The sequence below is a fragment of the Paenibacillus sp. NPDC057886 genome (assembly GCF_042796655.1).
Lineage (GTDB): Bacteria > Bacillota > Bacilli > Paenibacillales > Paenibacillaceae > Paenibacillus.
The window spans coordinates 115,343-159,467 of sequence record NZ_JBHVMZ010000013.1 but is presented as its reverse complement, the minus strand read 5'-3'; the positions used below and the strand labels follow the sequence as shown (position 1 = coordinate 159,467).

Here is a 44,125-nt window from a genome sequence, read left to right as displayed (position 1 = left end):
AGACCCCTTGAAGACGACGAGGTAGATAGGCTGGGGGTGGAAGTGCAGCAATGCATGGAGCTGACCAGTACTAATCGGTCGAGGGCTTATCCAAGTATGCAGGTTGTAAGTCGCACATTTCGTTTCGGATCTAGTTTTCAGGGAGCAATCCTTGTAAGCATTGTTCATGATTGTTTATTTGGAGAGATACCCAAGTGGCTATAAGGGGACCCTCTGCTAAGGGGTTAGACTGCGTAAGCGGTGCGAGGGTTCGAATCCCTCTCTCTCCGCCATCTTTACCTTAAGATGGACAAGCAATCAAGATCAATATTATTAATATGGCGGTGTAGCTCAGCTGGCTAGAGCGTACGGTTCATACCCGTGAGGTCGGGGGTTCGATCCCCTCCGCCGCTACCATATTACCCAGGAGGCTTAGCTCAGCTGGGAGAGCATCTGCCTTACAAGCAGAGGGTCGGGGGTTCGATCCCCTCAGCCTCCACCATATACGCCGGTGTAGCTCAACTGGTAGAGCAACTGACTTGTAATCAGTAGGTTGGGGGTTCAAGTCCTCTCGCCGGCACCATTAATGCCTGGAACCGTGGTGTAGTTGGCCTAACATGCCTGCCTGTCACGCAGGAGATCGCGGGTTCGAATCCCGTCGGTTCCGCCATTAATCTAAAATTAAATAAGGCTCGGTAGCTCAGTCGGTAGAGCAGAGGACTGAAAATCCTCGTGTCGGCGGTTCGATTCCGTCCCGAGCCACCATGTAATCCTGGAGGATTAGCGAAGTGGCCAAACGCATCAGACTGTAAATCTGCTCCCGTACGGGTTCGGTGGTTCGAATCCATCATCCTCCACCAGTTTTTTGAGTCATTAGCTCAGTTGGTAGAGCACCTGACTTTTAATCAGGGTGTCGAAGGTTCGAGCCCTTCATGACTCATCTTTTATAAAGAGTGATTGATCATTAATTTGATTAGTCACTCTTTTTTGTTATGGATAAATAAAAAATAATGTGGAAACTCTGATAAAGACTGAAAAAGGCGACGCGGCGCAAGATATGATAAAATAATAGAAAAAAGCAGAGTGGTGGCGTTCATTATATGAAGCTCATACCTGATCTAAAACAACAAATCGAAGCAATTATAGGTACTACATTGGACGAATCCGTGATAACTATAGAAGAATGGAATCAATATGGGTTAAGCTCAACACGTCATAGAACTGTTCCAGTGACTCATAATACAGTTACAAAAGAAGCCGAGGGTCTCATACTGGATGATAAGATGATGGATGGTTCGGCTACGGATGTAAGCAGTTTGCGTACAGAAGACCTTATATATTTTAAAGTCGGGATGAGCGAGGAAGAAGGTACTGTTTTATATTGGGGATGCTCTGTTGACGCTGTTACGCTGGAAGTACAGCGTTTAATTGAACTTCTCATTAGTAGTCATAGGGAATCGCTAGATGAAGAACAGCCTGTGATATATGAAAACGATAGAGAACAACAGCTTGCTGAATTGGGACAGTGGCTTCGGAAGCAGGTTGAGCAAACAGTCCAGCAGGAGCCTATTCCGGATCATTTTTCATTGGATGGAGAATTGAATACAGAGAAAATCCCATTTTTGCTGCAATGTGAGACACCTGACGCTCATCGCATCCGTTCGAAGGAATTGAATAAGTTACTCGAAAGTTACTTCGGTGAAGAGATTATACTGATTCCTGTGGGAGCGCAGGAGTGGGTGTTTCTGGGTGATGAACAGATTGTCACAGGCGAAGCTGAAGAGGATACGACGGAAGCCAGAAAGGATTTGCTGAATGCCTTTTGTCAGGGGCTCTATGAATTGGTAGCCAGTGAATGGGCGGGTGTATTTCATTTGTCTGCATCCTTACCGTGTATCCCTGCAAAGCAGCTATCTCCTGTCACGGCACTTCTTCAAGAGAGTGTTCACTTGGGCAGAGCTTTCCATGTCGCGCAACACATCCATCTCCCTTGGGATCTGCACCTCGAACGTTTGGTAGATAGCATTCCTGTGCAACAACGTCTTCGTTTTATACAGGAAACGGGGAAAGGCACTGTGTTGTTTAGTGATAGTGAGACACTGGCTACGCTGGAGACCTTTTTTAATCTGGATTGTAATGTCAGCGAGACGGCAAAGCGACTGTTCATTCATCGAAATACCTTGGTATATCGTTTGGATAAGATCAAACAGGAGATCGGATATGATGTCAGGAACTTCGAAAGTGCTGTTCTGGTGCGACTTTTATTACTTATGTACAAAGTGACGAAAAAGCTTTGATATTTTTGTGCAGTTTGCGAATAGTCAAACATCATGTAAATGGGTTAATATAAAACTACAAAATGTATTCGATTACAAAATGATCTCTGAGGAGGCAACAATCATGGCTGGTGTACGTTTAGAGCATATTTTCAAAAAATACCCGGGTTCTGATAAAGCAACAGTAGTTGATATTAACCTGGACATTAAAGATAAAGAATTTCTGGTATTGGTAGGTCCGTCCGGTTGTGGTAAATCAACAACACTGCGTATGATCGCAGGCCTTGAGGAAATTTCTGAAGGTAAACTCTATATCGGTGACCGTGTCGTGAATGATGTTGCACCTAAAGACCGCGATATCGCGATGGTATTCCAATCCTATGCCTTGTATCCGCATATGAGCGTATATCAAAACATGGCGTTTGGTTTGAAATTGCGTAAAGTGAAAAAAGATGAGATCGACAAACGTGTACGTGAAGCAGCTAGAATCCTGGATATTGAACATTTGCTTGAGCGTAAACCTAAGGCATTGTCCGGTGGTCAACGTCAGCGTGTCGCTCTGGGACGTGCGATCGTCCGTGATCCACAAGTATTCTTGATGGATGAGCCTCTCTCCAACTTGGATGCCAAACTGCGTGGTCAAATGCGTGCTGAGATCACTAAACTTGCGAAACGTTTGGAAACAACCGTTATCTACGTAACGCATGACCAAATCGAAGCAATGACAATGGGTGATCGGATCGTTGTTATGAAGGATGGTATCATCCAACAAGCAGCTTCTCCGGAAGAGCTTTACAACCACCCTGCTAACCTGTTCGTAGCTGGTTTCATCGGTTCCCCGACAATGAACTTTATCTCGGGTAAATTGGCTGAGCAAGGTACTAGCCTGCATTTCGTAGCTCCTGGTGTGGACGTTGAAATCCCACAAGGTAAAGCACAAGTGCTGAAATCAAGAGGATACATTGGTAAAGAAGTGATTCTGGGTGTTCGTCCAGAAGACATTCACGAAGAGCCAGTATTCTTGGAAGCATCCCCGAACTCTGTATTCTCTACACACGTAGATGTAACAGAGAACCTGGGTCACGAAATGCTCCTCTACTTGAGCGGTGTAGGTAATGACACTACAATCGCACGTGTAGACGGACGTTCCAACACTCGTGATGGCTCCACAGTTAAAATGGCAATTGACATGAACAAAGTTCATATCTTTGACAAAGAGACTGAAGTAAACGTTCTTCTTCAAGACTAATAATACTGAGATTCATCGGTAACGATGGAATCTGTCAGTTAGCGCAATTATACATTTTAATCTGAGCCCCTTCCGTTATTGCTGGAAGGGGCTTTTTTGAAGATTATTGAATTTATAAGTTTTCAGCGGAGCTGAAGGATTCGATAATCGCAAGAAAAGCAACCTCTAAACCACGAATGTAGCATCCTCGATAGTGCTTCGATCAGAAGACTTTTCTTACTCATAGACGGGTGGAAGCCAAGATTGCATTCATCCCAGAATTCATTTAAGATTATTTGAAGGTTAGATGCAGTAACAAACAACATGAATGCGCTATTAATGCAATGGAATGACGCTAATGCTGATGTACATAGAGGGCAGCGAATGCTGAAAGGAAGAGACAAATGGCGAAAAAAGTGAAAGTATCTGAATTGGTACAACAGTTCCAGTTGGAGGTTGTTTCTGGATCTCATGGATTGAAGAGAGTCATTACTGTAGACGATTTGAACCGTCCTGGCCTGGAAATGGCCGGTTATTTTGAATATCATCCACAAGAACGGGTACAGCTGCTTGGTAGAACAGAGCTGGCCTTTTTTGCAATGTTGCCAGAAAATGAGCGCCGTGATCGGATGCAGCGTCTCTGTACGGAAGAAACGCCATGTATCGTAGTAACCCGTGGACTTGAAGTGCCACAGGAACTGATTGACATCAGTGAAGAACAGAACCTTGCTGTGCTTCGCAGCAACATGGCTACAACGATTCTGTCCAGCCGGATTACTGGATTTCTGGAGAAGAAACTGGCGCCTACAGCAACGATTCACGGTGTACTCTGTGATGTGTATGGAGTAGGGATGTTAATCACCGGAAGCAGTGGCATTGGTAAGAGTGAGACTGCACTGGAACTGGTGAAACGTGGTCACCGATTGATTGCCGATGATGCGGTAGAAATTCGTCAGACATCAGACTTCCAGCTGCACGGAACTGCGCCAGAATTGATCCGTCACCTGCTTGAGATCCGTGGCGTCGGCATCATCAACGTAATGACATTGTTCGGTGCGGGGGCGGTACGTAATAACAAACGAATTACACTGGTTGTTCGTCTGGAAGCTTGGCAGCAGGATAAACAATATGATCGTCTTGGTCTGGATGAAGAAACGACACGCATCATTGATACAGATGTACCGCTTGTAACGATTCCTGTGCGTCCGGGACGGAACTTGGCTGTTATCATTGAAGTAGCGGGAATGAACTATCGTTTGAAACAGATGGGTCTGAATGCTGCACTGCAATTTACGAACAAGCTGACAGCAACGATCTCTGAAGATATGGAAGACATGGACTAAGAAGAGAAGGATCTATTATATGATTAAAGGCCAATTGATGATGTGTTCTACTCCTGTATATAGAGTGTTGGAGACATGCAGCAATTGGTCATTCTTGTGAATGAGTCAATTTATAGGAGTGTGAATGAATGGATACATTATTACTGTTGAACCCGATTGCGTTCTCCATCGGAGCGTTAAAGGTTCACTGGTACGGGCTTATTCTCGGTACAGCGGCGCTTGTAGGTTTGCTGCTCGTCATCCGGGAAGGCAAACGGTATAACATTCCGCAGGAAGTGTTCATGGACATGGTTCTGCTTGGTGTACCTTCTGCCATTATTGGTGCCCGCATATACTACGTGGCATTTCGATGGGACGATTATAAGGATAATTTATGGGATGTCTTTAAAATATGGAATGGTGGTATCGCCATATACGGCGCACTGATTGGTGCGATCATATGTGCAGTCATTTTCTTCCGTCGTAAAGGGTATAATTTCTGGCGCATGGCCGACATCTGTGCACCTGGACTGATCGTTGGACAAATGATCGGACGCTGGGGTAACTTTGTAAACCAAGAGGCCTATGGCGGTCCTGTAGAAGAATCATTTTTGAGAGACAAGCTTCATTTACCAGACTTTATCGTTAATCAGATGAACGTGGAAGGTGTATTCCATCATCCTGCATTTTTGTATGAATCGATGTGGAGTCTTATTGGTTTGGGCATCTTGCTGGTGCTTCGTCGTCAGAAGTTTCTGCGTGCTGGTGAGCTGTTTATGTCCTATTTTATCTGGTACTCGATCGGTCGATTCTTCATCGAGGCGCTGCGTACCGACAGTCTGGGATTCCAGGCTCCGCAATGGGTTGCCTCCATGGTTAATGGATTATGGTCTCCAATGACAGCTATGGGCTTCGAGCAAGGATATCTTGATCCAGCCTACGGTAACGTAAGAATTTCGCAGCTGCTGGCTATTGGCATCATTATTGTTGCGGTAGTCTTCATCGTCGTGAGAAGAATGACAGGCAAGGCAGATGTACGTTATAGCGATCCGATTGTATCTTTCAAAGTTCCTTCAGAATCATCGGATGATATGGTGCACACAGGCCCGGTTGCAGGTAAAGAGGAGACGGTAACTCCAGTCTCGACCAAAGAGGATCTGAAGCAAGCTGAAGAGAAAAAGGAGTAATGCAACATGATTGACACGGTTTTGTTTGATCTGGACGGAACGATTATTGATACGAATGAGCTAATTATTAACTCCTTCCTTCATGTAATGGAGGATTTGCAGTTATCGACCCCTTGGACACGCGAACAGATCATTCCTCATATGGGGGGAACACTGGAAAATCAGATGCGTACGTTCTCTGGGAAAGAGGATGTTGCGGAGTATGTCAAAGGATATCGGGCGTACAACGACGTTCATCATGAGGCGATGGTTCATCCGTTTCCTCACGTGATTGAGGTTGTTGAAGCTCTTCATGAGGCAGGAATCGTGATGGGTGTTGTCACGACGAAGATTCGTCCATCCACTCTTAAGGTGCTGGAGCGTTTCGACCTGCTGAAGTATATGAAATCGATTGTGACGGTTACCGATGTAACACATCCCAAACCGCATGCTGAACCGGTCCTGAAGGCGATCGAAGAGTTGGGTGCAGATCCTTCCAAAACATTGATGGTAGGTGACAGCCCAGTCGATATTCAATCGGCACAGAACGCGGGTGCGCTGGCGGCAGGCGTAGCCTGGTCCCTTAAGGGAGAGGCCGTATTGAGCGGCTATAACCCGGATTACATTTTGCACGACATGAAGGATTTGCTTAAGCTGATTGAAACGGAACGTTCATGAGAAAAGTAACCCGCTATCCCGTAGAAGGTCATAACGCACTTTGGCATATCTACAAAACAGTGAGTCCGTGGAAAGGCGTGCGTAACTTTATCTGGATTCAGTTGTCACGCTACTGCCCGATTCTATCAGTCAAGAACTGGATCTATCGTCGCATGCTCGGCATGAAGGTGGGTAAACATACGGCCTTTGGATTGATGGTTATGGTTGATGTGTTCTTCCCGGAGAAAATTACGGTGGGCGAAAATTCCGTGATTGGTTACAACACCACGATCCTGGCTCACGAGTATCTTATTAAAGAGTATAGACTCGGAGAGGTGATTATCGGGGAAAATGTACTGATCGGTGCCAATTCAACCATCCTGCCGGGTGTAACCATTGGAGACGGTGCGGTTGTAGCTGCAGGAGCAGTTGTTCATAAGGATGTAGCTCCGGGGGCTTTTGTTGGAGGGAATCCACTTCGTGATCTGTCTCGCTCAAATGCTTCAGCGGAGGAAATTGTTATAAAGGCTGATGAAAACAAATGATTTTGAGAGACGGTCTACGGACATATCTGAAAAGATCACCAACAAAGGATACAGAAATTAACCTGAATTCGTTCAGTCAGGGGAAGAGCAATAAGTCGAACGGACTGGAATAAGGAAGCTGCTGATGGCAGCTTTTTTCGTATACAAATGATTAGACTAATGTTCAGCAATGTGATCAGAATGGAGGATGTAGTACAAGCACCCCAAAGGGGCTGTATTGTTGACGATGGATAGTCATTCATGTTATCATATCCCATATCCTTTAGTTTGTTAGCACTTTACCATGTTAAAGAAATGAGATGGAAGTTAAGTATAATTAAGAATAAATGAACACGTACTAAACATTTTCTGAAGGCTGCCTGGCAGCAACAATAAAAATTCAGGTTACAAGATAGAATGGGGATTTACACTACATAAATCCTGTTGAAATAGAACGTCTACCAATCTTAAATTACTGACTCGGGGTGAATAATACCAATGTCTAAACCAAAAGGCTTTGAAAAACCGACAGGTTTTCGTGACTATACACCACATGTGGTGACCAAGCTGCGAACCATTGAGCGGAATGTACTGGAATGCATGGAACGCTGGGGTTACCGTCAAATCATAACGCCAACGATTGAATACTACGATACCGTAGGTGTAGCGAGTTCCACATCGGATCGCAAGCTGTTTAAATTATTGAACAGTCGCGGGACTACGCTCGTACTAAGATCAGATCTGACAGCTCCGATTGCACGGGTGGTCTCTTCTCTATTAAAGGATGAGGAGCTTCCTCTGCGTCTGTCCTATCATGCGAATGTGTTTCGTTCCATTGAAGAGGAAGCAGGACGTGAGGCGGAATTTTTCCAAACGGGTGTAGAGCTTGTCGGTGATGATTCGCCGGAGGCAGATGCAGAAGTTGTAGCACTTGCGATCGCTTCGTTGCAGGCAGCGGGTGTGTCTTCCTTTAAAATTGCGATGGGTCATATGGGATTTCTGAACGGGTTACTGGAAGAAGTCATTCCAGGTCAAACGGTACAACAGGAGCAGTTGAAGGAAGGATTGCTGGGACGTGATTATGTCGGCTATCGCCAATCCATTGAAGCATTGAATCTGGAACCGAAACTGAAGGAGCAGCTTGAAGCCATTTTGCGTCTGCGTGGCGGTAAAGAAGTATGTACACACGCAGCAGAGCTGAGTTCAAGTACTGAAGCAGCACAGTCCATTGCACATCTGTGTGCCGTATTCGAAGTGTTGGAAGCGTACGGAGTATCTGAGCATGTGCTGATTGATCTGACGATGATAGGTGATTTCTCCTATTATACAGGCATGACGTTTGAAGGGTATGCGGCAGAGCTCGGATCTCCGGTATGTAGCGGTGGACGATATGATAATCTGTTACAGCAGTTTGGCCGTTCATTACCGGCTACAGGGTTTGCACTCAAAACGAACCGGATTATCGATGGTGTTCATGGAATTACGATGGAAGAGAAGAAACCTGTACTTATTCAATATACCTCGGAACACCGGGCAGAGGCTCTAACAGAGGCAGCGAGACTACGCAGCATTGGTCAAAATGTAGTAACGTACCTCCTTCCTAAAGATGGGGCAGAGGCTCTAACAGGCAACAAGTCAATCCAGGCTGAGCAGGTTATCACGTACGGATCTAAAAATGGAGGGGGACGCTGAGATGTCGGATATTTTGAAGGTAGCCATGCCGAAGGGCCGAATCTATAAGAAAGCCTCCAAACTGTTCCGTGAAGCAGGGCTTGATATTCCGGTAGACGTGGACGATACGCGCAAGCTGGTCATCGAAGTGCCGGAAGCAGGGATGGAGTTCATCATGGCGAAGCCCGTAGACGTGCCAACGTATGTGGAGTATGGAGTAGCGGATATAGGGATTGTGGGTAAAGACGTCCTGCTTGAGGAAAATCGGGACGTGTACGAATTGTTGAACCTGGGAATCGCACAGTGCCGCATGTCAGTTATTGGACTACCGGACTGGACGCCTGGCATTCAGCAGCGGGTGGCAACAAAGTACCCGAGGATTGCCTCCCAGTATTTCCGCGAGCAAGGACAGCAGGTAGAAGTTATCAAACTGAACGGTTCTATCGAACTGGCGCCGCTGATCGGTCTGGCTGATCGAATCGTCGATCTGGTGGAGACAGGTCAGACGCTGCGTGAGAACGGACTCGTTGAGATGACGGGAATTCTGGATATCACGAGCCGCCTTATTGCCAATCGGGTTAGTTATCGGATGAAGAATGCACGGATTCAAGCATTATGTGATGCACTCCAGCAGGTCATTCCAGCCTCGAATGAGGTGACGGCGGGGATCTTTCGGGGGTAAATGAAGCATGTAAGATGGAACGGAAGTCATTAATCGATGATTGATCATATAGCATGAACGGATATTAGTCGCATCACTGGCACTACAGGGATAGGGAGGATGTACGCATGAAAATTGTACCTGCACGGGAATTTGATCTGAAGCGGGAAGTGGAATACGGTACACCGGAACAAAATGAAACGGTACGGCGCATTGTCAGTGACATTCGCCGGGAAGGAGATGCGGCACTGCTGCGTTACACAGAGCAGCTGGATCGCACGAAGCTGACGGCCGCGGAGCTGCGTGTGCCGCAGGAAGAGCTGCAGGCGGCTTATGCAGTCGTTGAGCCTTCCTTCGTGACGGCGATCCGGCAAGCCGCCGCTAACATTCGTGCGTTTCATGAGAAGCAGAAACGCAACTCATGGATGGATTGGCAGCCAGACGGCAGTCTGCTGGGCCAGGTAATCCGGCCGCTGAAGCGGGTCGGCGTGTATGTGCCTGGCGGCAAAGCAGCGTACCCTTCGTCGGTGCTGATGAATGTGATTCCGGCACAGGTGGCTGGCGTGCCGGAGATTGTTCTGGTGACGCCGCCGTCAACAAACGGCGGCGAAGGCATTAACCCGTACATTCTCGTGGCTTCTGCGGAAGCAGGTGTGAGCGAGATGTATCGGGTTGGCGGCGCTCAGGCGATCGCCGCCCTCGCTTACGGCACGGAGAGTATTGCCCCGGTCGACAAGATATGTGGACCGGGCAATATTTACGTGGCGCTCGCGAAGCGCGAGGTGTACGGCGCAGTCGATATCGACAGTATCGCCGGGCCGAGTGAGATTGTGGTGCTCGCCGATGATACGGCGAATCCGGTGTATGTCGCCGCCGACCTGTTGTCGCAGGCGGAACATGACGAGATGGCATCGGCCATTCTCGTCACGAACTCGGCCGTGCTGGCGGAAGCCGTGCAGGCCGAAGTGCGGCAGCAGCTGGACGTGCTGCCTCGGCGTGATATCGCTGCTGCTTCCGTGGAGCAGTATGGCGCGATTATTGTGGTCGATTCCATTGATGAGGGAATCGATGTGGTGAACCGGCTCGCACCGGAGCATTTGGAGATCATGGTGCAGGAGCCCATGGCTTACGCTGGCCGGATCGAGAATGCCGGAGCGATCTTCCTCGGCCCGTATAGTTCGGAGCCGGTAGGGGATTATTTTGCGGGACCGAATCACATTATTCCGACAAATGGAACGGCCCGATTCAGTTCACCTGTGGACGTGGATGATTTTATCAAAAAATCGAGTTTGATCTATTACAGCAAGGAAGCGCTGTTCCAAAACGGAGCGGCTATTATAGAGCTGGCCCGGCATGAAGGGCTCGAAGGACACGCCCGTGCGATCGCTGTACGGTTAGAACAGGAAGGAAAGGCGGAATCGGATAATGGATAAGCAGAATAATGGTGTGGACCTTCAGAACAAGGGTGCTGTACGTCAGGCAGAGGTAGACCGCAAAACAAATGAAACGAACATTCAGCTTTCTTTTGCCGTAGATGGAACCGGGCAATCCGAGATTGAAACGGACGTACCTTTCCTGAATCATATGCTCGATCTGTTCACAAAGCATGGACAATTCGACCTGAACGTACAGGCGCGCGGCGATGTTGATATTGATGATCACCACACGGTGGAGGATATCGGGATCTGTCTGGGACAGACTCTTCGTGAAGCATTGGGTGACAAGCGAGGCATCAAACGTTATGCGAGTGTATTTGTACCGATGGATGAGGCCCTCGCTCAGGTAGTCATCGATGTCAGCAACCGCCCTCACTTTGAGTACCGCGCACAATACCCGTCTCAGCAAGTGGGCAGCTTCTCAACTGAACTGGTACATGAGTTCCTGTGGAAACTGGCGCTGGAAGCGCGTATTACATTGCACGTTATTGTACACTACGGACAAAATACACATCACATGATCGAAGCGATTTTCAAAGCACTGGGCCGTGCACTGGATGAGGCGACAACGATTGATCCACGTGTAACGGGTGTGCCTTCCACGAAAGGAGTGCTGTAGACGATGGCGATTGCAATTGTCGATTACGGTATGGGGAACCTGCACAGCGTCGGCAAAGCGGTCGAACGTCTTGGCTACGAAGCGCTGGTCACAGGTGACCGGGATGCGATTCTTGGTGCAGATGGTGTGATTTTGCCAGGTGTAGGTGCATTTGGCGATGCCATGGTGCACTTGCGAGAGAGTGGATTGGACGCTGTGGTGAAGGAAGCGGCAGCTGGACCAACACCGCTGCTCGGGATCTGTCTGGGCATGCAGTTGTTGTTCAGCTCAAGTGAGGAGCATGGCGAGCATGAAGGCTTGAATATTTTGCTGGGTAAAGTGGTGCGATTCGCACCGGGAGAATTAAAGGTTCCACATATGGGCTGGAATCGATTGGAGTTCCTGCACCCGGAAAATCCGCTATTCGCGGGGCTTGAGGCAAGTCATGTCTATTTTGTCCATTCATATCATGCACGTACGGAAGTAGAGAGCGATCTATTGGCTGTAACGGATTACGGACATCCGGTTACGGCGATTGTTGGCAGAGGCTCCAACTTCGGTATGCAGTTCCACCCGGAGAAGAGCGGAGAGCTGGGAATGAGGCTGCTTGGAAACTTCCTGGCATTGACTGGATCGAAGGCGTAATCCTAATTCTGGATCATACGATCTTATGAACTCATCCTTGTAAAATAATAAGTAGCTGAACTTATATAAAATCTAATCTATATAAATTGAACTAAATATTTACACGATAACGGAGAGGACAGAAGTAACCTGAAGAAGGGGAGCTAAAAGCTTTCTGTAAGAAAGCTGCATCGGAAGCATACGCTTCGCCTTTATCCCCGGATTTTCCCCTTTAAATAAGGGATTCAAAAAAATCTGGGGATAACAGCGATCGGAAGGTTGTTCTGTCATCGGAGTGGCAAGTGTAAATATTCTTTAGTTCAATTTATATAGAGCACAAATATGAATATATTCAGGAGGCCTTGTATGTCATCTTTTATCATATATCCGGCAATTGATATCCGGGACGGCAAATGTGTAAGACTGGTGCAGGGAGACTACAATCAGGAGACGGTATATAACGATGACCCGGTTCAAGTTGCTCTTGCCTGGGAGAAGCAAGGTGGTACATATGTTCATCTGGTGGATCTGGACGGTGCAAAAGCAGGTCACCCCGTGAATGATGAGCTGATTGGACGTATTGCTTCGGCCGTGAACGTGCCTGTTCAGGTAGGTGGAGGTCTTCGTACAGTGGCTGATGTAGAACGTTTGTTGGGTCTCGGTGTAAGTCGTCTTATTATCGGAACAGCTGCTATTGAAGATCGCGCTTTTACAGAAGAAGTACTGGGGCGGTATGGAGATAAAGTAGCTATTGGTATCGATGCACGCAATGGCTATGTGGCGACACGCGGATGGCTTGAGACATCGGAGGTTCAGGCTGAGGTACTGGCGAAGGAGCTGGCGGCATTCGGTGCCGAAACCTTCATCTTCACAGACATCTCCCGTGATGGCATGATGCAGGGTCCTAACGTGGAAGCGATCGTGTCTCTTGCGAAGGCAAGTGGCCGTACCGTGATTGCTTCCGGGGGAGTTAGTGTCATGGATGATCTGCTTCGTTTAAGCAAGCATGCTGAAGATGGTGTCGGAGGGGCAATCGTAGGAAAAGCGCTGTATACTGGCAGTATTGAACTGTCCGAAGCGGTACGTGCGGTAAATAAATAATAGCAGTACTATACATGTTCAATTAAACATTGGCACGATAACGATCATCAGGAGAGAGGAAGAGGAGCATGCTGGCAAAAAGAATCATTCCTTGCCTGGACGTAAAGGACGGCCGGGTTGTCAAAGGCGTTAACTTTGTCAATCTCCGCGATGCGGGTGATCCGGTGGAGCTGGCGGCGCTGTATGACCGCGAGGGTGCGGACGAACTAGTGTTTCTCGATATCTCCGCTTCGGTGGAAGGTCGCGAAACGATGGAAGAAGTGGTGCGGCAAACCGCAGGCGAGATCGCCATTCCTTTTACCGTAGGTGGAGGGATCTCCAAGGTGGAAGACATGAAACGCATTCTGCGTGCAGGAGCGGACAAAATTGCGGTGAATACGGCAGCTGTGCTTAATCCTCAGCTGATTGCAGACGGAGCACGCCGCTTTGGTTCCCAGTGTATCGTCGTTGCAATAGACGCCAAGTATAATGAGGCTTGGGGCGAATGGGAAGTGTATACGCATGGTGGACGTAAACCTTCAGGAATTAAGGCGCTGGACTGGGTTAAACAGGCGGAGACCTTAGGTGCTGGAGAAATTCTGCTGACAAGCATGGACGCGGATGGAACGAAGGATGGATTCGATCTGAAGCTGACTGCAGCGGTATCCGAATCGGTAAGTATTCCGGTGATTGCTTCGGGTGGTGCGGGCAAGGAATCCCATTTCTATGATGTGTTCACGACAGGCAAAGCGGACGCAGGTCTAGCGGCAACGATATTCCATTACAAAGAAATCGCCGTTCCGGCGTTAAAACAACATTTGAGAGAACAAGGGGTGGAGATCCGTGACTAACGTAAGCAATGAGATCAAGGAGCAGTTATCCTTGGAGCAGGTTGTAGAACACATTCGCTGGAGCGATGGTTTGGTACCTGCCATTGTGCAGGATGCAGAGACGCGTCAAGTTCTGATGATGGCTTATATGAATCGGGAATCCCTGAAATTGTCGCTGGAATCCGGTGAAACGTGGTTTTGGTCACGCTCGCGTCAAGAGCTGTGGCACAAGGGCGCAACTTCAGGCAACGTACAGACGATTACTTCATTGAAATACGATTGTGATGGTGATACCTTGCTGGTTGAGGTGAAGCCGAACGGACCTGCTTGCCACACCGGAGCAGTGACGTGTTTCCATAATGAAGTCGTGGGCTTGCCAGAGCAATCCGCAGACCAGGCTTCAGGTGATTCTAGTGCAACTACTGCAAGTGCCAGCTCCGAAAGCCGTTTTGAGGTACTGGCTGAACTGGAATCGGTCATTGCAGAGCGTGAACGCGAGCGTCCGGAAGGTGCATATACGACATACCTGTTTGATAAGGGTGTTGATAAAATACTGAAAAAAATCGGTGAAGAGGCGTCCGAGACGATCATCGCTGCCAAAAATAAAGATAATGACGAGCTTCGTCTTGAGGTCAGTGACCTGATGTACCACTTGCTCGTTCTGTTGCAAGAGCGCAAGCTGCCGCTGGATGACATCATGTCAGAGCTGAGCCGTCGCCACGAGCGGCCTCGCCGCGATTAGGAGGCGAACCTGTGCGTATAGACTATCATACACACCATGAGCGGTGTGGTCATGCTGTTGGCAAGCTGGAAGCTTATGTACAGCGTGGCGTGGAGATTGGCCTGTCGCAGATTGGGTTGTCGGATCACATGCCTTTGCTGCATGTAGACCCCGCTCAATATTATCCCGAGATGGCAATGCCCATGGACGAGCTACCGCGTTATGTGGAAGAGTGTTTTTCTCTGAAAGAGCGGTACCGTGGTCAGATCGATGTACGTGTCGGCCTTGAAGGTGACTATATTGAAGGCTGGGAGACAGAAATTCGGGCCATTATTGAGCGGTACCCATGGGACTATGTGATTGGATCGATTCACTTTCTCGGGGAATGGGACATTACGGATTTTCGCCAGACCCATCATTGGGAAGGCAAAGACGTACTGGAAGTCTATCGTCAGTACTATGATGCCGTGAGCAAAGCGGCAGCGACGGGAATGTACGATATTATGGGCCATACGGATGTGATCAAACGCTTCGGCTTCACTCCGGCACCAGAGCAGACTGAAGAGCGTATAGCTCTGGAGAATGCAGCGCTGCAAGCTATCGCGAAAAGCGGCTGTGCCATGGAGCTCAATGCATCAGGATTGTCGAAGCCATGCGCAGAGATGTTCCCTGGTCGCCGGATGTTAACAGAGGCCATCCAATTGGGGATTCCGCTGACGCTTGGCTCCGATGCACATGATCCGCTGAAGCTGGGGGATTATCTGCCTGAGGCCGAGACGCTCCTGCGTGAGCTGGGCTGTACGGAGGTAGCCGTTTTTGAAGGCCGCCGGCGCTCGTTCCTTTCTTTAAATGTATAAGGCAGTGGAGTATAATGAGGGTAGGAAATAACCTTTTTAGAGGTAGTTCAAAAAAGTCCGCTTTTGATTACGAAGGATGCCTAATGGCATCATCAGCATCGAAGCTGGAATTCAGCCGAAATGTTCGTTGCTCACGTAGTTTTGCCTACGTTCCGCTACTCCATTTCTAGCTTTATCCCATCTTCTCGGTACTGAAAACCGGTCTTTTTGAACATTCACTTTTAGACTGATAAAGGATTATATTGGGACTTCAACCCTCGGGAGGGCATTATGCAGCATTCGTTACGTATTTTTTCCGGTTCATCGAACCCTAAGCTGGCAGAACAGGTATGCGACAAGCTGGGTGTACAACTAGGCAAGATCAAACTGTCCCGGTTCAAGAGCGGAGAAATATACGTTCACTACGAAGAGACGATCCGCAACTGTGATGTGTTTCTGGTACAATCATTATCTCATCCAATCAATGAGTTGTTTGTTGAACTGCTCGTCATGATTGATGCAGCCAAAAGGGCTTCTGCCCGTACGGTAAATATTATTGTTCCCTACTACGGATATGCCCGTCAGGAACGCAAGTCTGCTCCGCGTGAGCCGATCTCGGCCAAGATGGTTGCGGATGTGTTAACTACAGCCGGAGCGAACCGGGTAGTAACCATTGATCTGCATGCAGCAGCAATTCAGGGATTCTTCAATATTCCAGTGGACCATATGACATCATTGGACCTTATTAGTGATTATTTGCTGAGTAAAGGGATTGAGAATCCGGTGGTTGTCTCCCCTGATGCGGGACGAGCATCGATGGCGGAGAAACTGGCGAATCGTCTGGATTCCCCTTTTGCCATTATGATCAAGAAGCGGCCAAGCCACAACGAATCGATCATTACGCACGTCATTGGGGATGTTGAGGGTCGAACTCCGATTATTATTGAGGATCTGATCGATACCGGAACGACAATACTTAATGTTGTTGAAGGGTTGAAGGAGCGAGGCTCCAAAAACGTATATGTATGCGCAACACATGGTCTGTTCTCGGATGGAGCGCTAAGTAAGCTCAATCACCCGTCTATAGCCGAGGTGGTGGTCACAGACTCCATCGCACTGCCTGACGATCATCCCGAATGCTTTAAAGTGTTGCCCGTAGCTCCAATGCTTGCTCGTGCTATTCGCATTATTGTGGATGGTGGGTCTATGGCGACGTTGTTTAAAGATTCCGGGATTTAACCAAGTAACACAAACTATGCACATCCAGATAGATCTACTGTTCCGTGTTTGAGTAGTTTGCTGCTCAACACGGTTTTTGTTTTTCTATGCATGGATGGATCGGTAGCGGGTAGTCGAGTGAGAAGGAAGAGGCAGACGATTCCTTGCTTTGCTGGTCGGTGGCTTGTGCTATAATAACATCAAATTGTATATGATAACGTGTTGTTGTGGGTATTATCCCAGAGATGTAACTGATGTGATGAACAGTATAACCACGGCTATTATACAACGGTGTCGTGGAGTGAGGAGTGGGGTCTATTGTCCCGGACTTGGTATTATCGTTTACTGTTTTCTTATTTTCCTATTTTCTTTCTTACCATGACCGTACTCATTTTTATCGCTTTTGTTTTCATTAATGACATCTCCAGGGAAGAAACAAGGAAAGCAGACCGCATTTCCTCCAGTTATTTGGTGGACAGTCTGGACCGGACGATTCGGGATATTGAGCTGTCGATGATGGAGGCAGTACAGAGTGAACAGGCCTACAAGTATTATTTCAATAGCCAGAATCATGTAGGCAAAGAGACCGTGTATAGCATTGCACAGAGTTTACGTGAGCTGACTAGTTCCAACCCCTGGATTCAATCGATTTATTTGTATGATAAGAAAAATGAAAGCGTTTTAACGTCAAGTGGCTCCAAGGATGTAGACAGCTTTTCAGACAAGGCGTGGATCGACCGGATCGAGTCCGGTTCTCTTTCTTCAGGCTGGCAACCCGTCAGGGAGTACGATGCAGGGGTTAATCAGCGTACGCCTATTCGGGTGTTGACGGTGAATAAGGACATGCCTTTGCCTTTTGGCTCGGACGGAGCGCTTGTAATAAATATCAAAATGAGCAGTGTCGAGCAAAGTATTGATAGTATGGTCAATGGACAGCTTTCCTTCATGACTATTCTTGACCGTGACGGTCAGGTTGTATACGATGCGCATTCAGATCGTGAAGGTGCCGCAGAAGGACAAGAGCTGAACACCCTTTCGCTGGAAAGATTGGGTTGGACAATCTCCAGTGGGATTAAGGAGGGGAACCTATATGGTTGGGTATCGGTGGTTTCGTATGTGTGGGTGGTTATTGCAATTGTTACCGTCATCTGTGCCATTGTCTATATTATCTATATCACTCGCCGCAACTATAAACCCATCCAGATTATCATGAATCGGATTGAGGCCCATCAGATTCGGGTGCTGGAACAATCGGGTTCTCGGACCGATGAGATGAAATTGATTGATGGCGTGTTGGAAAACCTGATCAACCATATGATGGATTCGGACAAAAGGAGCAGGGAAAACGTGCTGCTGCAACGCAGCAAACTTTTTAACGATCTGCTGAATGGAGAGAATCTGGATCATGCGGTAGAGCGGTTAAAGGATCTTTCCCCGTTAACTGGTGTAGATACTTCGTCATGCTTCGCCGTTGTGGTTGGTGAAATCAACCGATATGAGAAGGGATTCCAGGAACGATTTACGAGAGGTGAGCAGAATACACTCAAATTTGCATTAATGAATGTTCTGCAAGAGCTTTCGCGCAATGCGGGCATGCAATGCTGGACGGAATGGGTCAGCTCGGATCAGATTGCGATCCTTTTCCTGTCTACAGACGGCAGCCCGGATATGACTGAGCAGATTCGCATAGTTGCGGAGGAGTGCCGCTCTTGGGTTGAGCAGAATCTCCGTATATCATTGAGTTTCGGTATCGGACCGATCGCAGAGGGCATCAAGGCCATTCGTGAATCATACGTGGCGGCTGAGACTGTAATGCACCGCAGATTGCTGAGGGACGGTGATGTCGCTCTGGCCGGGTATGGAGAACCCCAGCAGCAGCTGCTTGATACCTATACTTATTTGCAGATGATTGCTGATTTTGTTAAACGGTTTCGGATGTCGAGCAGCCAGTGGCGTGATCAACTGGAGGAGATCTTCACGGCTTTTGAACGTGATAAGCTGCCGGATGATGAGATTCACTCCTTGATTCAGGCGATGCTACAGATGCTCAGCCGGGAAGTAGCGGTCATGTCCGAACAGCTACAGGAGGAATTATCGGAGGAAAACATAAACAAGTGGTTGATGCTGATGAAAGAAGCAGAGACACTTGAAGGTGTCAAAGACATTCTTTTTGATGGCCTAACGGATCTGTTCAGAACTTATGTGTCGGTAACTGAAACCAAGAGCTACAAAGCGATGGTCAATGAAATGAAAAACTATATCGAAGAACAGTTTGCCAATCCTGATCTTTCGCTGAAACATCTGAGCGATCGATTCCAGATTACCGGCAAACATGCGAGTTATTTGTTCAAGACAGAGTTCAATATGAAGTTTGTGGACTTCCTTACAGAATTGCGGATGAAGGAAACGGAGCGTCTTCTGCGGAAGACGGATCTTTCCCTGCAGGACATTGCCCTGAAGGTGGGGTATGCCAATGGAATTACCTTGGGACGTGTATTTAAACGGGTTGCGGGTATTACACCGGGAGACTATCGCCGTATGAAACGTGAACATCACGATCCCGAGTCGTAAATCGAAGGCTCATGCTGCGCATTAAATCGTGCTAAGCACAGGGTGGAATTCATGCAGGTTTCTCTCAGGAGAAGCCATGCAGGAGTCCGCCTTTTTTGCTGCTGGTATAAACCTCTATTCCGCTCTGGAATTCTGCGCTTATACAAGAAACCCCTGATTTACGCCTGTTTTTGGCCCCTTTACGAATATAGTCAGTCTGCGAAAATCGTCGCTCGGGATAAACCATTATCCTTATGTAAGCGTTTCCGAAACGGGTTTATTGCCAGAGCACGAAAAGATGTGGAATACTCTGGGCAAGCTTTAAACATTCACGCAATGCTAAGGAGATGACAAAATGACAGGAAAAGCAACCAAAGGGAGTCTAAAGAAATGGATGGGATTGGCGCTTACTATGGTAATGGGAGTTTCCTTGCTAGCCGGCTGTTCATCTGCATCGAATCAGGAATCAGAAGGCAGTGCATCAGGCAATGGCGAGCGTGTCACTTTGAAAGTGGAGGTGTTTGACCGTGGAAACAGCCCTTCTCCTTACACCATTACGAATAACTACTTATCCAAACTGATACAGGAACGGTTCGGCGACCCGAATAACATTGATATACAATTTGTACCGATTCAGCGCTCAGAGGAAGTAACAAAGCTGAATGTCCTGATGGCGAGTAATACGGATGTCCCGGATATTGTATTTGTATATGACTCAAGTGTGTTTTATCGTTACGCCGAGCAAGGCGGTCTGACTGATGTGGGAGAGTTGATTGATCAATATGGACCTAACCTGAAAAAATTCCTTGGCGAGGACACCCTTAAGTTTGGTCAATTAGAGGGCCAACAGTTCGCAGTTCCTGGCAAACGTGCAATTACAGGCAGATATAGCTCTTATATTCGTCAGGATTGGCTGGATAAACTGGGATTGCCAGCACCGAAGACGACGGATGAATTGTATACCACTTTGAAAGCATTTAAAGAGAAGGACCCTGGTGGACTTGGCAGCAAAAACATTCCCATGGGAATGGCACTGGCGCCAGCTCAGTTCGAGACTCTGATCTACTCATTCATTAAGCCGATCAGTGGGGATCTGACTTACGCCCAACGTTATGAATTGCCTCTTCATGAAGGCTTCAAGGATGCCATGAAGTTCATGAACAAGCTGTACAATGAAGGCTTGATCAGCAAGGACTTCAGTTTGGATGAAGATAAGGCCCAACTGGGGAAGGATGTACAGAACGGTAACATTGGCTATTGGTCTGAGGATGTCGACGCCATCTTCTATGCAGATGGCACACTGGATAATTTGCTTAAAAATACGCAGGGCAGTAAAGTGCTTCCGGTCGATGCATACACCAACGCAAACGTAGACAACAAACATATCAAATCCCGTTACGGCTCAAACGGCATGTACATCATGATTCCGAAGAGCAGCAAACGTTCGGTGGAAGCCATCAAATATTTGGATTGGATGGCATCAGACAATAACCTGATTGATATTTACAGCGGCGTGGAAGGAGAGAACTATGATCTGGTAGACGGCATTCCGGTCGTCAAAGAGGACGCATCACAGGAAGCGAAGGATCGTCTGTTCAACGCAGGGGATACGGCTATTATCTCAAATGGTAAAAATATCGGTGATCAGGCTACCAACGAAAAAGCGTGGATCATGGGCTTCCCGCAAAATAATCAGGAAATGCTCAAACAGTCCATTGATATTGCCAACACCGACACGGTAGGACCCATCATTTTTGATAAACCGATTCAGGCAGAGATGAAGTACAGTACGGCGCTCAAAGATAAGCTTAATGTCATTATCGTAAAAACAGCAATGGCGAAACCGGAAGAGTTCGACGCAGTGTATGAACGGGAAATGAGTGATTTCATGTCCCTGGGCGGCACAGAACTGAAGAAGGAATTGGATCAAGCGGTTCAGGAGCTTGCTGCGAAATAGTAGTTAGAGATATGTACAAACGTAATACGCTTCAAAGAGCACGAGCTTGATATTGCATCATTTATGAAGGGACTTGTGCCGCCAGCTGAGGCTAAGGCGGCACGGCGTTTCTTCATTGTTAGGAGGAGAACGACTTGACCGCATACTTGAAGAGGTATTGGCAATTATACGCGTTGATTTCACTGCCCCTCATCTATTTTGTAGTGTTTCGCTACGGGCCGATGTATGGCGTTCAGATCGCATTTAAGGATTTTAATCTGTTTCAAGGTATTAACGGCAGTGAGTGGATCGGTTTTGATGCCTTTCGCGAGGTATTCGGGATGCGAGATTTCTATACGACTTTGCGCAACACCTTTATGCTGAATTTTCTTGATCTGATCGTTTCGTTTCCTGCTCCCATTATATTAGCCATCATGCTCTATGAAATCCGGTTTAAATGGTTTAAAAAAATATCGCAGACGATTCTGTATATCCCTCACTTCATTTCGTGGGTCATTATAGGGGGAATTGTGTACCAGTTATTCGGTAACCAGTCCGGTATGGTAAACGGTGTACTTGAAAGTATGGGTTTAAACCCGATTCCATTTTTGACGGAGAAAAATCCATGGCTTGTGACCTACCTGTTCACAGGTGTCTGGCAAAGTGCAGGCTGGGGAACCATTCTGTATCTGGCTGCGCTGACGGGTGTTAACAAGGAATTGTTCGAAGCGGCAGAGATTGATGGAGCGACGAGGCTGAAGAAAATCTGGCATATTACTCTGCCAAGCATCAAGCCAACCATCGTAACCTTGCTCATTCTTAATTTGGGACACATGGTCAGCATCGGCTTTGATCGTCCTTATATTATCGGGAACACAGCAGTACGTGAATATTCCGATGTGCTCAGTACCTTTGTATACCGGGTCGGGCTTGAATCGGGACAATATACGCTGGCAACCGTCGTTGGACTGTTCCAGGCAGTCGTTGGACTTATATTTGTACTCGGCTCGAACTATATATCGAAAAAGACGACAGGCGAAGGAATTCTTTAAAAGAATAGAAGGTACGCTAAGCTGCTTTATATGTATACCATCAGTAAAGGAGTTGTGCGCATATGAGTGAACGCACCTCAAACCGGATTTTTGATACCGTTATCATTCTGTTTATTAGCTTGTTCGTCGTGTTCTGTCTCGCTCCGTTTCTGCACACGATTGCCATATCATTAAGCTCCAATCGTGCCATTACATCGGGTGAAGTGACCATTTTCCCCAAAGAGTTTAATTGGGATGCATATGTCAAAGTGTTTTCGGATCATTCGATGCTGTATTCCCTGGGATATACAACCCTCTTGACGGTCGTGACCACGGTGTTGTGCATGGTGTTCACAATCGCAGCTGCATACCCGTTGACCAAGAAAAAAATGAAGGGACGCAAGCTCTTCATGTACGTGATCATCATCACGATGTTCTTTAGTGGGGGGATCATTCCCGAGTACTTGCTCATTCGCGACCTGCACTTGCTTAATTCGCCGTGGGCGCTAATTCTGCCAGGTCTGGTCAGTCCATTTAACCTGATTATCCTGATCTCTTTTTTCAATGGTATACCGGAAAGTCTGGAGGAGTCCGCTGAAATTGACGGCAGTTCACATCTGCACACACTGTTGAAAATCATATTACCGCTGTCGATGCCAGTCATGGCAACTTTAGCGTTGTTCTATGCTGTTGGACGCTGGAATGGCTTCCAGGATTCCCTGATGTACATTAATGATCCTAAGCTGTATCCGCTTCAGCTCAAATTGTTCCAAATGGTGCAAAACAACATGGTGAGTGAGCTCACACAGATGGAAGGTGCCAACCGCGCTCCATTAACCCCGGAAAGTCTCAAGGCTGCCACCGTTATTTTTGCGACCGTACCGATTCTGCTCGTCTATCCATGGCTGCAAAAATATTTTGTTAGCGGTGCCATGCTTGGAGCGGTCAAGGGTTGATACAACATGTTAAATCAGGCACAGGATTTTTGTATAGCGTCTATGAAAATGGATTAGAGAATTCTGGCGCAACCTGTTATATACTGTCGGGAAGATAAACTCCCGTGTACGAAGGCATCTGCCCGCATCCGATTAGTTCCGGAAGGACAGCATCAGATATCTCGCACATTGGCAAATGCATTCGTTTGGAGGGGATAATACATGTACAGACAACTGGTGGAAAGCAATGACAGAGCAGTGCAAAAAGGGATACCTCGGCAAGTGCTTGATCCGGAGAGCCGCTATTTTGGAGGGACGATCGATCCCTCTACAGGGATCGCTTGGGTCAACCATACGACCGGAACACCTACGGATATGTGTTATTGGGGAGCGGCGCTCGTCAATCCGGATTCAATCTATTATCGGGATAATGAACTGCTAAATCGTCTGTTGTTGGCATCGGAATATGTACTCCGCAATCAGCATGAGGACGGCTCCATCTCCCCTGGCTGGACCAATTCCCATTCTCCGCCGGACACAGCATTTGTAATCGTGGGATATGCCCAACTGTATCAGCTGATTTCGCAGCAGGATTGGAAACCTCTGAAACCTGTATTGCATAACATCCGACTGTTTTTGGAGCGTACGATACCGGTCATGTTAACTGGAGGCTGTCATACGCCGAATCATCGCTGGGTGCTATGCGCGGCGCTCGGTTTCCTGCATCAATTGTTTGACCTGGAGGAAGCCGTGCAGCGTGCAGAGCAGTGGCTGGCTGAAGGTATGGATATTACGCCTGATGGGGAGTGGACGGAACGAAGCAACGGAATTTACAGTGCGGTTAGCGACATCATGTTGATTCATGCGGCACGTCTGTTGAACCGTCCCGAATTGCTGGACCCGGTGAGACTCAATCTTCGCATGATGGTGTATCTTGTACATCCAACAGGTGAGGTTGTTACGGATTACTCAGGTCGCCAGGATCTGGGAAGTGTGCATGATCTATCACCGTATTACTTGCCGTATGCCATGTTGGCTCGGTTGGACGGTGATCCGATCTTTGCCGGCATGGCCGATTGGGCGGGAGAAATGTTAACAGATCCCGGCGTCTGCTCGGTCAATGCGCTCGTCCGGCTGCTGCTGGAGCCTGAGCTTCAGCAGCAGGCAGGTAAAGCACGCGATCAGCTGCCTGAGATTTACGAGATTATACTGAACGAGCGATTTGTGCGGGAGGACTATTTACAGCGAGTCGAATCGGCAGGTCATCATGGACGCATCTCGCACAGCCGGATGCATACGGACTTCGGCGCACCTGTAGCACGTATTCGGTCTGGTAATACAAGCGCGACTGTAATGACGGAGGTGCCTTCATTTTTTGCCCTTCGTCATGGTAAGGTACGTCTGCTGGCCGTTCAGTTGGCCTCCTACTTTAATCCAGGGTATGTGCCGATGCAGCACATGTCTCGATTGCCGGCAGGTTACCGTCTAACGGGCGAACAGAAGAAGGGCTATTATGGTCCGATCCCTGATAGCCAACTGCCTGAGACGGCGAGAACAGCTATCAGCCCGTGGTATTTGTTGCCCCATCAGAGTCGAGCGCTCACCCATGAGCAGACGTTCTTTGTACAGACGGAAGTATTACAAACCGAAAATGGCTGGACACTGAAACTGGCGGGAGAGCAGCCGGAGCAGATCATGGTGCAGCTGTCTTTTGTGTTCGGAAGCGAGGGCGAGCTTGCCCATGGGGAATTGCTTGAGACGGATGAAGGCCATTATCTGTGGAAGAGTGGCACATTGCGTTATTCCTGTGGAGATGACTGGATTGAGCTGACCGGAGGCGAGGTGGGGCATTTGGCGGCAACCGTGCGTGAGGCGAAGCTGCCTGATAAGTGTAAGGTTGTGCTGGTTAACTTTATGACCCCTTTCCACAAGACGGTTCATATCTCTCTTTCGCCATCCATGGCGTTGAAGCTGTAATTCTGATGAATCTCTTTATAAGGAAGAGTCCATGAAGCAAAAAGATGACATTTCATTCGAAAGGGATGAAGGGTGTCATCTTTTTTGCGCATTTTTGGCATAAACGACATGAAACTACATATTGAGAAGTGGGCCTTAAGATGTGGTATACTGGAGAGTATGAATGAAAGCAAAGAGGAGGTGCCTTGGAAGATGAAGGGCAAGCTACTGCGGGCTGAGGGACACCTTGCCAATGTTATACCGATTCACTTGGATGCTTCTTTCTTTTTTGAGAGAGCTGTCCGCTCGCTGGACCGTAATCACGTCGACAAGGCATTAAAATATTTTCGTAAAGCTGTTGAATATGAACCGGAAAATCCGGTGAATCATTGTAATATGGCGGGTATATTATCAGAGAAGGGGGATTACGAGGCTTCCAATGCCGTTCTTGCGCATGTGCTCGACGTGGTAGATCCGTCCATGACGGAATGTTATTTCTACATGGCGAACAATTATGCGAATATGGATCGGTTTGAAGAAGCTGAGCAAGCGCTTGTTACGTATTTGGAGGAGGATACCCAGGGTCAGTTTATGACAGAAGCCGAAGAGATGATGGAGCTTCTGTACTACGAGCTGGATCGACCAGCCAAACTGAACCGGATCAAATCACGTAAAGGTGTTGTTGAGCACGATCAGGCGCGGGAATTGTTGGAACAAGGGAAGTTTGCACAGGCGGCTGAGCTGCTGGAAGGCATGTCACCCGATTTTCCTGATTATTTGGCTGCTCGCAACAACTTGGCGCTTGCCTATTATTATATGGGGCTGTTTCCCAAAGCAAAAGAGACGATTGCCGAGGTACTGGAGCAGGAGCCTGGTAATTTGCATGCACTGTGTAATCTGGCGATCTTTCACCAGAACGAGAATCGAGCTGAGCAAGTGCTGCTTCTGATCAAAAAATTGCGTGTCATTGTGCCTTTCCAGCACGAACAGGTCTACAAACTGGCTACCACGATGGGTATCCTGGGTCAACATGATACGGCTTATGTACATTTCCGTCGCCTGTTGAAGGATGAAGAGACCGCTGCGGACCCGGCTCTCGCACATTATGCAGCAGTCGCGGCTTATAATACAGAACGTTACGATTCCGCTGAACGTCTGTGGCGTCATGTGGGCAAGCTGGACCCGGGTTCGGAAGTATCCCGGTACTATTTGTCAGGACTTGAGGCTGTGAGACAGGGAGAAAAAGATCCGGAAAAACTAAGTTATCACTATCATCTGCCATTTGACGAGCAATTCAGACAATGGGAGAACTATGGCAACGGCATACCTGAAGAGATGAAAAATGATCCCTTGATCCGTTCCTCTTTCTTCTGGGCGCTGAGGCATGGGGATCGAGCAACCAAGCTTCAGGTCATTCATGCTCTTGGCATGATTGGTGATTATGAGGTGCAGCAGGCACTGCAATCCTTTATCCAGGAACCTGGTGAAGATCAGGAACTGGTGGAAGCCGCTCGTTCCGTATTAAACGGTCTTGATTCAGAAGGAGCTAAGCAGGATGATTCTCCTGTTCTGCGACCGTTAACTGCGTTGAGCAAACGTACCATTCCGAAAAAGGAGTCGATGACGGAACAAGCGGAAACGAAACCTTCATCGCATTGGCAGGCGGTCGTGGATCGTGCATTACAGATGTCTGAAGCCAAAGCCGAATTGCAGCAAGAAATGGAGCGGCTGTGGACCGATTATGTATCTCGCGTACACCCGGAGGTGCCTGGCACGAAGCAAATTGAAGGTCTGGCTGCGGGATTGGAATATTTGGCGGCCAAAATCCATAGTCGTCCGGTGACCTACCAAAGCATTGCCGACCGGTATGGCATATCAGCTGCCACAGTCAGCAAATATGCACGGCAAATCAACAAAGTGTGCAATTCCAACCCACCGGTCCAGTAAATGTTCCTTGAAAATTCTCGCTTTGGGATAGACTTCATTGCGTGAAGGATACATAGGCCTGGAAAACGGGTAAACTTAACGAATAGGTCTCGACATGCCTGTAGGATATCATCATAGCAAGTTAATCGCCACTCAACACTTTCAACCTTATTAAGGAGGCTGTATCTATATGTCTAAATACAGAACGATTGTGATCGGAACCGGACCTGCGGGTCTGACAGCAGCGATATATCTGGCTCGTGCTAATCTAAACCCACTGGTTATCGAAGGTCTTCAGCCGGGTGGTCAATTGACGACGACAACGGAAGTTGAGAATTTCCCTGGTTTTCCGCAAGGCATTATGGGTCCGGAACTGATGGACAATATGCGCAAGCAAGCGGAGCGTTTTGGAGCTGAGTTCAAAAATGGTTGGGTGGAAGAAGTGGATTTCAGCAAACCGCCCTTCAAGGTTAAAGTTGGAGGCATCGGTGAACTAGAAGCCGAATCGATCATTATCTCTACCGGCGCTTCGGCCCGTTATCTAGGTATTCCGGGAGAGCAGGAGAATGTGGGACGTGGGGTAAGTACATGTGCCACATGTGACGGATTCTTTTTCCGAGGTAAAAAGATTGTCGTTGTTGGCGGTGGAGACTCCGCTATGGAGGAAGCCAGCTTCCTGACCCGTTTCGCAACGGACGTTACCTTGGTTCACCGCCGGGACGAATTACGTGCATCGAAAATTATGCAGGATCGGGCTCGCAGCAACGAGAAGGTGAAATGGGCTTTGAACCGCACACCGCTCGAAGTTGTGCCTGAGGCTCTGGGCGTTAAGGGGCTTAAGGTTCGCAATAACGAGACCGGACAGGAAGAGTTGCTTGAAGCGGATGGCGTATTCATTGCAATTGGACACACACCGAATACGGGTTTCCTGGGCAACCAGATTACTTTGGATGAACACGGCTACGTTGTCGTTACACCGGGTACAACCGAAACCAACATTCCGGGTGTATTCGCCTGCGGTGATGTTCAGGATACGAAGTATCGTCAGGCCATTACAGCAGCAGGTTCAGGATGTATGGCAGCAATGGACTGCGAGAAATTCCTTGAAGGCAGCATTGTACATGACTGGAGCGAAACACTGGATAAGTAAGCATGAAAAGGGTATGGTTTGGCATAATTTAAGTAGAAGAGACAACGGGAAGTCTCATGATGTGAGAAGCCGGAAGGCTTCTCTTTTTTTGAAACCAAAGTGGGCATGAGATCGTATACATAATGGGCATATTAGCTGTGAGGTGAAGACTTTGGGGGAAATGATAAAAGATTGGTTACAGAATGCAACAGTGCGGCGATTTTTAATTCTGCTGTTGTTTTGTTTGGTGCTTTTCAGCATGGGGAGTATGCTGCACATGATTTTGCTGTTATTCCTGGTGACGTATGTCATGAACAGGTTGCAGCATTTTATCACGGGGAAGTTGAATCGGTTGTTTCCGGTTAACTATAAAGTCGTAGTCATACTGCTCTATCTTATCGTTATTGCGGCCATTGTTCTGGGTATCTCCAGGTATTCACCACGAATCGTGGATCAGGTCGTTCAGTTAACGAATGAGATAATGAAGTTTCTCGATACCGCGGACGGGGATAATTTTGCTTCCAAAATTGCAGGTTATCTTCAATCATTCGATATCAAAAACTATACGAATGACGCATTGAAGTATATTTTTGCGTTAAGCAAATGGTTGGAGTTCATACTGCTGGTCATCATCCTGAGTCTGTTCTTCTTGTTGCAGAAGCGGGAGATTTCCAAGTTTACCTCCAAGTTCAAAACAAGCAAAATCGGCTGGTTCTATAATGAAGTGGCTTATCTCGGAGATAAATTTGTATCTTCTTTTGGTAAAGTGATCGAGGCACAATTGTTGATTGCGGTCTTTAATACAGCTTTGACGATTCTGGGATTATGGATACTCGGTTTCCCGTACTTGTTCGCCTTGACCATTCTGGTGTTCATGCTGAGTCTGGTACCCGTTGCGGGGGTTATCATCTCACTAGTCCCGCTGTGTCTGATCGGCTATCAACTGGGTGGGTTGCAGCTCAGTGTGATCGTGGTCATTATGATCATCATCATTCATGCGCTGGAGACATACTTCCTGAATCCGAAGCTGATGGCGCACAAAACCAAATTGCCGATGTTCTACACGTTTATCGTACTGATTCTATCTCAACATTTCCTGGGGATCTGGGGACTTATCATCGGTATTCCGATCTTTGTCTTCCTGCTCGATATTCTGGATGTCAACAAGATGGAAAAAACGGAAGAGCCCGTACGTGTGGAAACGAAGCTGTGACCAGTAGCTGAATAGCTGCTGAAGGTATCAGGTTTAGGTAATGTCCATAACAGTAGAGAAACGCCTCCCGTTCCGGGAAGGCGTTTTTTCTCTGTCCATATTCCTGGAGTATATATGGATGCGTATGTAGTTAGTACAATGTTGATGCTTATAAACTGAGCGCACTAGTCTTTACAACCATCCTTTCTCCTCTGCAATGCTGACGGCTTCGATGCGGTTCTTGGCATCAAGCTTGTTGAAGGCTTCAGACAGGTAGTTGCGCACGGTTCCATAGGAGAGATGAAGCGAGGCGGCGATATGATTGGCATTCATGCCAGTGGCTGCGAGCTTAAGCACTTCTCTCTCCCGTTCAGTTAACGGATTGATTTCTTTGGCTGCACCAAAAACGAGCTCTGGGGAAACCTCTCGACCACCATTCATGACCCGTCGAATAGCTCCTGCCAAACGATCACTTGGTTCGTCCTTGAGTAAATATCCCTGTACCCCGGCCTGAATGGCACGCTCCAGAAATCCCGGACGGGCAAAAGTAGTGAGAATGATAATACGGCAGGGCAGATCGAGTTGTTGTATACGTTCTGCTACGTCCAGGCCGCTCATCACGGGCATTTCAATATCCATAAGACACAGATCCGGTTGGAGGGAATCAATCTGCTTCAGAGCTTCCTCTCCATTTCCGGCTTCACCAATAACCTCCAAATCATCTTCCAGGTCTAGCAGTGAGGCAAGTGCACCTCTCAGCATGCGTTGATCTTCAGCAATCAAAATGCGAATCATGCTCAAATTCCTCCTTGGTGTTCAGTGGCGATCAGGGGAAAGGAAAAGACAAGATCGGTTCCTCCAGAGTCCGAGGAAATCTGGAGTGAGCCGTCGATCAGGTTCAGTCGTTCAGATATGCCTTTTAGTCCATTGCCTTGATGTTCACCTGGATTAATGCCATTACCATTATCTTTAACCCTTATGCTTAAGCCATCATGCGTTCGTTCGAGCTTGATTACACTGCAGGTGGCTTTGCTGTGTTTTACAATATTTGTTACGGATTCAAGCAGGCAGAGGCTCGCCATGTTCTGGGTAAGATCGGGAATTTCATGAAATGGGCCCTGTTCCCCTGCCAATTCCAATTCGATATCAGCACTCTTCAACATTTCTTTGGCATCGGCGAGTGCTTCAACAATGCTGATTGCCCGCATGTCAGAGACGAGCTGGCGTACTTCCCGCAAAGCCGCACGGGAGGTACGCTCAATCTCCCGTGCTTCCTGAATGGCACGTTCCGGATTTTTGACAATGAGTTTGGTGACCAGCTCACTCTTCAGTGTAATCAGCGAGAGCGTATGTCCCATGGTATCATGCAGATCCCTGGCAATTCGCATCCGCTCTTCACGTTTGATTAATTCCTTGATATGCTGCTGGGCTTCATCCAGCTGGGCTTCCAGCTTTTGGCGATCCAGCATGGAGCGGATCCCGAAGGGTGAAGCAAGCATAATGAGGTAAAATGGCGCAAAAAACATGAGTTGATAAGCGGTAAGGTATTGAATTTTTAAGGCAATTGGAATGGTTTGCACAATGGCGAATATCACCAAAAACATTCGAAACTGATGTTTCTCCGTGTACCATCCGATAAAATTGGCTGTGAAAAATCCGAGGAAAAACATATTGGGATCGATCACCAGGCTTAGCACCAGAACGCAAAGCATCTGTAGGCTAAGCCAATAGGAAAAGAGTGAGGTTCCTGATGTCATATAGAGCTGCCTATAAGTCAGGATAAATAAGATGAAGGAGGTTACTCCGATGTACCACTCATGTCCCTGTGCGTTCCACAAATAATAGATTGGCATAGCCAGATAGATCATCCATATATACGGGTAAAAGCCATAACGCTTTGGGAAAAGCTCGAATTGCTGAAGCATTTTTGAAGATTACGCCTCCCTTTGTTTATTACGGATATATGTGGATAGTAACATAAACGCCACCAGATATGCTGCCAAAAGTAGGATATCGCGCAGGGCAGGCACACCTCCCGCTATAATAATCCATGCTCCATTTCCAAAGCTATGGGAGGGAAGCCAGTTTCCGATCTGTCCAAGCCAGCTCGGCATGATGTCAAGAGGCATCCACATCCCGCCCAGCAAGGCTAATGACAGATAGAGGGCGTTGCTCAGTCCACTGGCGGTGTCAACCCGCCGCAATGTTCCTATACAGGTACCGAGTGCAAGAAAGGGTAGAGATCCAGCCAGAATCCAAAGGGCGGAGCCGATCCATTGAGCAGGGGGAAGTGATACACCATTAATCAGAAATCCAGCTGTAAAGATGACGATGATGGAAAACACGTGCATTATCGTTTGCCCCACCATTTTGCCTCCAAAATAAATCGAGTTGGGCAACGGAGTCACCTGCAGGTAGGCGACCCAACCCTGAGCTCTTTCTTGGACAAGCCGGATACCGAGTGTCATGATAGAGGATCCCATGATGCTGAAGCAGGTCATAGACATCAAGTAGTGTGCATTCCATTGTTCTGAATCCGTTGTTCCTGTAGTAAATATGCGTGTATAAAGAAAGTAGAAGGCGACGGGCATCATCAAAGACCAGAAAATAAAGTAGACATTGCGGGACATGCGGAGCATTTCAACGCGGGACTGGGCGAGAAGCATCAACATATCAAATTTCCTCCTTCACGGTTTCCATCAGGTTTGCATAGGCATCGTCCAGTTGTCCGGTTTCAATTCGGATGTCACTAACGGGAATCCGACGTTCAATGAGGTGACGGAGCAGCGCATCCGTATTTTTGGTGTGTAGAATGCAACGATGTTTGTGATATTCGATCTCGTCCACGTCAGGCAACTCTTCAATTTGTGCACGGACATCGTCTTCGGTTGACATCTCCGTGTTGGACACATAATCATTGGCGAACATGCTATGCGTAGTTGAAAAGGAAACCTTTCGTATGGTGATTCCGGCCTTGATATTCCCGGGTGTTCCGTCTGCAACAATGCTCCCTCGGTTAAAGAGAATGATCCGATCCGCTACTTCATCTGCTTCATGGAGGTAGTGTGTTGTGAAGATTACGGTTTTACCCTCCTGTGCCAGCTGGCGGACTCGTTCCCAGAAACGTCTCCTTGTTTCGGAATCCAGTCCGACTGTAGGTTCATCAAAGAATAGAATTTCGGGATTACCTGCCATGGCGAGGGCAAAATTCAGGCTGCGCTTTTGTCCGCCGGACAGCTTCTCTGCTCTTTTGTTCAAGTCGGGTGGAGGGAGTCCCGTCAGTTCTTCGATATGGTCTGCATGAAGCGGTGCGGGATAATAGCTGCGTACCATGCGTATAATCTCTCGAACGGTAAGTCCATCCATTACACTCACGTCCTGCAGCATGACACCAATCTTCTGTCGGACTTGTTTGTGATTCGGTTTCTGGCCCAGCACAGTCACAAGTCCTGATGTAGCAGTGGACAGGCCGAGCATCATTTTCATGGTTGTTGTTTTGCCTGCGCCATTAGGGCCAAGGATCGCAACAACCGAACCACGGCTGATCTCTAAGGAGATATTATTGACTACTTCTTTATTGCCGTACCTTTTGCTTACCTGTTCCAGCTTTATAACGGGTGAGCTCATCTAAATCACGTCCTTGTTCTGTTCTATAAGATATTTCCATCTTATCGAACTGCCTGAGACGTGATTAGTAAGGATTGTCATAAAATTCAGATGACAATTGTCATCTTTTACGCATGGAACGAGTGGATATGCAATATCATGAGTTGAGGCTTCCTCCTCTATGGAGGAAGGTTGAAAGCCTGCGTTTTTAATAGAGACAATTGAGGTTGTATACGTATTCAAAAATAGCCTGTGATGTTGTTCACAATAGCGGGGAAGCTAATCACAGCAAAGGTCTTATCGTCTTGACCCAGGCGTATCCTTCAATTATAGTTGGTACGTAGGATTAAACTATTATAGATAGATAAAGGTGGCTTGTAGCATGTCTGAGAAAATCTACGTTGGGGTCGATCTCGGCGGAACAGCAATCAAGGTCGGTATATGTGATGAACACGGTCAGCTTATGCATACGTATGAAGGACCGACTGAAGTGGATAAGGGCGTTGACACGGTCATTGCCAACATCGAGAAGTATGTCCGTCATATCGTTGCCGAATCGCCATACAGCTGGGAACAGCTTGAAGGTGTGGGAGCGGGAGTGGCTGGGTTCACCAATGTACGCGAGGGAATTATCGTTCTTGCCCCTAACATTGGATTTCGGAATGTAGCCATTCGTTCGATTTTGGAAGAACGTCTGGGCAAGCCAGTCAAAATAGATAACGATGCAAACGTGGCTGCACTGGGTGAAGCTTGGGCAGGTGCCGGCAAGGGCGTGGACAACTGTGTATGCTATACGCTTGGTACAGGCGTTGGTGGCGGACTGATCCTGAATGGCAAGATCTATCAAGGTTTCTCCGGTATGGCTGGTGAGCTTGGTCATGTCAGCGTTGTTCCTGATCTGGAAGCGATTCAGTGCGGATGCGGCAAAATGGGATGCGTGGAAACTGTATCTTCAGCAACCGGAATTATTCGTATGGCCAAAGACGCTGTAGAGCGTGGAGACCATACATCGCTGGCACTCGTCGACAAGATTGCAGCCAAGGAAGTGTTTGATGCAGCCAAGGCGGGCGATGAAGTTGCGCTTCGTATCGTCAATCGTGCAGCGTTCTATCTGGGCAAATCGATGGCGGCTGTAGCAGCTGTGATTAACCCTGAGATGTTCATTATCGGTGGCGGTGTATCCAAAGCGGGTAATATTTTGTTTGATGAAGTACGCACTGTATTTGCGAAACTGACACCTGAACCGCTGCAAGAAGGGGTTAAAATTCTTGAAGCAACGCTTGGCAATAATGCAGGTATTGTTGGCGCGGCTGGTCTTCTCTTGCGTTCCTAGTAACCTCGTAACAGTATAATCCGACAGCAATATGATAAGGAGGGGACATTTATGCTTGAAGGTGAAGTTTCACCGGGCACAGGCGCCACGCTCATTATCATTACGGGCATGTCCGGAGCAGGCAAGACAATTGCAGTACAAAGCCTGGAGGATCTTGGTTTCTTCTGTGTGGATAATCTTCCGCCGGTATTGATTCCGAAATTTGCGGAGTTGATTGAACAATCGAACGGCAAAATTGGCAAGGTCGCACTGGTTATCGACCTTCGCGGTCGTGAGTTCTTTACGGCTTTGTCCGAGTCACTGAACTATATTAAAGATCATTTTACCATTCATTGTGAAATATTATTCCTGGACGCGACAGACTCTGTATTAGTCCAGCGCTATAAGGAGAGCAGGCGCAGACATCCACTGGCTCCTGAGGGCATGCCGCTGGACGGCATCCGGCTGGAGCGTAAAATGCTGGAGGAGCTCAAAAATTCCGCCACTCAGGTACTGAATACCAGTACGATGAAGCCTGCTCAACTGAAAGAGCGCATCATATCCCGCTTTTCTCATCTGGAAAGCCATATGCTGTCGGTAAATATTACGTCGTTTGGGTTCAAATACGGTATTCCGATCGATGCGGATCTGGTGTTTGACGTTCGTTTTTTGCCAAATCCGCATTATATTGAACATTTACGTCCGAATACGGGACAGAATAGTGATGTATACGAATATGTTATGAAATGGCCGGAAACGCAGGCGTTTCTGACCAAGCTGCTGGATATGCTGCATTTTCTGATTCCGCAATACCGGAAGGAAGGCAAAAGCCAGGTTATTATTGGAATCGGCTGTACCGGAGGCAAGCATCGTTCGGTAGCAATATCGGAATATTTGGGCAAAATGTTGGGAAGCAGCGAAACTGAGGCTGTCACCGTGAGCCATCGCGACGCCGACCGGGACCGTCATTGAAGAGGGTGAAGGGATGAAAGAAGCCGGACCACGAAGAGAACGTCCGAGAATTGTAGTCATGGGCGGCGGAACCGGATTATCCGTGATGCTGCGCGGTTTGAAGGAAAAGCCGCTGGACATCACGGCCATCGTGACGGTGGCGGATGACGGAGGAAGTTCGGGCATCCTGCGTAATGAGTTGCAAATGCCGCCTCCGGGCGACATTCGTAACGTACTCACAGCGCTGGCAGATGTAGAACCGTTGTTGTCGGATATGCTGAATTATCGCTTCAATACAGGCGCGGGGCTTGCAGGCCACAGCCTGGGTAACTTGATTTTGGCTGCAATGACGGATATATCGGGCGACTTCGTGACCGCTGTGCGGGAACTTAGCCGCGTGTTTGCCGTTCGGGGTGAGGTATTGCCCGCAGCCGGGCAGGCCGTTATACTGCATGCAGAGATGGAGGACGGCTCGATTGTTACGGGCGAGTCCAAGATCCCTGAAGCTGGCTTACGGATCAAACGCGTTTTCCTTGAACCGGATCACGTGGAGCCGTTGCCAGAGGCAGTTGAAGCCATTCGTCAGGCAGACGCCATCCTGATTGGGCCAGGTAGTCTCTACACGAGCATTCTGCCCAATCTGCTTGTTCCTAAGCTGGCTGAAGCTGTCGTTGAGGCTGACGCAGTGAAAATGTTTATTTGTAATGTGATGACACAGCCGGGAGAGACGGATAATTACACAGTGAGTGACCACCTCAAGGCGGTACATGAACATGTAGGACACCAAATTTTCGACTATGTCATTGTAAATAATGGTGATATTCCGCTGCAGGTGCAGAATAAGTATGCGGAAAAAGGAGCAAAACCGGTTGTGCTGGATATGAATGTGCTAAAGAGTGCCGGCTATCAAGTCGTTGCGGATACGTTGGTCCTATTCCGGACTTATCTGCGTCATGATGCCGACAAGCTGAGCCATCACATCTATCAACTTGTACAAAATTGGATGTTACGGAAGAGGTGAAGTCCCATGTCGTTTGCAGCACAGACCAAAAAAGAACTAACGATGATCGAAAGCGAACCGTGCTGCGAAAAGGCGGAACTTTCAGCCCTCATCCGTATGCTTGGTGCGGTGCAGTTATCGAATAAAAAAGTCATCTTGGATATTTCGACGGAGAATGCCGCCATTGCAAGACGGGCATACTCTCTGCTTAAAAAGCATTTTCAAGTGCATACGGAATTGCTTGTCCGCAAAAAAATGCGGCTGAAAAAGAACAATGTATATATTGTTCGGATTCCAACCATGGTACAGGAGATTTTAAAAGATCTGTACATTGTTTCCGAAGGATTTCTGTTCACTCCCGGGATCAGTGGAGAGCTGTTCAATAATAACTGCTGTAAACGTGCTTATCTTCGAGGAGCATTTATGGCAGGAGGCTCAGTTAACAATCCCGAAGGTTCATCCTACCACTTGGAGATTGCGTCCATGTATGAGGAGCACTGTCAGGCCCTGGTGGACCTAGCGAATGAATTTCATCTCAATGCCCGGTGTATAGAACGCAAAAAAGGATTCATCCTATACATTAAGGAAGGCGAGAAAATCATTGAGCTGCTCAGTATCATTGGTGCACATCAGGCCCTTTTCAAGTTCGAGGATGTGCGTATCATGCGAGATATGCGTAATTCCGTCAACCGAATCGTCAATTGTGAGACGGCGAACCTGAACAAAACGATTGGAGCAGCAGTCAGACAGATCGATAACATCAGATTGTTGCAAAAGGAAGTTGGTCTGGAGTCGTTACCCGAAAAGCTTCGTGAAGTGGCTGAAGTCAGACTCGCCCATCCGGATATCAACTTGAAGGAAGTAGGCGAACTGCTTAAGGGTACAGTCAGCAAGTCCGGAGTGAATCACCGGCTGCGCAAGATTGATGAGCTGGCAGAGAAGGTTCGTACCGAGCGTTAATGTTAAATTAAGGGTAAGGTAGTCTGCGGTGCTGATTTGGTTTTCGCCAAAGGTCAGTTTAAAGTCAGTCTATAAGGATCTTGAAGAGCTGCTCAGGTGTAATGAGGCGATGTAAAAAGGCTAAAATGGGTCATAATAATGACATCCCAATCACCCTGAGTTTTTTCTTCTAGTGTCCTGCTCTGGTTAATGGTATAATGTTATAAATATAATTGTGTATTTAATGTCCAGATTTCATAATAGGGGGTAAGTTTCCATGACAAAGCACCCGGTAGTTGTCCGTTTGAAAACGGGTCTCCATGCCAGACCTGCGGCACTGTTCGTTCAAGAAGCGAATAAGTACTCATCTGAAGTGTTCGTCGAGAAGGACGACAAAAAAGTAAATGCAAAAAGTATCATGGGGATCATGAGCCTTGCAATCAGTACTGGTACGGAAATCCAGATTAGTGCAGAAGGCGCGGACGCCGAACAGGCTGTAAACGCTTTAGTTAGTCTGGTAAGCAAGGAAGAGCTTGAGAACCAATAAGATATGATTTGAACCCAATGAAGAAGTCCCGAAAGGGGCTTTTTTGCGTTTTAAGACTGTCAAGTGCAACATTATGGAATTGAGCCCGTCTGTTAGGTATCAAATCGATTTGAGTTTGAGATGTTAAAACTTAAGGAGGCTAACGTAATGGGTAAATTGTGGATGAAACCGCTGGGCGCGGTGATGGTTGCAGGTACATTGCTTGTTGGAGGTACTGCGTGGGTTGCACCTAGTAATTATGCGTATGCTGCTGAGGTACAGGGCGTACAGCAAAACGTGATTAACGTTGTGGGTACAGGTGAGATTCAGGTGAAACCTGACATTGCTTATCTTTCCATTGGAGTGAACAGTACGGCAGATACCGCAGCCTCTGCTCAAAAAGCGAATGCGGCGAAAATTCAAAAGGTTAGCAATCTGCTGAAAAGTACGTGGAAAATCAGTGCGGACGATATTCAAACCAGCCAGTTCTACGTACAGCCTAACTACACATATAGTGAAAAAGATGGACAGAAGATCAAAGGGTACACAGCTCATCACACATTGACCGTAACTTACCGTGAGATGGACAAGATTGGTGAACTTCTGGATGCTGCATCCCAAGCTGGTGCCAACAATATTGAGAATGTGCGTTTTACGGTAGAAAAACCGGAGAACTTTGAAGCTCAAGTCATTGAGAAAGCTGTTGCCAATGCCGATGTAAAAGCTGGAGCTATTGCAAAAGCGGTTAAACGCCAACTGGGGGCTGTTCTTTCCGTGAGCCAAGGTGACGCTAACGTACCTGTGTTCTATGCAAGTGAGTCACTGATGTCCAAATCAGTAGCTGATTCTGCTGGTAGCACAGAAATTGAAACAGGACAGGTTAAAGTAAGCACAACGCTGAATATTACTTATGAAATGAAATAAGTGAAGTAAATAAAGGCTGGATGTCCGTTAAAGATATGCTTGAGTGGGCAAAAGGCAATAATGACAAAGACGTAGTCCGATGGACAGCGTCTTTTTTGTTATAAAGGCGGAATTTGATGAAGTTTGAAAGGAAGAGATGAAATATGACGGAATAAATTGCTGGTTATTGGTATCTTTATTGTCTATTTGTTCGTAACAAAACCTTCATTATAGGCATCTGGATCGAACAACATTGTAACTGGAGCTGTAAACCTTTCCGGAATTGGGTTAATTATAATAAAGAGGTGAGCGTATGAGGCATACGATCAAAATCAGGATACATACGCAATGACACTCAAATTTGAATTCGAGAGAGGAGTTATATATATGACATCATGGAAAAAATGGACAAGTGCACTACTGGCGGCAGGAATTATTGTGGGGAGCGGGGCTGTATGGCAGGATAGTTCTGTACAGGCAGCTTCAGTATCCACGAAAGTGACAACACCTACTGAGGTAACTCTGAAATCGGGAGGTAAAACGCTTACTCAAAAAGGACTCCTTCAAGGTGGCTCTACTTGGGTATCGCTTACCGCAGTGAAAGATGTTGCAGGTGGAAGCTTAAAATATGATGCAAAGGCTAAGGAGTACTCTTTAACTGCAGCTAATAATACGATGACAATCAGCCTGATCGATGGGTCACCGAGTGTTAGAATTAACAACTACTATCCACAGGTGGAAGCGAAGCTGATCAATGGACGATTGTATATTCCGTTTTCTGCAATGAGAGATTATTTGGGTGTTCAGGGCAACTGGGATGGCAAAGCCAAGACACTAACGCTGAGCAAAGTGAAGCAAAATAGCGTGACAGTCAAAGCGGCAACAGTAAAAGTCAGCATCAAGAACGCTGAAGTGGATATTCAATATCCTCAGGTGAGCGGACTGGCTAACGATAAAGCAGAAGCAGCTATCAACAAGGTGCTGAAAGATGAAGTCGATGCTTTTGTAGCAGATTTCAAAAAACAAACCAAGGAATTTGGCGACGCAGCAGCGAACCGTCCATATGCATTTGAGAGCTCTTATGTGGTGACGTACAACGAAAATGGTGTACTGGGGCTCATTACGCAAAGTTATCAGGACTATGCGGGCGCACATGGTATGACTTTCCGTACAGGTCACACCTTTGCTCTGGATTCCGGTAAGGAATTGAGTCTGGATGATGTGATTCAAAATAACAAAACCGTACGTGAGACAGTAAGCAAAAAAGTTGGAGATCAGCTTAAAGCTCGTGGTGGCTACCTTGAAGGCTATAAAGGCCTGAATAAAGATCAAGATTTCTATGTAACACCAACAGGTGTAGTTGTATTCTTCCAGTTGTATGAGTACACAGCTTATGCGGAAGGCTTCCCGGAATTCCCGTTCACGTATAAAGAGTTATTGCCTAAAGGCACAGCGCCATTTAGTGGCTTAACAGCAAACAAGTAAAGTATTAGAATTTCATTTCGTTGAAATGTTGGCTAATAGCGTGTGCTCAGTTCATTAGGTGCACGTTTAGTATTAGTATTGATTTTATTGCTAGCGTAACGCTATGGAAGTTAAGTGAATCCATTAAATATTTATTATGCACTCATATGTTATTTTCAAAAAAAGGACGCCCTCGTCATATTGACGAGAGCGTCCTTTTTTCATATGGCCAACTCAACTGGGCAATGCCATTTGAGTTGGCCATATGGTATATCCGTTTAATTGGCGATTCGCCTCGGCTTAGATGCCTTGGGAACCTACGTTTTCGATAACTTTATCGATGATACCGTAATCAGCAGCTTCAGCAGCACTCATAAAGTAGTCACGATCTGTATCTTTCTCGATACGCTCCAGCGGTTGGCCTGAGCGCTCAGCGATGATGCGGTTCAAGGTATCACGCATTTTCAGGATGCGACGGGCACGAATTTCGATGTCCGAAGCTTGACCTTGCGCACCACCAAGTGGTTGGTGAATCATAATTTCGCTGTTAGGCAATGCAAAACGTTTACCTTTGGCGCCTGCGTTCAACAGGAATGCACCCATGGAAGCCGCCATACCTACACAGATGGTAGATACATCCGGTTTGATGAATTGCATTGTATCGTAAATCGCCATACCGGCTGTAATGGATCCGCCTGGGCTATTGATGTATAAGTGAATGTCTTTCTCCGGATCTTCCGCAGCTAGGAACAACATCTGTGCCATGATGGCATTCGCCACAACGTCATTTACATCACTGCCAAGGAAGATGATACGATCCTTCAGCAATCTGGAATAGATGTCATAGGCGCGCTCACCGCGGTTGCTCTGTTCAACGACCATTGGAATATAACTCACGTGAAAAACCTCCTCGGAAATGTAAATGTTAAATTGGTGTTTATATATAAACTGTTACCGTATTACCCACATCATAAACAATTTCAAACAAAAAGTCAAAGAAAGTCAAACTAAGTTTGAAAAAAAAGAAACCTATTCGGTTTCATTGGTTAAAAGGGTTATGAGCTACTAATTAAGAATGGCGCGCCCGCCAAGAATCGAACTTGGATCTCAGGCTTCGGAGGCCTACGTCATATCCATTGGACCACGGGCGCACATTGATTATTGCTGCGAACATAATTGCTTAAAAGCAGTTTTGAAATAGAAGTTTCAAATATGTGACAGCAATAATGATTATAGCTCATGAGTAATTGAATTGCAAGCAGATGTTCGCCGTTTTGGTTTGGATTACCCTGAAGTTGATCATGATGAAGATAAGTGGATAAAGAACGCAAATAGGTAAATGCTAAAAGAGGTTTTGGACATGCCATATGAAAAACAATAGCGAGCAATATGTAGATGAAAATTCCACTTTGCTTCTATATATGGTATGGAACAGGTTGTTCTAGATCACGGGAGTTTGACATTGTGAAAATAGGCGCGTACAAACGCCTGAAACGTGTCGAATTAACGCTTCGAAACACTTGCATGTCGCGTCAGTTTTAGGTAGAATAGACGTGGGACTTAAAAAGTTAACCCGGGACGTTTTAGGGCCATGAAAGAGAGCTTGGAACGAGAAGCTTGCGGGAGTGGAAAGCATGCGAACGATTTTAGAAGTGCAAAAGCAGCTTCTGCCTGATCTCATGGATGTCTTGAAGAAGAGGTATACGATTCTGCGCCAGATCATGTTATCGGATGTGATCGGACGAAGAACGTTAGCAAATTCCATGCAGATGACCGAGCGGGTTCTGAGGGCTGAGACCGATTTGTTAAAGGCTCAGGGACTTATTGAAATTGACAGTGCAGGAATGAAGATCAGTGAGGCAGGGCATGAATTGCTGCAGCAGTTGGAACCCGTCGCCAAAGAGTTGTTTGGATTATCCGAACTGGAAGAACGCATCAAGCAAGCCTACGGTCTGCAAAAGGTAGTTGTGGTTCCTGGTGATTCGGACATTTCTCCATTTGCCAAACGGGAACTGGGCAGAGCCGGAGCGAAGGCTCTGGGTAATATTATGAGTGATAACGATGTTGTCGCCGTTACTGGGGGTTCAACAACGGCTGAAGTCGCAGAGCAACTGACTCCGCCAACATCGCTGAAAGGTGTCTGGTTTGTACCGGCACGCGGTGGGCTGGGAGAAAGCCTCGAAATCCAGGCCAATACGATTGCATCCACGATGGCAAAACGGGTAGGAGCCCAATACAAACTCCTGCATGTACCGGATTTGCTTAGTGATCATGCCTACGAATCACTAATCCAGGACCCGAGTGTTCAGGAGATTCTGCAGCTGATCCGAAAATCGCGGATCGTCATTCATGGAATCGGTGATGCCGTAGAGATGGCACGGCGTCGCAAACTTGCGACAGAGATCATAGATGAACTTCAGGAGCAAGGGGCCGTATCTGAATCCTTCGGTTATTACTTTAATGATCAGGGTGAGGTGGTACATACCATGCTTACGCTGGGCATGCGACTCCAGGATATTGAACGAACCGATGTCGTAATTGGGATTGCAGGTGGCAAAAGCAAGGCTGCTGCCATACATTCTGTCCTGCGATTTGGTCAGGAAGATATTCTGATTATTGATGAGGCTGCTGCTGAAGTCATCGTCGCTGAAATGGAATAAGGGTTTTATTTTGCACCACAACTATTGTTGTCTTGACGGACTTCACCGTCTGTCTTGAATATATAAGCTTCATAAAAAATCAATCAAAACTTGGGAGGAACTTACTCATGATTAAAGTAGGTATTAACGGTTTTGGACGTATTGGTCGTTTGGCATTCCGCCGTATTCAAAATGTAGAGGGCATTGAAGTTGTAGCAATCAACGACTTGACTGATGCTAAAATGCTAGCTCATTTGCTCAAATATGATACAACTCAAGGTCGCTTCGATGGCGATGTTGAAGTACACGATGGCTTCTTCAAAGTGAACGGCAAAGAAGTTAAAGTTTTGGCTAACCGTAACCCAGAAGAACTTCCTTGGGGCGACCTGGGCGTAGATATCGTTCTGGAATGTACTGGTTTCTTCACAACTAAAGAAGCAGCTGAGAAACACTTGAAAGGTGGAGCTAAGAAAGTTGTTATCTCCGCACCAGCTACTGGCGACATGAAAACCATCGTTTACAACGTAAACCATGAAATCCTCGACGGGACTGAAACTGTAATCTCCGGCGCATCTTGCACAACAAACTGCCTGGCACCTATGGCAAAAACATTGCAAGACAAATTCGGAATCGTTCAAGGTTTGATGACTACAATTCACGCTTACACTGGCGACCAAAACACATTGGATGCTCCACACCCTAAAGGTGATTTCCGTCGTGCTCGCGCAGCAGCTGAAAACATCATCCCTAACACAACTGGTGCTGCTAAAGCAATCGGTTTGGTTATTCCAGAACTGCAAGGTAAACTCGACGGTGCAGCTCAACGTGTACCAGTAGCTACTGGTTCCCTGACTGAGCTCGTAACTGTATTGGGTAAAAAAGTTACTGCTGAAGAAGTTAACGCAGTAATGAAAGAAGCTTCCGATCCACAAACTTTCGGATACACAGAAGACGAAATCGTATCTTCCGATATCAAAGGTATCACTTTCGGTTCCCTGTTTGATGCAACTCAAACTAAAGTTCTGACTGTTGGCGACCAACAATTGGTTAAAACTGTAGCTTGGTATGACAATGAAATGTCCTACACTGCTCAACTGGTTCGCACTTTGGAGCACTTTGCAAAAATGATTAAGTAATATCTGCAATAACATAGAGCGGAAACAGATGCTATTGTTTCCGCTCTTTATATATCAACATTTTGCAAATTTCTCAAAAACACCAGGATTGACAAGGGATTTCAGCTCTTGATCTGTCCACCAAATACATGGGTGCGGAGGAAATACAGATGAACAAAAAAAGTGTA

The 44,125-nt window shown here is 47.2% G+C and carries 39 protein-coding genes, 9 tRNA genes and 1 rRNA gene (1 of these 49 only partly in view); 43 read left to right on the top strand and 6 right to left on the bottom strand.

What is annotated here, in order from left to right; genetic code table 11:
• From ACFVQB_RS31560 to ACFVQB_RS31400, 33 genes are all read left to right on the top strand, one after another.
• Positions 1-94: ribosomal RNA gene (locus tag ACFVQB_RS31560) — 23S ribosomal RNA — on the top strand; the annotation flags it as partial.
• Positions 95-180: 86 nt separating this feature from the next.
• Positions 181-272, top strand: a tRNA-Ser gene (locus ACFVQB_RS31555).
• Between the two features lie 47 nt (positions 273-319).
• A tRNA-Met gene (locus ACFVQB_RS31550) sits at positions 320-396 on the top strand.
• 9 nt (positions 397-405) lie between these two features.
• Positions 406-481 (top strand) — tRNA-Val (locus ACFVQB_RS31545).
• A 5-nt stretch (positions 482-486) separates the two neighbouring features.
• A tRNA-Thr gene (locus ACFVQB_RS31540) sits at positions 487-562 on the top strand.
• A gap of 9 nt (positions 563-571) precedes the next feature.
• A tRNA-Asp gene (locus ACFVQB_RS31535) sits at positions 572-649 on the top strand.
• A gap of 19 nt (positions 650-668) precedes the next feature.
• Positions 669-744, top strand: a tRNA-Phe gene (locus ACFVQB_RS31530).
• A gap of 9 nt (positions 745-753) precedes the next feature.
• A tRNA-Tyr gene (locus ACFVQB_RS31525) sits at positions 754-839 on the top strand.
• A gap of 7 nt (positions 840-846) precedes the next feature.
• Positions 847-919 (top strand) — tRNA-Lys (locus ACFVQB_RS31520).
• Between the two features lie 160 nt (positions 920-1,079).
• Positions 1,080-2,276: a PucR family transcriptional regulator gene (locus tag ACFVQB_RS31515; RefSeq protein ID WP_379448766.1), complete on the top strand. Its 1,197-nt coding sequence runs from the start codon at positions 1,080-1,082 to the stop codon at positions 2,274-2,276.
• A 103-nt stretch (positions 2,277-2,379) separates the two neighbouring features.
• Positions 2,380-3,504: an ABC transporter ATP-binding protein gene (locus ACFVQB_RS31510; protein WP_301250003.1), complete on the top strand. Its 1,125-nt coding sequence runs from the start codon at positions 2,380-2,382 to the stop codon at positions 3,502-3,504.
• Positions 3,505-3,887: 383 nt separating this feature from the next.
• Positions 3,888-4,826, top strand: a complete 939-nt coding sequence (gene hprK, locus ACFVQB_RS31505) for an HPr(Ser) kinase/phosphatase (protein ID WP_379448763.1) — start codon at positions 3,888-3,890, stop codon at positions 4,824-4,826.
• 128 nt (positions 4,827-4,954) lie between these two features.
• Positions 4,955-5,992: a prolipoprotein diacylglyceryl transferase gene (lgt, locus tag ACFVQB_RS31500; RefSeq protein WP_379448761.1), complete on the top strand. Its 1,038-nt coding sequence runs from the start codon at positions 4,955-4,957 to the stop codon at positions 5,990-5,992.
• A gap of 6 nt (positions 5,993-5,998) precedes the next feature.
• The gene (gene ppaX, locus ACFVQB_RS31495) at positions 5,999-6,649 is read left to right on the top strand and encodes a pyrophosphatase PpaX (protein ID WP_379448759.1); all 651 of its coding nucleotides are present in this window, start codon (positions 5,999-6,001) and stop codon (positions 6,647-6,649) included.
• A complete protein-coding gene (locus tag ACFVQB_RS31490) occupies positions 6,646-7,173 on the top strand; it encodes an acyltransferase (protein ID WP_379448757.1) in 528 nt (175 codons plus the stop codon). The genes ppaX and ACFVQB_RS31490 overlap by 4 nt, the downstream gene beginning before the upstream one ends.
• A 477-nt stretch (positions 7,174-7,650) precedes the next feature.
• Positions 7,651-8,844 carry an ATP phosphoribosyltransferase regulatory subunit gene (locus tag ACFVQB_RS31485; protein WP_379448755.1) on the top strand — a complete coding sequence of 398 codons (1,194 nt, stop codon included), beginning with the start codon at positions 7,651-7,653 and terminating at the stop codon, positions 8,842-8,844.
• A gap of 1 nt (position 8,845) precedes the next feature.
• Entirely contained in the window at positions 8,846-9,505 is a 660-nt protein-coding gene (hisG, locus tag ACFVQB_RS31480; RefSeq protein WP_379448753.1) for an ATP phosphoribosyltransferase, read from the top strand.
• Positions 9,506-9,612: 107 nt separating this feature from the next.
• Entirely contained in the window at positions 9,613-10,917 is a 1,305-nt protein-coding gene (gene hisD, locus ACFVQB_RS31475) for a histidinol dehydrogenase (protein ID WP_379448751.1), read from the top strand.
• Entirely contained in the window at positions 10,910-11,539 is a 630-nt protein-coding gene (gene hisB / locus ACFVQB_RS31470) for an imidazoleglycerol-phosphate dehydratase HisB (RefSeq protein WP_379448749.1), read from the top strand. Before hisD ends, hisB begins: the two co-directional genes overlap by 8 nt.
• Positions 11,540-11,542: 3 nt before the next feature.
• Positions 11,543-12,163: an imidazole glycerol phosphate synthase subunit HisH gene (gene hisH, locus ACFVQB_RS31465; RefSeq protein WP_379448747.1), complete on the top strand. Its 621-nt coding sequence runs from the start codon at positions 11,543-11,545 to the stop codon at positions 12,161-12,163.
• A 345-nt stretch (positions 12,164-12,508) separates the two neighbouring features.
• Positions 12,509-13,243 carry a 1-(5-phosphoribosyl)-5-[(5-phosphoribosylamino)methylideneamino]imidazole-4-carboxamide isomerase gene (hisA, locus tag ACFVQB_RS31460; RefSeq protein WP_379448745.1) on the top strand — a complete coding sequence of 245 codons (735 nt, stop codon included), beginning with the start codon at positions 12,509-12,511 and terminating at the stop codon, positions 13,241-13,243.
• Positions 13,244-13,311: 68 nt separating this feature from the next.
• Positions 13,312-14,073 carry an imidazole glycerol phosphate synthase subunit HisF gene (hisF, locus tag ACFVQB_RS31455; RefSeq protein ID WP_379448743.1) on the top strand — a complete coding sequence of 254 codons (762 nt, stop codon included), beginning with the start codon at positions 13,312-13,314 and terminating at the stop codon, positions 14,071-14,073.
• Positions 14,066-14,794 carry a bifunctional phosphoribosyl-AMP cyclohydrolase/phosphoribosyl-ATP diphosphatase HisIE gene (hisIE, locus tag ACFVQB_RS31450; RefSeq protein ID WP_379448741.1) on the top strand — a complete coding sequence of 243 codons (729 nt, stop codon included), beginning with the start codon at positions 14,066-14,068 and terminating at the stop codon, positions 14,792-14,794. The genes hisF and hisIE overlap by 8 nt, the downstream gene beginning before the upstream one ends.
• An 11-nt stretch (positions 14,795-14,805) precedes the next feature.
• Positions 14,806-15,630, top strand: a complete 825-nt coding sequence (gene hisJ, locus ACFVQB_RS31445) for a histidinol-phosphatase HisJ (RefSeq protein WP_379448739.1) — start codon at positions 14,806-14,808, stop codon at positions 15,628-15,630.
• Positions 15,631-15,900: 270 nt separating this feature from the next.
• Entirely contained in the window at positions 15,901-16,848 is a 948-nt protein-coding gene (locus ACFVQB_RS31440) for a ribose-phosphate diphosphokinase (protein WP_090904967.1), read from the top strand.
• A gap of 297 nt (positions 16,849-17,145) precedes the next feature.
• On the top strand, positions 17,146-19,398 hold the full coding sequence (locus ACFVQB_RS31435; protein WP_379448738.1) for a helix-turn-helix domain-containing protein: 2,253 nt from the start codon (positions 17,146-17,148) through the stop codon (positions 19,396-19,398).
• A 334-nt stretch (positions 19,399-19,732) separates the two neighbouring features.
• The gene (locus ACFVQB_RS31430; protein WP_379448736.1) at positions 19,733-21,334 is read left to right on the top strand and encodes an extracellular solute-binding protein; all 1,602 of its coding nucleotides are present in this window, start codon (positions 19,733-19,735) and stop codon (positions 21,332-21,334) included.
• Positions 21,335-21,468: 134 nt separating this feature from the next.
• Positions 21,469-22,365, top strand: a complete 897-nt coding sequence (locus ACFVQB_RS31425) for an ABC transporter permease (protein ID WP_379448735.1) — start codon at positions 21,469-21,471, stop codon at positions 22,363-22,365.
• 62 nt (positions 22,366-22,427) lie between these two features.
• Positions 22,428-23,300 (top strand): carbohydrate ABC transporter permease, encoded by an 873-nt coding sequence (locus ACFVQB_RS31420; protein ID WP_379448733.1) that lies wholly within the window; start codon positions 22,428-22,430, stop codon positions 23,298-23,300.
• A gap of 201 nt (positions 23,301-23,501) precedes the next feature.
• Positions 23,502-25,256, top strand: coding sequence for a hypothetical protein (locus tag ACFVQB_RS31415; protein WP_379448731.1), 1,755 nt, complete (start codon positions 23,502-23,504; stop codon positions 25,254-25,256).
• Positions 25,257-25,448: 192 nt separating this feature from the next.
• Positions 25,449-27,182, top strand: coding sequence for a tetratricopeptide repeat protein (locus ACFVQB_RS31410; RefSeq protein ID WP_379448727.1), 1,734 nt, complete (start codon positions 25,449-25,451; stop codon positions 27,180-27,182).
• A 169-nt stretch (positions 27,183-27,351) separates the two neighbouring features.
• On the top strand, positions 27,352-28,311 hold the full coding sequence (gene trxB, locus ACFVQB_RS31405) for a thioredoxin-disulfide reductase (RefSeq protein WP_379448724.1): 960 nt from the start codon (positions 27,352-27,354) through the stop codon (positions 28,309-28,311).
• A gap of 160 nt (positions 28,312-28,471) precedes the next feature.
• On the top strand, positions 28,472-29,503 hold the full coding sequence (locus ACFVQB_RS31400; RefSeq protein WP_379448795.1) for an AI-2E family transporter: 1,032 nt from the start codon (positions 28,472-28,474) through the stop codon (positions 29,501-29,503).
• A gap of 171 nt (positions 29,504-29,674) precedes the next feature.
• Here ACFVQB_RS31400 and ACFVQB_RS31395 read toward each other — a convergent pair whose 3' ends face one another.
• Genes ACFVQB_RS31395 through ACFVQB_RS31380 form a run of 4 tightly spaced genes read right to left on the bottom strand, consistent with a single transcriptional unit; the run spans position 29,675 to position 33,109 of the window.
• Entirely contained in the window at positions 29,675-30,277 is a 603-nt protein-coding gene (locus ACFVQB_RS31395; protein WP_379448722.1) for a response regulator transcription factor, read from the bottom strand.
• A 2-nt stretch (positions 30,278-30,279) separates the two neighbouring features.
• The gene (locus ACFVQB_RS31390) at positions 30,280-31,407 is read right to left on the bottom strand and encodes a sensor histidine kinase (RefSeq protein ID WP_379448719.1); all 1,128 of its coding nucleotides are present in this window, start codon (positions 31,405-31,407) and stop codon (positions 30,280-30,282) included.
• A gap of 9 nt (positions 31,408-31,416) precedes the next feature.
• Entirely contained in the window at positions 31,417-32,154 is a 738-nt protein-coding gene (locus tag ACFVQB_RS31385) for an ABC transporter permease (protein ID WP_379448717.1), read from the bottom strand.
• A 1-nt stretch (position 32,155) separates the two neighbouring features.
• The gene (locus tag ACFVQB_RS31380) at positions 32,156-33,109 is read right to left on the bottom strand and encodes an ABC transporter ATP-binding protein (protein ID WP_379448715.1); all 954 of its coding nucleotides are present in this window, start codon (positions 33,107-33,109) and stop codon (positions 32,156-32,158) included.
• A gap of 361 nt (positions 33,110-33,470) precedes the next feature.
• Here ACFVQB_RS31380 and ACFVQB_RS31375 point away from each other — a divergent pair, with 361 nt between their 5' ends.
• The 7 genes from ACFVQB_RS31375 (at position 33,471) to ACFVQB_RS31345 (ending at position 40,204) form a co-directional block, all read left to right on the top strand.
• Positions 33,471-34,421, top strand: coding sequence for an ROK family glucokinase (locus ACFVQB_RS31375; RefSeq protein WP_063566497.1), 951 nt, complete (start codon positions 33,471-33,473; stop codon positions 34,419-34,421).
• 51 nt (positions 34,422-34,472) lie between these two features.
• Positions 34,473-35,372, top strand: a complete 900-nt coding sequence (rapZ, locus tag ACFVQB_RS31370; protein WP_053782949.1) for an RNase adapter RapZ — start codon at positions 34,473-34,475, stop codon at positions 35,370-35,372.
• 13 nt (positions 35,373-35,385) lie between these two features.
• Positions 35,386-36,372, top strand: coding sequence for a gluconeogenesis factor YvcK family protein (locus ACFVQB_RS31365; RefSeq protein WP_053782950.1), 987 nt, complete (start codon positions 35,386-35,388; stop codon positions 36,370-36,372).
• 6 nt (positions 36,373-36,378) lie between these two features.
• Entirely contained in the window at positions 36,379-37,311 is a 933-nt protein-coding gene (whiA, locus tag ACFVQB_RS31360; protein ID WP_379448713.1) for a DNA-binding protein WhiA, read from the top strand.
• 256 nt (positions 37,312-37,567) lie between these two features.
• The gene (locus tag ACFVQB_RS31355; protein ID WP_017691248.1) at positions 37,568-37,837 is read left to right on the top strand and encodes an HPr family phosphocarrier protein; all 270 of its coding nucleotides are present in this window, start codon (positions 37,568-37,570) and stop codon (positions 37,835-37,837) included.
• A gap of 147 nt (positions 37,838-37,984) precedes the next feature.
• Positions 37,985-38,740: an SIMPL domain-containing protein gene (locus tag ACFVQB_RS31350; protein ID WP_379448711.1), complete on the top strand. Its 756-nt coding sequence runs from the start codon at positions 37,985-37,987 to the stop codon at positions 38,738-38,740.
• Between the two features lie 366 nt (positions 38,741-39,106).
• Complete coding sequence (locus ACFVQB_RS31345; protein WP_379448709.1) at positions 39,107-40,204, top strand: stalk domain-containing protein; 1,098 nt, start codon at positions 39,107-39,109, stop codon at positions 40,202-40,204.
• A 279-nt stretch (positions 40,205-40,483) separates the two neighbouring features.
• Here ACFVQB_RS31345 and clpP read toward each other — a convergent pair whose 3' ends face one another.
• Together clpP and ACFVQB_RS31335 are read right to left on the bottom strand one after the other, a co-directional pair.
• Positions 40,484-41,080, bottom strand: coding sequence for an ATP-dependent Clp endopeptidase proteolytic subunit ClpP (gene clpP / locus ACFVQB_RS31340; RefSeq protein ID WP_072735760.1), 597 nt, complete (start codon positions 41,078-41,080; stop codon positions 40,484-40,486).
• A gap of 179 nt (positions 41,081-41,259) precedes the next feature.
• Positions 41,260-41,334: transfer RNA gene (locus ACFVQB_RS31335), tRNA-Arg, on the bottom strand.
• A gap of 483 nt (positions 41,335-41,817) precedes the next feature.
• On the opposite strand from ACFVQB_RS31335, the gene ACFVQB_RS31330 reads away from it, so the two are divergent.
• From ACFVQB_RS31330 to ACFVQB_RS31320, 3 genes are all read left to right on the top strand, one after another.
• Positions 41,818-42,843, top strand: coding sequence for a sugar-binding transcriptional regulator (locus ACFVQB_RS31330; protein ID WP_076291987.1), 1,026 nt, complete (start codon positions 41,818-41,820; stop codon positions 42,841-42,843).
• 107 nt (positions 42,844-42,950) lie between these two features.
• Complete coding sequence (gap, locus tag ACFVQB_RS31325; protein WP_379448706.1) at positions 42,951-43,958, top strand: type I glyceraldehyde-3-phosphate dehydrogenase; 1,008 nt, start codon at positions 42,951-42,953, stop codon at positions 43,956-43,958.
• Between the two features lie 149 nt (positions 43,959-44,107).
• Positions 44,108-44,125, top strand: the 5' end (the start) of a protein-coding gene (locus ACFVQB_RS31320; protein ID WP_024629502.1) for a phosphoglycerate kinase. The gene runs 1,164 nt beyond the window's last position; only the first 18 of its 1,182 coding nucleotides appear in the window; it begins with the start codon at positions 44,108-44,110; the stop codon falls past the right edge of the window.

Bases quoted from the DNA above. Each gene is read 5' to 3' on its own strand.
- ACFVQB_RS31515 (WP_379448766.1), top strand. From the start codon at position 1,080: ATGAAGCTCATACCTGATCTAAAACAACAAATCGAAGCAATTATAGGT.
- ACFVQB_RS31510 (WP_301250003.1), top strand. From the start codon at position 2,380: ATGGCTGGTGTACGTTTAGAGCATATTTTCAAAAAATACCCGGGTTCT.
- hprK (WP_379448763.1), top strand. From the start codon at position 3,888: ATGGCGAAAAAAGTGAAAGTATCTGAATTGGTACAACAGTTCCAGTTG.
- lgt (WP_379448761.1), top strand. From the start codon at position 4,955: ATGGATACATTATTACTGTTGAACCCGATTGCGTTCTCCATCGGAGCG.
- ppaX (WP_379448759.1), top strand. From the start codon at position 5,999: ATGATTGACACGGTTTTGTTTGATCTGGACGGAACGATTATTGATACG.
- ACFVQB_RS31490 (WP_379448757.1), top strand. From the start codon at position 6,646: ATGAGAAAAGTAACCCGCTATCCCGTAGAAGGTCATAACGCACTTTGG.
- ACFVQB_RS31485 (WP_379448755.1), top strand. From the start codon at position 7,651: ATGTCTAAACCAAAAGGCTTTGAAAAACCGACAGGTTTTCGTGACTAT.
- hisG (WP_379448753.1), top strand. From the start codon at position 8,846: ATGTCGGATATTTTGAAGGTAGCCATGCCGAAGGGCCGAATCTATAAG.
- hisD (WP_379448751.1), top strand. From the start codon at position 9,613: ATGAAAATTGTACCTGCACGGGAATTTGATCTGAAGCGGGAAGTGGAA.
- hisB (WP_379448749.1), top strand. From the start codon at position 10,910: ATGGATAAGCAGAATAATGGTGTGGACCTTCAGAACAAGGGTGCTGTA.
- hisH (WP_379448747.1), top strand. From the start codon at position 11,543: ATGGCGATTGCAATTGTCGATTACGGTATGGGGAACCTGCACAGCGTC.
- hisA (WP_379448745.1), top strand. From the start codon at position 12,509: ATGTCATCTTTTATCATATATCCGGCAATTGATATCCGGGACGGCAAA.
- hisF (WP_379448743.1), top strand. From the start codon at position 13,312: ATGCTGGCAAAAAGAATCATTCCTTGCCTGGACGTAAAGGACGGCCGG.
- ACFVQB_RS31440 (WP_090904967.1), top strand. From the start codon at position 15,901: ATGCAGCATTCGTTACGTATTTTTTCCGGTTCATCGAACCCTAAGCTG.
- ACFVQB_RS31430 (WP_379448736.1), top strand. From the start codon at position 19,733: ATGACAGGAAAAGCAACCAAAGGGAGTCTAAAGAAATGGATGGGATTG.
- ACFVQB_RS31420 (WP_379448733.1), top strand. From the start codon at position 22,428: ATGAGTGAACGCACCTCAAACCGGATTTTTGATACCGTTATCATTCTG.
- ACFVQB_RS31415 (WP_379448731.1), top strand. From the start codon at position 23,502: ATGTACAGACAACTGGTGGAAAGCAATGACAGAGCAGTGCAAAAAGGG.
- ACFVQB_RS31410 (WP_379448727.1), top strand. From the start codon at position 25,449: ATGAAGGGCAAGCTACTGCGGGCTGAGGGACACCTTGCCAATGTTATA.
- trxB (WP_379448724.1), top strand. From the start codon at position 27,352: ATGTCTAAATACAGAACGATTGTGATCGGAACCGGACCTGCGGGTCTG.
- ACFVQB_RS31400 (WP_379448795.1), top strand. From the start codon at position 28,472: ATGATAAAAGATTGGTTACAGAATGCAACAGTGCGGCGATTTTTAATT.
- ACFVQB_RS31395 (WP_379448722.1), bottom strand. From the start codon at position 30,277: ATGATTCGCATTTTGATTGCTGAAGATCAACGCATGCTGAGAGGTGCA.
- ACFVQB_RS31390 (WP_379448719.1), bottom strand. From the start codon at position 31,407: ATGCTTCAGCAATTCGAGCTTTTCCCAAAGCGTTATGGCTTTTACCCG.
- ACFVQB_RS31385 (WP_379448717.1), bottom strand. From the start codon at position 32,154: ATGTTGATGCTTCTCGCCCAGTCCCGCGTTGAAATGCTCCGCATGTCC.
- ACFVQB_RS31380 (WP_379448715.1), bottom strand. From the start codon at position 33,109: ATGAGCTCACCCGTTATAAAGCTGGAACAGGTAAGCAAAAGGTACGGC.
- ACFVQB_RS31375 (WP_063566497.1), top strand. From the start codon at position 33,471: ATGTCTGAGAAAATCTACGTTGGGGTCGATCTCGGCGGAACAGCAATC.
- rapZ (WP_053782949.1), top strand. From the start codon at position 34,473: ATGCTTGAAGGTGAAGTTTCACCGGGCACAGGCGCCACGCTCATTATC.
- ACFVQB_RS31365 (WP_053782950.1), top strand. From the start codon at position 35,386: ATGAAAGAAGCCGGACCACGAAGAGAACGTCCGAGAATTGTAGTCATG.
- whiA (WP_379448713.1), top strand. From the start codon at position 36,379: ATGTCGTTTGCAGCACAGACCAAAAAAGAACTAACGATGATCGAAAGC.
- ACFVQB_RS31355 (WP_017691248.1), top strand. From the start codon at position 37,568: ATGACAAAGCACCCGGTAGTTGTCCGTTTGAAAACGGGTCTCCATGCC.
- ACFVQB_RS31350 (WP_379448711.1), top strand. From the start codon at position 37,985: ATGGGTAAATTGTGGATGAAACCGCTGGGCGCGGTGATGGTTGCAGGT.
- ACFVQB_RS31345 (WP_379448709.1), top strand. From the start codon at position 39,107: ATGACATCATGGAAAAAATGGACAAGTGCACTACTGGCGGCAGGAATT.
- ACFVQB_RS31330 (WP_076291987.1), top strand. From the start codon at position 41,818: ATGCGAACGATTTTAGAAGTGCAAAAGCAGCTTCTGCCTGATCTCATG.
- gap (WP_379448706.1), top strand. From the start codon at position 42,951: ATGATTAAAGTAGGTATTAACGGTTTTGGACGTATTGGTCGTTTGGCA.